General features: G+C 54.2%; 45 protein-coding genes (1 of these 45 running past the window's edge). 27 read left to right on the top strand and 18 right to left on the bottom strand.

Features of this window, described 5'->3' with window-relative positions; translation table 11 throughout:
• Positions 1–425 precede the first annotated feature (425 nt).
• Together ACTJJI_RS17480 and mdtD are read left to right on the top strand one after the other, a co-directional pair.
• Positions 426–1,133 (top strand): FadR/GntR family transcriptional regulator, encoded by a 708-nt coding sequence (locus ACTJJI_RS17480; RefSeq protein ID WP_014833813.1) that lies wholly within the window; start codon positions 426–428, stop codon positions 1,131–1,133.
• Positions 1,130–2,563, top strand: coding sequence for a multidrug transporter subunit MdtD (gene mdtD / locus ACTJJI_RS17475; RefSeq protein WP_440654985.1), 1,434 nt, complete (start codon positions 1,130–1,132; stop codon positions 2,561–2,563). The genes ACTJJI_RS17480 and mdtD overlap by 4 nt, the downstream gene beginning before the upstream one ends.
• Here mdtD and rbsR read toward each other — a convergent pair.
• From rbsR to kup, 7 genes are all read right to left on the bottom strand, one after another.
• A complete protein-coding gene (rbsR, locus tag ACTJJI_RS17470) occupies positions 2,529–3,521 on the bottom strand; it encodes a ribose operon transcriptional repressor RbsR (protein ID WP_014833815.1) in 993 nt (330 codons plus the stop codon). The two genes, mdtD and rbsR, sit on opposite strands and share 35 nt — an antisense overlap.
• Positions 3,522–3,524: 3 nt before the next feature.
• Positions 3,525–4,454 carry a ribokinase gene (rbsK, locus tag ACTJJI_RS17465; RefSeq protein ID WP_047360607.1) on the bottom strand — a complete coding sequence of 310 codons (930 nt, stop codon included), beginning with the start codon at positions 4,452–4,454 and terminating at the stop codon, positions 3,525–3,527.
• Positions 4,455–4,561: 107 nt separating this feature from the next.
• Complete coding sequence (gene rbsB / locus ACTJJI_RS17460) at positions 4,562–5,452, bottom strand: ribose ABC transporter substrate-binding protein RbsB (protein ID WP_003862397.1); 891 nt, start codon at positions 5,450–5,452, stop codon at positions 4,562–4,564.
• Positions 5,453–5,479: 27 nt separating this feature from the next.
• Entirely contained in the window at positions 5,480–6,445 is a 966-nt protein-coding gene (rbsC, locus tag ACTJJI_RS17455; RefSeq protein WP_163281546.1) for a ribose ABC transporter permease, read from the bottom strand.
• A 4-nt stretch (positions 6,446–6,449) separates the two neighbouring features.
• Positions 6,450–7,955 (bottom strand): ribose ABC transporter ATP-binding protein RbsA, encoded by a 1,506-nt coding sequence (gene rbsA, locus ACTJJI_RS17450; RefSeq protein ID WP_014833818.1) that lies wholly within the window; start codon positions 7,953–7,955, stop codon positions 6,450–6,452.
• Between the two features lie 7 nt (positions 7,956–7,962).
• Complete coding sequence (gene rbsD, locus ACTJJI_RS17445; RefSeq protein WP_014833819.1) at positions 7,963–8,382, bottom strand: D-ribose pyranase; 420 nt, start codon at positions 8,380–8,382, stop codon at positions 7,963–7,965.
• 194 nt (positions 8,383–8,576) lie between these two features.
• Complete coding sequence (gene kup / locus ACTJJI_RS17440; protein WP_014833820.1) at positions 8,577–10,445, bottom strand: low affinity potassium transporter Kup; 1,869 nt, start codon at positions 10,443–10,445, stop codon at positions 8,577–8,579.
• Positions 10,446–10,668: 223 nt separating this feature from the next.
• Between kup and ravA the strand changes: the two genes are divergently transcribed.
• Together ravA and viaA are read left to right on the top strand one after the other, a co-directional pair.
• Positions 10,669–12,165, top strand: coding sequence for an ATPase RavA (gene ravA, locus ACTJJI_RS17435; RefSeq protein WP_063412908.1), 1,497 nt, complete (start codon positions 10,669–10,671; stop codon positions 12,163–12,165).
• Positions 12,159–13,610 carry an ATPase RavA stimulator ViaA gene (gene viaA, locus ACTJJI_RS17430; protein WP_440654980.1) on the top strand — a complete coding sequence of 484 codons (1,452 nt, stop codon included), beginning with the start codon at positions 12,159–12,161 and terminating at the stop codon, positions 13,608–13,610. Before ravA ends, viaA begins: the two co-directional genes overlap by 7 nt.
• Here viaA and asnA read toward each other — a convergent pair whose 3' ends face one another.
• The gene (gene asnA, locus ACTJJI_RS17425) at positions 13,611–14,603 is read right to left on the bottom strand and encodes an aspartate--ammonia ligase (RefSeq protein WP_063412907.1); all 993 of its coding nucleotides are present in this window, start codon (positions 14,601–14,603) and stop codon (positions 13,611–13,613) included. It abuts the gene before it with no gap.
• Positions 14,604–14,754: 151 nt separating this feature from the next.
• Here asnA and asnC point away from each other — a divergent pair, with 151 nt between their 5' ends.
• From asnC to phoU, 20 genes are all read left to right on the top strand, one after another.
• A complete protein-coding gene (gene asnC / locus ACTJJI_RS17420; protein ID WP_008500198.1) occupies positions 14,755–15,213 on the top strand; it encodes a transcriptional regulator AsnC in 459 nt (152 codons plus the stop codon).
• A gap of 90 nt (positions 15,214–15,303) precedes the next feature.
• Entirely contained in the window at positions 15,304–15,753 is a 450-nt protein-coding gene (mioC, locus tag ACTJJI_RS17415) for an FMN-binding protein MioC (RefSeq protein ID WP_014833824.1), read from the top strand.
• Between the two features lie 374 nt (positions 15,754–16,127).
• On the top strand, positions 16,128–18,017 hold the full coding sequence (mnmG, locus tag ACTJJI_RS17410) for a tRNA uridine-5-carboxymethylaminomethyl(34) synthesis enzyme MnmG (RefSeq protein WP_440654977.1): 1,890 nt from the start codon (positions 16,128–16,130) through the stop codon (positions 18,015–18,017).
• 107 nt (positions 18,018–18,124) lie between these two features.
• Positions 18,125–18,748, top strand: a complete 624-nt coding sequence (gene rsmG / locus ACTJJI_RS17405) for a 16S rRNA (guanine(527)-N(7))-methyltransferase RsmG (RefSeq protein ID WP_440654975.1) — start codon at positions 18,125–18,127, stop codon at positions 18,746–18,748.
• A gap of 616 nt (positions 18,749–19,364) precedes the next feature.
• Entirely contained in the window at positions 19,365–19,745 is a 381-nt protein-coding gene (atpI, locus tag ACTJJI_RS17400; RefSeq protein WP_047360519.1) for a F0F1 ATP synthase subunit I, read from the top strand.
• An 8-nt stretch (positions 19,746–19,753) separates the two neighbouring features.
• Positions 19,754–20,569 (top strand): F0F1 ATP synthase subunit A, encoded by an 816-nt coding sequence (gene atpB, locus ACTJJI_RS17395; RefSeq protein ID WP_440654973.1) that lies wholly within the window; start codon positions 19,754–19,756, stop codon positions 20,567–20,569.
• A 49-nt stretch (positions 20,570–20,618) separates the two neighbouring features.
• Entirely contained in the window at positions 20,619–20,858 is a 240-nt protein-coding gene (gene atpE, locus ACTJJI_RS17390) for a F0F1 ATP synthase subunit C (protein ID WP_000429386.1), read from the top strand.
• A 48-nt stretch (positions 20,859–20,906) separates the two neighbouring features.
• Positions 20,907–21,377 carry a F0F1 ATP synthase subunit B gene (gene atpF, locus ACTJJI_RS17385; protein ID WP_013099406.1) on the top strand — a complete coding sequence of 157 codons (471 nt, stop codon included), beginning with the start codon at positions 20,907–20,909 and terminating at the stop codon, positions 21,375–21,377.
• A 14-nt stretch (positions 21,378–21,391) separates the two neighbouring features.
• A complete protein-coding gene (gene atpH / locus ACTJJI_RS17380) occupies positions 21,392–21,925 on the top strand; it encodes a F0F1 ATP synthase subunit delta (protein ID WP_013099407.1) in 534 nt (177 codons plus the stop codon).
• Positions 21,926–21,937: 12 nt separating this feature from the next.
• Positions 21,938–23,479, top strand: coding sequence for a F0F1 ATP synthase subunit alpha (gene atpA / locus ACTJJI_RS17375; RefSeq protein WP_003862367.1), 1,542 nt, complete (start codon positions 21,938–21,940; stop codon positions 23,477–23,479).
• Between the two features lie 51 nt (positions 23,480–23,530).
• A complete protein-coding gene (atpG, locus tag ACTJJI_RS17370) occupies positions 23,531–24,394 on the top strand; it encodes a F0F1 ATP synthase subunit gamma (protein WP_003862364.1) in 864 nt (287 codons plus the stop codon).
• A gap of 31 nt (positions 24,395–24,425) precedes the next feature.
• Positions 24,426–25,808 (top strand): F0F1 ATP synthase subunit beta, encoded by a 1,383-nt coding sequence (gene atpD, locus ACTJJI_RS17365; protein ID WP_003862362.1) that lies wholly within the window; start codon positions 24,426–24,428, stop codon positions 25,806–25,808.
• Positions 25,809–25,828: 20 nt separating this feature from the next.
• Positions 25,829–26,248 (top strand): F0F1 ATP synthase subunit epsilon, encoded by a 420-nt coding sequence (locus tag ACTJJI_RS17360; protein ID WP_006177560.1) that lies wholly within the window; start codon positions 25,829–25,831, stop codon positions 26,246–26,248.
• Positions 26,249–26,386: 138 nt separating this feature from the next.
• On the top strand, positions 26,387–27,757 hold the full coding sequence (gene glmU, locus ACTJJI_RS17355) for a bifunctional UDP-N-acetylglucosamine diphosphorylase/glucosamine-1-phosphate N-acetyltransferase GlmU (protein ID WP_014833828.1): 1,371 nt from the start codon (positions 26,387–26,389) through the stop codon (positions 27,755–27,757).
• 223 nt (positions 27,758–27,980) lie between these two features.
• On the top strand, positions 27,981–29,810 hold the full coding sequence (glmS, locus tag ACTJJI_RS17350; RefSeq protein WP_440654968.1) for a glutamine--fructose-6-phosphate transaminase (isomerizing): 1,830 nt from the start codon (positions 27,981–27,983) through the stop codon (positions 29,808–29,810).
• Positions 29,811–30,130: 320 nt separating this feature from the next.
• Positions 30,131–31,171: a phosphate ABC transporter substrate-binding protein PstS gene (gene pstS / locus ACTJJI_RS17345; protein WP_014833830.1), complete on the top strand. Its 1,041-nt coding sequence runs from the start codon at positions 30,131–30,133 to the stop codon at positions 31,169–31,171.
• Positions 31,172–31,299: 128 nt separating this feature from the next.
• Positions 31,300–32,259: a phosphate ABC transporter permease PstC gene (pstC, locus tag ACTJJI_RS17340; protein WP_013099411.1), complete on the top strand. Its 960-nt coding sequence runs from the start codon at positions 31,300–31,302 to the stop codon at positions 32,257–32,259.
• Entirely contained in the window at positions 32,259–33,149 is an 891-nt protein-coding gene (pstA, locus tag ACTJJI_RS17335) for a phosphate ABC transporter permease PstA (RefSeq protein ID WP_014833831.1), read from the top strand. Before pstC ends, pstA begins: the two co-directional genes overlap by 1 nt.
• A gap of 47 nt (positions 33,150–33,196) precedes the next feature.
• Entirely contained in the window at positions 33,197–33,970 is a 774-nt protein-coding gene (gene pstB, locus ACTJJI_RS17330) for a phosphate ABC transporter ATP-binding protein PstB (protein ID WP_014833832.1), read from the top strand.
• A 14-nt stretch (positions 33,971–33,984) separates the two neighbouring features.
• Positions 33,985–34,710, top strand: coding sequence for a phosphate signaling complex protein PhoU (gene phoU / locus ACTJJI_RS17325; protein WP_008500182.1), 726 nt, complete (start codon positions 33,985–33,987; stop codon positions 34,708–34,710).
• Positions 34,711–34,760: 50 nt separating this feature from the next.
• Here phoU and yieH read toward each other — a convergent pair whose 3' ends face one another.
• A complete protein-coding gene (gene yieH, locus ACTJJI_RS17320) occupies positions 34,761–35,426 on the bottom strand; it encodes a 6-phosphogluconate phosphatase (protein WP_440654965.1) in 666 nt (221 codons plus the stop codon).
• Positions 35,427–35,591: 165 nt separating this feature from the next.
• Here yieH and adeP point away from each other — a divergent pair, with 165 nt between their 5' ends.
• Positions 35,592–36,929 carry an adenine permease AdeP gene (gene adeP / locus ACTJJI_RS17315; protein WP_440654992.1) on the top strand — a complete coding sequence of 446 codons (1,338 nt, stop codon included), beginning with the start codon at positions 35,592–35,594 and terminating at the stop codon, positions 36,927–36,929.
• A gap of 90 nt (positions 36,930–37,019) precedes the next feature.
• Here adeP and ACTJJI_RS17310 read toward each other — a convergent pair whose 3' ends face one another.
• From ACTJJI_RS17310 to rpmH, 9 genes are all read right to left on the bottom strand, one after another.
• On the bottom strand, positions 37,020–37,586 hold the full coding sequence (locus tag ACTJJI_RS17310) for an NADPH-dependent FMN reductase (RefSeq protein WP_014833835.1): 567 nt from the start codon (positions 37,584–37,586) through the stop codon (positions 37,020–37,022).
• A gap of 36 nt (positions 37,587–37,622) precedes the next feature.
• Positions 37,623–38,369: a 4'-phosphopantetheinyl transferase family protein gene (locus ACTJJI_RS17305; RefSeq protein WP_014833836.1), complete on the bottom strand. Its 747-nt coding sequence runs from the start codon at positions 38,367–38,369 to the stop codon at positions 37,623–37,625.
• A gap of 122 nt (positions 38,370–38,491) precedes the next feature.
• Positions 38,492–39,463 carry an HTH-type transcriptional regulator YidZ gene (gene yidZ, locus ACTJJI_RS17300; protein ID WP_014833837.1) on the bottom strand — a complete coding sequence of 324 codons (972 nt, stop codon included), beginning with the start codon at positions 39,461–39,463 and terminating at the stop codon, positions 38,492–38,494.
• Positions 39,432–40,607 carry an MFS transporter gene (locus ACTJJI_RS17295; RefSeq protein ID WP_050861183.1) on the bottom strand — a complete coding sequence of 392 codons (1,176 nt, stop codon included), beginning with the start codon at positions 40,605–40,607 and terminating at the stop codon, positions 39,432–39,434. The genes yidZ and ACTJJI_RS17295 overlap by 32 nt, the downstream gene beginning before the upstream one ends.
• Positions 40,608–40,718: 111 nt before the next feature.
• Positions 40,719–42,083: a tRNA uridine-5-carboxymethylaminomethyl(34) synthesis GTPase MnmE gene (gene mnmE / locus ACTJJI_RS17290; RefSeq protein WP_014833839.1), complete on the bottom strand. Its 1,365-nt coding sequence runs from the start codon at positions 42,081–42,083 to the stop codon at positions 40,719–40,721.
• A gap of 72 nt (positions 42,084–42,155) precedes the next feature.
• A complete protein-coding gene (yidC, locus tag ACTJJI_RS17285; protein ID WP_014833840.1) occupies positions 42,156–43,799 on the bottom strand; it encodes a membrane protein insertase YidC in 1,644 nt (547 codons plus the stop codon).
• 2 nt (positions 43,800–43,801) lie between these two features.
• Entirely contained in the window at positions 43,802–44,059 is a 258-nt protein-coding gene (gene yidD, locus ACTJJI_RS17280) for a membrane protein insertion efficiency factor YidD (RefSeq protein WP_001307474.1), read from the bottom strand.
• On the bottom strand, positions 44,023–44,382 hold the full coding sequence (gene rnpA, locus ACTJJI_RS17275; RefSeq protein ID WP_014833841.1) for a ribonuclease P protein component: 360 nt from the start codon (positions 44,380–44,382) through the stop codon (positions 44,023–44,025). The genes yidD and rnpA overlap by 37 nt, the downstream gene beginning before the upstream one ends.
• A 16-nt stretch (positions 44,383–44,398) precedes the next feature.
• A complete protein-coding gene (gene rpmH, locus ACTJJI_RS17270; protein WP_000831330.1) occupies positions 44,399–44,539 on the bottom strand; it encodes a 50S ribosomal protein L34 in 141 nt (46 codons plus the stop codon).
• Positions 44,540–45,176: 637 nt separating this feature from the next.
• On the opposite strand from rpmH, the gene dnaA reads away from it, so the two are divergent.
• Together dnaA and dnaN are read left to right on the top strand one after the other, a co-directional pair.
• Positions 45,177–46,574, top strand: coding sequence for a chromosomal replication initiator protein DnaA (gene dnaA, locus ACTJJI_RS17265; protein ID WP_014830027.1), 1,398 nt, complete (start codon positions 45,177–45,179; stop codon positions 46,572–46,574).
• A 4-nt stretch (positions 46,575–46,578) separates the two neighbouring features.
• Positions 46,579–47,629, top strand: the 5' portion of a protein-coding gene (gene dnaN, locus ACTJJI_RS17260) for a DNA polymerase III subunit beta (RefSeq protein WP_014830028.1). The gene runs 50 nt beyond the window's last position; 1,051 of the gene's 1,101 nt are visible here — the first part of the coding sequence; it begins with the start codon at positions 46,579–46,581; its stop codon lies off the right edge, out of view.

Raw genomic sequence — 47,629 nt, 5'->3', positions numbered from 1 at the left:
GTAATGAATTACGTGTTCACTCGTTGAGACTTGGTATTCATTTAGTGTCCGAGGACATTAAGAATCCATGTCACTTTGAGTGCCCACACAGATTGTCTGATAAATTGTTAAAGAGCAGTGCCGCTTCGTTTTCGCTGCGGCGCGGGGTGTGCATATTACGCTTTCCCGCTTCAGAGTCAAGCGTTTAATTTGCTTTTCTCTGCTGACCCGGCGGCGTGTGTGCCGTTGTTCCGTGTCAGTGGAGGCGCATTATAGGGAGTTATTCTGAAGTGACAAGAGGAAATTTAAAAAAAGTTTCCGTCCGTGTTTTTTTTCACCAACAGCGATGAAATCAAGCTACAAAGTGTTCTATTTGATGTCTCTGCAACCACAATCACATTCACGGTGGCATACTTATCAGCAAGAATCATTAAGGAATAAAAGCAATGCCATTGAGCGCACAACAGCTGGCAGCCCAAAAAAACCTGTCATATGTGCTGGCAGAAAAGCTGGCTCAGCTGATTTTAGCGGGTAAATATGCCCCGGGTAGCATCCTGCCGGGTGAAATGGAGCTGGGCGAGCAGTTTGGCGTAAGTCGTACCGCCGTTCGCGAAGCCGTCAAAACCTTAACAGCAAAAGGCATGGTGCTTCCGCGTCCGCGTATTGGCACGCGGGTGATGCCACAAAGCAACTGGAACTTCCTCGATCAGGAGCTTCTCTCCTGGTGGATGACAAAAGACAACTTCAATCAGGTCGTCGATCACTTTCTGATAATGCGCAGCAGTCTTGAGCCTCAGGCCTGCCTGCTTGCCGCCACGCTCGGGACAGCAGAACAAAAAGCGCAGCTCAACACCTTAATGGAAGAGATGGTATTCCTGAAAAAACATTTCAACCGCGAACGCTGGGTTGAGGTCGATATGGCCTGGCATGAACATATCTATATGATGAGCGCCAATCCGTTCCTGACTTCCTTTGCCTCTTTATTCCATTCGGTGTACCACACCTACTTTACCTCTATTACACAAGACGAAGTGGTGAAGCTGGATCTGCATCAGGCTATTGTCGATGCCATTCAGGAGAGCGACGGGCAACGAGCCCTGAGCGCGTGTCAGGCGTTACTGGCCGCGCCAACCCACCAGCAGGTGAATAAATGACACAGAAAAAAGCACGCAGCATGGCCGGACTGCCATGGATTGCAGCCATGGCGTTCTTTATGCAGGCACTGGATGCCACCATTCTCAACACCGCGCTTCCCGCTATTGCGCAAAGCCTTAACCGGTCGCCGCTGGCGATGCAGTCCGCCATCATCAGTTACACCCTGACGGTTGCGATGCTGATCCCGGTGAGTGGCTGGCTCGCCGATCGCTTCGGCACCCGTCGCGTGTTTATGCTGGCCGTAACGCTCTTCACGCTCGGTTCGCTGGCCTGTGCATTATCAACCTCTCTGACCGAACTGGTTATCTTCCGCGTCCTGCAGGGGATTGGCGGTGCGATGATGATGCCCGTGGCGCGCCTGGCACTCTTGCGCGCCTATCCGCGCAGTGAATTGCTTCCCGTGCTCAACTTCGTCACCATGCCCGGACTGGTCGGCCCGATACTTGGCCCGGTGCTCGGCGGTGTGTTTGTCACCTGGGCCAGCTGGCACTGGATCTTCCTGATTAACATTCCAATTGGCGTAGCGGGACTGCTGTATGCCCGCAAATATATGCCGAACTTCACCACGCCAAGACGCAGTTTCGATATGGGTGGTTTTTTCTTGTTTGGTCTGAGCCTGGTATTGTTCTCCAGCGGGATGGAGTTGTTTGGTGAAAAGATTGTGGCGACATGGCTTGCGCTGTCCGTCATTCTCAGCGGTATTTTGCTGTTCCTTCTTTATATACGTCATGCACGCCGTCACCCGACACCGCTGATCTCGCTGTCTCTGTTTAATACGCGTACTTTCTCGGTAGGTATCGCCGGGAATATCGCCTCGCGCCTGGGGACGGGCTGCGTACCGTTTCTGATGCCACTGATGCTGCAGGTGGGTTTCGGCTATCCGGCGCTGATTGCCGGCTGCATGATGGCGCCCACCGCCATGGGATCGATACTGGCAAAATCGACCGTCACCCAGGTGCTGCGCTGGTTTGGCTATCGGAAGACGCTGGTTGGCGTAACGGTTTTTATCGGACTGATGATTGCGCAGTTCTCCCTGCAATCGGCTTCACTGCCGGTCTGGATGCTAATTCTGCCGTTGTTTGTGCTGGGTATGGCAATGTCGACGCAATTCACGTCAATGAACACGATTACTCTCGCGGATCTGACTGACGACAACGCCAGTAGTGGCAACAGCGTGCTGGCGGTGACTCAACAGTTATCGATCAGTCTCGGGGTGGCCGTCAGTGCGGCGGTACTGCGGTTCTATGAAGGTTTTGACAGCGCGAACACCGTCGAGCAGTTCCACTATACGTTTATCACGATGGGCTTACTTACCGTGATTTCAGCGCTGGTCTTTATGCTGTTAAAACCAAAAGATGGCCGGAACCTGATTAAAGAACGCCACAAAACAAAAGCTAAACCGAACCCCGTTCCATCAGAACAGGAGTAAGCTGCAGACGTTGCTGCTGCAGCGTGGGCTGCGCCATTCGGTGGATCAGTACATCAATGGCCAGCTCACCCAGTTCATCTTTTGGCTGATGGATCGTGGTCAGCGGCGGGGTCATGTAGCTGGCCAGTTCGATATCATCATAACCAATCACCGCCATATCGTCCGGAACACGCAATCCCGCCTGGTACAATGCCTTATATGCTCCAAACGCCATGGCGTCGTTGCCAATAAAGACGGCCTGCGGACGCGGTGTCTGCGCCAGCAGCGTCTGCATCGCCTCAAAACCGCCATGAAACTCAAAATCACCGGTAATACGGTAACCCTCCGGAACCGCGAGTCCCGCCCGAGCCATCGCGGAAAGGTACCCTTCAAGACGCAGACGCGCCGGGGTTTTATCCAGCGGACCGGTAATGCAGGCGATGCGGGTATGGCCTTTGTCGATCAGATACTGGGTTGCCATATCTCCGCCCAGCAGGGAGTTATCCTGAATCAGATCGCTGGTACCGTCGAACGGCGCCCAGTCCATCATCACCGTGGGGATAGACGGATAACGCTGAATGATCTCTTTCGAGGGCTGATGCGTTTCGGTACACAGCAGCAGTAACCCGTCGACGCGTTTTTGCATCAGCGTCTCCAGATTACGGTTCATGCGCTGCTCGTCCCCTTCGGTATTGCACAGCACCAGACTGTAGCCACGTTCGAAGCAGCTGCGTTCCACACCGCGAACAAGTTCAGAATAAAAGGGATTCGTACTGGCGGTGATCAGCATGCCAATGGTGCGCGTCTGGTTGAGCTTCAGGCTGCGGGCCAGCGCAGACGGCGCATAGTTGAGATCTTTAACTGCGGCTTCAACTTTCTCCCGAATCGCCTCGCTGACGAAGCGATCGTTATTAATGACGTGGGAGACTGTCGACGTAGAAACGCCCGCCAGGCGGGCGACATCTTTCATTGTGGCCAAGCGTTACCCCTGCTGACTTAAGAATTCATCGATCTCTTTACGCCATGGAACGGAGGGCTGGGCACCTTTGCGCGTGACGGCGATAGCCGCAGCAGCATGCGCAAAGCGGATAGCATCGTCCATTCCCTTTCCTTCCAGCAGCGCTGTCACCAATGCTCCGTTAAACGTATCGCCTGCCGCGATGGTGTCAATCGCCTTGACCTTAAAGCCCGGCACGCGACGGCCTTCGCCATTTACGCTTGCCCACACGCCGCGGCTGCCGAGGGTAATGATAACGGTGCCGATACCTTTATCATGCAACGCTTTCGCGGCACGCGCTGCGTCATCATCATTTTCAACACGAATGCCCGTCAGTTTTTCCGCTTCGGTTTCGTTCGGCGTAATGATGTCCACCCGCGCCAGCAGTTCATCTGATAGTACACGGGCAGGCGCAGGATTAAGTACGACAGTGGTATGATTTTGATGCGCAATGTCAGCGGCCGCCAGTACGCTTTCCACGGGCGATTCCAGCTGCATCAGTAACGCGTCGGCACTGGCAATAAGCTCGCGCTGTGCTTCAACGCGTTCCGTCGTAAGACAGGCATTCGCGCCAGCATGAATACCGATGACATTCTCACCTTCCGCGTTGACGAAAATCAGCGCCACGCCGGTCGATTCCCCTGCAACAACGCTGACTGGCGCAACATCGATGTTATCGCTGGCGAGCTGTTTACGCACGCGCTCGCCGGTATCGTCATCACCCGTGCAGGCGATAAACGCGATATTTGCCCCACTGCGTCCTGCTGCAACCGCCTGGTTGGCACCTTTACCGCCAAATGCCACCTGGTAATGGTTACCGGTGACGGTTTCGCCCGGCGTCGGGAAGGATTCAAGGTTAAGAATGTGATCGGCATTGATACTGCCAAGGACGACGAGGTTGCCTGCGGTTTTCATGGTTGAGCTGTCCATCTGAGAGCGCCACCGGTGTTACCCGGTGGCGTATGCCACACTTTTCTTTATTGGTGTCCCTCAGGCAGCCAGCGACTGCCTGAATCGCCTTTTTACTGCTTGATGACCAGTTTCAGGTCAACTGGATATTTAGCCTGAACTTTTTCGCCCTTCAGCACTTTGTCGGCAGTCTGCACGCCAGTCGCGCCGATCTGCTCAGGCAGCTGAGCGATGGTCGCCGCCAGTTTGCCATCATTTACCGCTTTTTCTCCATCTGGTGTGCCGTCAAATCCGACAACCATCACATCAGATTTACCTGCAGTCTGCAGGGCACGCAGCGCGCCGAGCGCCATTTCGTCGTTCTGTGCGAACACCGCCTGCACGTCAGGGTGCGCGGTCAGCAGGTTCTGCATGACGTTCAGACCTTTAGTGCGGTCGAAGTCGGCAGGCTGGCTGGCCAGCACGTTAAATTTGTGAGCCGCAACCGCCTGCTGGAAACCTTCGCCACGCTCGCGGGCTGCAGACGTACCGGCAATCCCCTGCAGTTCGATAACTTTCGCGCCTTCGCCTGCTTTCTTCGCGATGTAGTCACCCGCGATTTTACCGCCCAGCACGTTATCAGATGCGATGTGGCTTACAACGTCGCCTTTCGTCGCCTGACGGTCCAGGGTGATCACCGGGATCTTCGCCTGGTTTGCCATCTTAACGGCGTTACCCACGGCGTCAGAATCGGTTGGGTTGATCAGCAGAATTTTGGTGCCACGAACGGTTAAGTCCTGAACGTTCGCCAGCTCTTTCGCCGGGTTGTTCTGTGAATCCAGCACCACCAGGTTGTAGCCCAGTTTGTCCGCTTCTTTTTGTGCGCCATCCTTCAGGGAGACGAAGAACGGGTTGTTCAGCGTGGAGACAACCAGCGCGATGGTATCTTTCGCCATGGCGTTAGCACTTACGGTTGCGCTCAGCGCGACAGCAGAAACCAGGGTAGCCAGTTTTTTCATGTTCATATCTAAGATGTCCTGTAGTGTCGTCAGTTACTGTTTTTTGTTGTCTACCAGCACCGCCAGCAAAATCACCACTGCTTTAACGATCATCTGGTAATAGGAGGAAACACCTAACAAATTCAAACCATTATTCAGGAAACCGAGAATCAGTGCGCCGATCAATGTCCCAACAATGCGACCTTTACCGCCCGCAAGACTCGTACCGCCCAGAACCACTGCCGCAATGGCATCAAGCTCATACCCCGTACCCGCCGTTGGCTGCGCGGAAGAGAGGCGCGCCACTTCGATGATGCCCGCCAGAGAGGCCAGCAAACCGCACAGTGAGTAAACGATAATTTTCACTTTATTGACGCTGATACCGGACAGACGCGTTGCCGCTTCGTTACCGCCCAGCGCATAGATATAACGGCCCAGACGGGTGTGATGCAGCATGTACCACGCAGCCAGGAAGACGATAGCCATGATCCAGACCGGGGTAGGAACACCCAGCGGGCGGCCGATACCGAACCAGCCAAACAGATCGGCGTTATCGGTAAAGCCCGTATTCACCGGGCTGCCGTTGGTATACACCATGGTGACACCGCGCAGCAGCAGCATCATGACCAGTGTCGCAATGAACGCCTGAACACGACCTTTCGCCACAATAACCCCGGTGACAGCACCAATCGCCGCACCCAGCGCCAGCGCAGCGGCAACAGCCACCAGCGCGTTGACCTCAATCCCGACAATTGAAGCAGCAACCGCACCGGTGAGCGCCAGCAGGGAACCGACGGACAGGTCGATACCCGAGGTCAAAATCACCAGCGTCATCCCGACCGCCATAATGGCGTTCACCGACGTCTGCTGCAGAATATTGAACAGGTTATTAACGGTGAAGAAATTGGGGCTCATGGTCGACACAATCGCGATCAGCACCAGCAGGGCAATCAGCGATTTTTGTTCCATCAGCCATGCCTTTGTGAAATAACGGCGACCAGAAACAGCCTGGGTAGTCATCTTCTTACTCCTGATTCACGCGATTAAGCTTGCCCACAGCGGCAGCCATCAGAACTTCCTGGGTGGCCTGCTCGCGAGTGAATTCACCGCCGAGATGCCCTTCATGCATGACGATTATGCGATCGCTCATGCCTAATACTTCTGGCATCTCGGAAGAGACCAGAATGATGCTCAGACCATCGGCCTTAAACTGGTTAATCAGCTGATAGATCTCTTTCTTCGCGCCCACGTCCACGCCGCGGGTTGGCTCGTCGAGGATCAACACTTTCGGGCGCGTCATCAGCCCGCGCGCAATCGCCACTTTTTGCTGATTCCCGCCGGATAAGAGGCCAATCGCCTGCTCCATCGACGGGGTTTTGACGTTAAAGAGGCGGATAAAATCGCTGACTGCCTGCTGTTCATCTTTGTGTTTCAGGCTGCCGCCGCTGCGGCTGAAATAACGCAGGGCGGTAAGAGACATGTTCTCTTTTACCGACATGCCGAGCACTAAGCCGTCGCGCTTACGGTCTTCAGAAATATAGACAATGCCATTCGCCAGTCCATCCTGCGGGGAGCGCGTGACGACTTCATGGCCATCAAGGGTGACATAACCGCTGGTGCGCGGCAGCGCACCGTAGAGTACTTTCATCAACTCGGTACGGCCCGCGCCCATCAACCCCGCCACGCCAAGAATTTCTCCTTTGCGCAGGGTAAAGGAGACATCGTTCACGCCCGGGCCACAGAGGTTGTCCACCTTCAGGCGGATCTCACCCGGCGCTTTGTCGAGATGCGGGTACTGGTCTTCGAGCTTGCGTCCCACCATCATTTCGATAAGCGTGTCTTCTGTCAGCGTCGCCACTTCGCGTTCGGCAATAAACTGCCCGTCGCGGAAGACGGTAACGTCGTCGCAAATCTCGAAAATTTCTTTCATACGGTGAGAGATATAGACAATCCCACGCCCCTGCGATTTCAGCTCGCGGATGACGCGGAACAGGGATTCGGTTTCGGTATCGGTCAGGGCGTCCGTCGGTTCATCCATAATGATGACCTTCGACTCAAAGCTCAGCACCTTCGCGATCTCCACCATCTGCTGGTCGCCAATGGAAAGTTCGCCCACCAGGCGGTCGCTTTTGAAGCGCAGGTTCAGCTTCGCCAGCAGTTTATCCGCTTCGGCATACATCGTTTTCCAGTCAATTTTGCCAAACCGGTTAACAAACTCACGGCCAAGGAAGATGTTCTCCGCAATAGTGAGCTGCGGGATCAGGTTCAGTTCCTGGTGAATAATGCCGATCCCCGCTTCCTGCGAGGCTTTTGGGCCACTGAAGGTGGTTTCTTTACCCAGCCACAAAAGTGATCCGGCATCGCGTTGATAGATACCGGTCAACACTTTCATCATGGTGGATTTGCCGGCGCCATTCTCGCCCACCAGCGCCATCACGCGTCCGGCATAAACGTTCAGCGCCGCGCCAGAAAGGGCTTTTACGCCCGGGAACGATTTGTCGATCCCTTTAAGTTGCAGTAATGCGTCCATGATGGCCTCAGAAGGTGACGCCAGCACAGAGAATAATATTCGCATACGGGGAACACTCCCCGCTGCGAATCACCGCCTGACTGTCTGCGGTTTGTTGTTTGAACTGTTCGTGTGTTGTGTAACGAATTTCTATGGTGTTTCCCTGGTGTTGTTGCAGTTGCTCAATGTGATTGAGCAACGTTTCGTGGAGTTGCGGATTATGTTGTTTGATTTCCGCGGCGAGAATGGCCGACTCAACCTGCATCTCCGCGGTCACCACCTCCAGTACCTGCATAAACGAGGGCACGCCCTGCGTTAACGCCATATCAATACGGGTTGTGCTGCGCGGAACCGGTAAGCCTGCATCGCAAACCACCAGCGTATCGGTATGCCCAAGACGGGAAATAACCGACGAGATTTCTGAGTTGAGAACCGTGCCTTTCTTCATTTTCTTGCTCCACTAGCGAAACGTTTCGCTAAAATCAGTTTAGTCTCAAGAGTGTTCAGAAAACCACCGTGACGTAACAGATTTGTGATCGGCGTCGAAACGTTTCGCTAAGTGAAATGAGACGTAAATTTTGGCGGGAATAGTGAGTATGAGTAGGCCGGGTAAGCGAAGCGCCACCCGGCATTTTAAGGAGCTTAAATCTCGACCTGCGTCCCCAACTCGATCACGCGGTTAGGCGGGATCTCAAACTGGTCAGGCGCACGCAGGGCGTTACGCTGCAGGATAAGGTACAGTTTGCCGCGCAGACGCAGATACCATGGGCGTTTGCCGATAATGAGCGACTCGTGCGACATAAAGAACGATGTCTCCATCATTCGACAGCTTAAGCCTTCCAGGCCGCAGCGGTGGAAGACCTCTTCCACGTTCGGCGTTTCACGCCAGCCGTAGCTTGCCACCACGCGCCAGAAGGTTGGCGACAGTTGCTCAATCTGCACACGGCGCACGTTGTGAACATAAGGCGCATCTTCGGTGCGCAGGGTCAGCAGGATGACCCGCTCATGCAGCACTTTGTTGTGCTTGAGGTTATGCATCAAGGCGAACGGAATAACGTTCAACGCACGAGACATATACACTGCCGTACCCGGCACACGAACCGGTGGTGATTTCTCCAGCGAGGCAATCATCGCCTCCAGGGAGTTACCGTGCTCATGCATACGACGCAGCAGACGGAAGCGCTCGCTTTTCCACGTGGTCATCACAATGAACATCACCAGACCCAGCGTCAGCGGCAGCCAGCCACCGGAGACAATCTTGTCGAGGTTGGCAGAGAACAGCGGTACGTCGATGCACAGGAAGCCCACCAGAATCATCGCCACGAGGAATTTGTTCCAGTGCCAGTTTCGGTACGCCACCGTAGTGGAAAGAAGCGATGTCAGCACCATCGTCCCCGTCACCGCAATACCGTACGCTGCCGCGAGGTTGCTGGAGTGCTCAAAACTGACGATCACAATCACCACAGCGAAATAGAGCAGCCAGTTAACAAACGGGATGTAGATCTGACCCGATTCCATCTCTGAGGTATGAATAATACGCATGGGAGAGAGATATCCCAGACGCACGGCCTGGCGCGTCAGAGAGAACACGCCGGAAATCACCGCCTGAGAGGCAATAACCGTCGCCAGCGTGGCAAGGATCAGCATCGGTACTAACGCCCACTCCGGAGCCAGCAGGAAGAACGGGTTCTTAATCGCTTCCGGGTTTTTCAGCAGCAGCGCACCCTGACCAAAGTAGTTCAGCGCCAGAGAGGGCAATACCACGATAAACCACGCCAGGCGAATAGGCAGTTTGCCGAAGTGCCCCATATCCGCATACAGCGCCTCAACACCGGTGATAGAGAGCACAACGGCGCCGAGCGCCACGAAGGACACCACTTTGTATTCGAGGAAGAAATGGACAGCCCAGTACGGGTTCAGCGCCTGAAGCACTTCCGGGTTATCAATGATACCGCGCAAGCCAAGCGCCGCCAGGATCAGGAACCAGGCGAGCATAATCGGCGCGAAGAGTTTACCCACCAGCCCGGTACCGTGCTTCTGGATCACAAACAGCAGCGTCAGGACGATTATCGCCAGCGGAACCACCCACGTATCGAGCTGCGGCGCGATAATCTCAAGCCCCTCTATCGCCGAAAGCACCGAGATAGCAGGCGTGATGACCACTTCCCCATAGAAGAAGCTGCCGCCAATCAGGCCAATGATGACCAGCACCGACGTCATTCTGGCCGAGGTGTTGCGCCCGGCAAGGGACATCAGGGTCAGGATCCCGCCTTCACCTGCGTTATCTGCACGCATGACAAAGGAGAGATATTTAACAGAAACCACCAGGATCAGCAGCCAGAAGATGAGGGACAGGAAGCCAAATACGGCATCGCGTTCAACACCAAAGCCAAACTGGCCGGACAGACATTCACGAAGCGTATAAAGCGGGCTGGTGCCGATATCACCGTAGACAACCCCGATCGCCGCAAGCGTAATTGCGGGTAATGATTGCTTATTATCAGTGCTCATAGACTAGTCTTTTCGTTTAAATAACAAATGTGTTCCTGGTCCCTTGGTCCACAAAAAGCGCACAGTATGCCTGATTCGTTGCAAAATCGAACCCCTAAATGCAACCGCTTTAATGTAGCGCAAAGAAAATTGCGCCGCACTTCAGTCTATTACCAGCCCTGACTGAAACGTCTATACTCGCTTCAATTGGCCGCCACGACGGCGAAAGGATGCAAAAACTATTATGGCTCACTCACATTTATTAGCAGAAAGAATTTCCCGTCTCAGCAGCGCGCTGGAGAAAGGCCTTTTCGAGCGTAGCCACGCCATCCGCCTCTGTTTACTGGCGGCGTTGAGCGGTGAAAGCGTATTTCTGCTTGGGCCTCCGGGCATTGCCAAAAGCCTGATTGCCCGCCGGCTCAAATTCGCCTTCCAGAATGCGCGTGCCTTCGAATACCTGATGACCCGCTTTTCCACCCCTGAAGAAGTTTTCGGCCCACTGTCCATTCAGGCGCTGAAAGATGAGGGGCGTTATCAGCGTCTGACTGAGGGATATCTACCGGAAGCGGAGATTGTTTTTCTTGATGAGATCTGGAAAGCGGGACCGGCAATTCTGAACACCCTGCTCACGGCGATTAACGAACGCCGGTTCCGCAACGGCGCCAGTGAAGAGAAAATCCCGATGCGCCTGCTGGTGGCCGCCTCGAACGAACTTCCCGAGGCTGACAGCAGCCTTGAAGCACTGTATGACCGCATGCTGATCCGCCTGTGGCTGGACAAAGTGCAGGATAAATCCAACTTCCGCTCCATGCTGACCAGCCAGCAGGATGAAAATGAAAACCCGGTAGCCGCGTCACTGCAGGTCACGGACGAGGAGTATCAGCAGTGGCAGGTGGATATCGGCAAGATCACACTGCCGGACGCGGTTTTTGAGCTGATCTACCAGCTTCGTCAGCAGCTCGATCTCCTTCCTTCTGCACCTTATGTTTCCGACCGTCGCTGGAAAAAAGCAATCCGTCTGCTGCAGGCCAGCGCCCTGTTCAGTGGGCGCGACGCGGTTGCCCCTATCGATCTGATCCTGCTGAAAGACTGCCTCTGGCACGATGCCGAAGGGATGAATCTGATGCAGCAGCAGCTTGAAATATTGATGACCGGACACGCCTGGGGCCAGCAATCAATGCTTAACCAGCTTGGGGCGATTGCCCAACGGCGCATTCAGCTACAGCAGCAGCAAAGTGATAAAACCGCGCTGAAGGTGAACCGTCTTGGCGGCATGTTCGCCCGTAAACCGCACTACGAACTGCCCGCTGAGCTGACCAGCCCAACGCTGACGCTGCTTCTTCAGCAGCCGCTTAAACTCCATGACATGCAGGTGGTGCACATTACGCTTGAGCGTGACGCGCTGGCCCAGTGGCTTGATAAGGGTGGAGAGATCCGCGGCAAGCTCAACGGTATTGGTTTTGCACAGCCTTTGAATATGGAAGTGGACAGCAGTCAGCACCTGGTGATCCGCGATGTAAGCCTGCAGGGATCGCGCCTTGCCCTTCCTGGAAGCGCCTCTGAAAGCGTGCCGGAAGAGATCAAACAGCAACTGGAGGCGCTGGATACCGAATGGCATCAGCAACATACGCGCTTTAGCGAACAGCAAAAGTGCCTCTTTATTCACAGCGACTGGTTAGGTCGCATTGAAGCCAGCCTGCAGGATGTGAGCGCGCAGATCAAACAGGCTCGTCAATGCTAACGCTGGATACGCTTAACGTCATGCTGGCCGTCAGCGAAGATGGGTTGATTGAAGAGGTGATCATTACTCTTCTGGCGTCTCCTCAACTGGCGGCTTTTTTTGAAAAATTCCCGAAGCTAAAAAAAGCGATGACGGACGATCTCCCGCGCTGGCGGGACAACCTGCGACAGCGGTTTAAAGAGACCGAAGTGCCACAGGAGTTAACCGAAGAGGTGGCCTGCTATCAGCAGTGCCAGCGCCTTTCCACGTCGCAGTTTATCGTTCAGATCCCGCAAACCCTGACGTTACTCGATAAAGTCCACTCCCCGTTTGCCAGCCAGGCCCGGGCGCTGGTCACCGATAACGCCACCTTCACGCCCGCACTACACACCCTCTTTTTACAGCGCTGGCGCCTCAGCCTTGTGGTGCAGGCCACGACGCTGAACCAGCAGCTGCTGGATGAAGAACGTGAACAATTACTCAGCGAAGTTCAGGAACGCATGACCTTAAGCGGTCAGCTGGAGCAGGTACTGGTAGAGAATGAAAACGCCGCCGGACGTCTCTGGGATATGAGTGCAGGCCAAATCAGGCGTGGGGATTATCAGCTGATTGTCCGGTATGGTGATTTCCTGGCGCAGCAGCCCGAGCTGATGAAGCTTGCGGAACAGCTGGGTCGCTCAAGGGAGGCTAAATCGGTCCCAAAGAAGGATGCCCCAATGGAAACCTTCCGCACCCTGGTGCGGGAACCGGCCACCGTGCCGGAACAGGTGGATGGGCTCCAGCAAAGCGATGATATTTTACGTCTGCTGCCTACGGAACTGAGCATGCTCGGGATGACCGAGCTGGAATATGAGTTTTATCGCCGGCTGGTGGAAAAACAGCTTCTGACCTATCGCCTGCACGGTGAAGCCTGGCGCGAGAAAATCAGCCAGCGTCCGGTCGTCCATCAGGATTTTGATGAGCAACCGCGCGGCCCATTTATCGTTTGTGTGGATACATCCGGATCGATGGGCGGTTTCAACGAACAGTGTGCAAAAGCGTTCTGCCTGGCGCTGATGCGCGTGGCGCTCGCCGATCGACGTCGCTGCTTCATCATGCTCTTTTCCAGCGAAGTGGTGAGCTACGAACTGACGAATCAACAGGGGCTTGAGCAGGCGATCCGCTTTTTAAGCCAGCGTTTTCGCGGCGGTACCGATCTGGCCAGCTGTTTTCGCAGCATTGTGGAACGTATGCAGGGCGGCGACTGGTACGACGCTGACGCGGTGGTGATTTCTGATTTTATTGCCCAGCGGCTGCCGGATGACGTGGTGAATAAAGTGAAGGAGCTGCAACGGGTGCATCAGCACCGTTTCCACGCAGTGGCGATGTCCGCCCATGGAAAACCCGGCATCATGCGCATCTTCGATCATATCTGGCGCTTTGATACCGGGTTACGTAGCCGCCTGCTCAGACGCTGGCAGCGTTAATTACAGCAGCGAGCTGACGCTTTCGCGTACCTGCTTCGGCCAGACACCACACTGAACCTGACCAATATGCGAGAGTTGCAGCAGAAGCATGGTCAGACGGGACTGGCCGATGCCGCCACCAATGGTCTGCGGCATCTCACCGCGCAGCAGCGCCTGATGCCATTCCAGCGTGAGACGATCTTCATCACCGGTCACCGCCAGCTGGCGTTTCAGCGCATCAGCATCCACGCGGATCCCCATTGAAGAGAGCTCAAACGCATCTTCCAGCACCGGGTTCCAGACCAGAATATCGCCGTTGAGACCGGCAAATTCGCCCTCGCTCATGGTGCTCCAGTCATCATAATCCGGTGCACGAACATCATGACGTTTACCATCCGACAGCTTACCGCCGATCCCCATCAGGAAGACGGCACCCAGTTCTTTGGCGATCGCACGTTCACGACCTTTAGCATCCAGATCCGGGAAACGACTCAACAACTCCTGGCTGTGAACAAAGTGGATCGATTCCGGCAGGAACGGTGCCAGACCAAACTCTTTGCTTACGGCCGCTTCGGTCGCTTTGATCCCGGCGTAGATCGCTTCAACGGTGGATTTCAGCGTGCCGACATGGCGCTCGCCATCACCCATTACGCGCTCCCAGTCCCACTGGTCAACGTAAACGGAGTGAATGGCAGACAGGCGGTCTTCATCGGGGCGGAGGGCTTTCATGTGCGTGTAAAGCCCTTCACCCGCGCTGAAGTCGTGCTGTCCCAGGGTTTGACGCTTCCACTTCGCGAGGGAATGAACCACTTCGAACTGGGCGTCTGGCAGTGTTTTCACTTTAACCTGCACCGCTTTTTCGCATCCGGACAAGTTATCCTGCGTCCCATCACCCACGCGGCTGAGAATCGGTGCCTGAACTTCAATCAGACCCAGCTTCTCTTCCAGCTGGCGGGAAAAATGAGATTTAACGAAACTGATCTGGCGTTGTTTTGCGATATAAGCGGTTTTCATTATTTATACTCCTGCGTCCTGTTGGTGTTGATTAAGCAACAGAAAAGGCATTCAATTCAATAATCAAACAACAAAAAGCCACCTTCACTTTTGATTCGTCAAAATTTAACGCTAGAATAGAGTGATTCATTAATCTTCATAAGAAAAAGCTATGGAAAATTATCAGATCGATAATCTGGACCGCGGCATCCTGGAGGCGTTAATGGCCAATGCCCGTACCGCCTATGCCGAACTGGCGAAGCAGTTTGGCGTCAGCCCGGGGACGATTCATGTTCGTGTAGAGAAGATGAAACAGGCAGGGATCATTACCGGGGCACGTATAGATGTCAGTCCAAAACAGCTGGGTTATGACGTCTGCTGCTTTATTGGCATTATTCTTAAAAGCGCAAAAGATTATCCTTCCGCGCTGGCGAAGCTGAACGCGCTCGATGAAGTGACGGAGGCGTACTACACCACCGGCCACTACAGCATCTTTATCAAGGTGATGTGTCGATCCATCGACGCCCTCCAGCAGGTACTTATCAACAAGATCCAAACAATCGATGAAATTCAGTCCACCGAGACGTTGATCTCCCTGCAAAACCCGATCATGCGTACCATCCGCCCCTGATCGGGCAAATTCATACCCACATTTTCCACAGGTAGATCCCAGCCCGTTCACAGCGTACAATGGCCCTCTCTTTATCTGAGCGAGCGATCAATGGCGGACATTACCCTTATCAGCGGCAGCACCCTTGGCGGCGCGGAATATGTAGCGGAACATCTGGCTGAGAAGCTGGAGGATGCGGGATTTTCCACACAAACGCTGCACGGGCCTTTGCTTGAAGATCTCCCGACTGATGGGGTCTGGCTGGTGATCACTTCCACGCATGGCGCAGGCGATCTTCCGGATAACCTCCAGCCTTTATATGACGAACTGCAGGAACAGCAACCTGACCTGTCAAACGTCCGTTTTGGCGCGGTGGGTATTGGCAGTCGCGAATATGACACCTTCTGCGGTGCTATCGAGAAAGTTGAAGCGGCAGTGACCGCCTGTGGAGCAAAACAGGTGGGTGAAACGCTGAAGATCAACATCCTCGATCATGATATTCCGGAGGATCCGGCCGAGATCTGGCTGGGTGAATGGAAAAAATTACTCAAAAACGATTAAAGATCGCGCGAACAGATGTGGATAACTCTGGTTAAAAGCTCGTATTAAGCAGTAGTTATCCAAAGGACAACGGCGAAGTCGTTTTTGGCCTGTGCATAAAGTCGCGATCTGATCCCAGCTTATACGGGCCAGGATCACCGATCATTCACAGCAAACGATCCTTTCTAACTTCATGATCTTCTTTATGAGATCGGACTTATCCACAAAGGTCCTCGATCCTAATAAGAGATCACAATAGAACAGATCTCTAAATAAAAAGATCTTCTTTTTAATAGCCCAGGATCCCAATGCTTTCTCGAAAGACTAAAGTTGAGTAGAATCCACGGCCCGGGCTTCAATCCATTTTCATACCGCTTTACGCGAGGCAGACCACCATGTTTTATCAGGATCCTTTTGACGTCATTATCATTGGCGGGGGTCATGCAGGCACTGAGGCCGCAATGGCCGCAGCGCGAATGGGTCAGCAGACCCTGCTTTTGACACACAATATCGACACGCTGGGACAAATGTCCTGTAATCCGGCGATTGGCGGCATTGGGAAAGGACACCTGGTAAAAGAAGTGGATGCACTTGGCGGCCTGATGGCGAAAGCGATCGATCAGGCAGGCATCCAGTTTAGGATACTAAACGCGAGCAAAGGCCCCGCCGTACGTGCGACCCGTGCTCAGGCAGACCGCGTGCTTTACCGTCAGGCAGTGCGCACCGCCCTGGAGAATCAGCCGAACCTGATGATCTTCCAGCAGGCGGTGGAAGATCTTATTGTTGAGAACGATCGTGTCGTGGGCGCTGTCACCCAGATGGGGCTTAAATTCCGCGCGAAAGCGGTTGTCCTTACCGTTGGGACATTCCTGGACGGTAAGATCCATATCGGTCTGGATAACTACAGCGGTGGCCGTGCTGGCGATCCGCCCTCTATCCCGTTGTCACGCCGCCTGCGTGAACTGCCGCTGCGTGTGAGCCGTCTGAAAACCGGTACGCCACCCCGTATTGACGCGCGCACCATTGATTTCAGCGTGCTGGCACAACAGCACGGTGATAACCCAATGCCGGTCTTCTCGTTCATGGGCAATGCGGCACAACATCCGCAGCAGGTACCGTGCTATATCACGCATACCAACGAAAAAACCCATGACGTGATCCGCAATAACCTCGATCGCAGCCCAATGTACGCTGGCGTGATCGAAGGGATCGGCCCGCGTTACTGCCCGTCGATCGAAGACAAAGTGATGCGCTTTGCCGATCGTAACCAGCACCAGATCTTCCTGGAGCCTGAAGGGCTGACCTCCAACGAAATTTATCCGAACGGCATCTCCACCAGCCTGCCGTTCGATGTGCAGATGCAGATTGTTCGCTCAATGCAGGGGATGGAGAACGCGAAAATCGTTCGCCCTGGCTACGCCATTGAGTACGATTTCTTCGATCCACGAGACCTGAAACCGACCCTGGAGAGCAAATTCATCCACGGTCTGTTCTTCGCGGGTCAGATTAACGGCACGACCGGTTACGAAGAAGCGGCTGCGCAGGGTCTGCTGGCGGGTCTGAACGCCGCCCGCTTCTCTGCCGAGAAAGAGGGCTGGGCTCCGGCGCGCTCTCAGGCCTATCTGGGTGTGCTGGTCGACGATCTCTGCACGCTGGGTACCAAAGAGCCGTACCGTATGTTTACCTCTCGTGCGGAATATCGCCTGATGCTGCGCGAAGATAACGCCGACCTGCGTCTGACCGAAATGGGTCGTGAGCTGGGTCTGGTGGATGACGAACGCTGGGCGCGCTTCAACGAGAAGCTGGAGCGCATTGAGCAGGAACGTCAGCGCCTGAAAACGACCTGGGTCAATCCGCAGGCCGAAACCGCTGCCGAAGTGAACGCTCACTTGACTGCGCCGCTCTCTCGCGAAGCCAGTGGTGAAGACCTGCTGCGTCGTCCGGAAGTGACCTATGTGAATCTGGTGAAACTTACCGCCTTTGCTCCGGGTCTTGAAGACGCTGAAGCGGCTGAGCAGGTTGAAATCCAGGTGAAATACGAAGGTTACATCGCGCGTCAGCAGGATGAGATCGAAAAACAGCAGCGTAACGAAAACACGCTGCTGCCGGAAATGCTGGACTATCGTCAGGTGACGGGCCTTTCCAATGAGGTGATCGCCAAACTGAACGATCATAAACCCGTGTCGATTGGCCAGGCCTCCCGTATTTCCGGTGTCACGCCCGCCGCGATTTCGATTCTGCTGGTGTGGCTGAAAAAGCAGGGCATGCTGCGCCGTAGCGCGTAACATGTGTAATTCGCCCGGTGGCGCTGCGCTTACCGGGCCTACAGAACTCCGTAGGGCGGGTTAGCGAAGCGCCACCCGCCACTTAAGTCTCTCAACAGGTATTCACCGTGCTCAATAAACTCTCTCGTCTGCTGGATCAGGCAGGTATTTCGCTCACCGAGCACCAGAAAAATCAGCTGGTGGCCTATGTCGATATGCTGAACAAATGGAACAAAGCGTACAACCTCACCTCCGTACGCGACCCCAACGAGATGCTGATTCGCCATATTCTCGATAGCATTGTGGTGGCGCCATACCTGAACGGTGAGCGCTTTATCGATGTGGGCACGGGTCCTGGCCTGCCGGGAGTTCCGCTGTCGATTGTTCGTCCTGAGAGCCATTTCACCCTGCTGGATAGCCTTGGCAAGCGCGTGCGTTTTTTGCGCCAGGTACAGCATGAGCTCAAGCTTGAGAACATCACGCCAGTACAAAGCAGGGTAGAGGAGTTCCCGGCAGAGCCACCGTTTGACGGTGTCATCAGCCGTGCCTTCGCTTCGCTTAATGACATGGTGAGCTGGTGTAAGCACTTACCGGCAGAGAATGGCCGTTTTTATGCGCTGAAAGGTCAGTTGCCTGGCGAGGAAATTGAACAGCTTCCGGAGGGTTTTATGGTCGAATCCATTGAGAAGTTACAGATCCCTCAGCTCGAGGGTGAACGTCATCTGGTGATAATTAAGCCAAACAATTTTTAAAAAATTAATAAAAAATGTGGAATTCGTGCTGTTCTGTCCGTGTTAAAAAACAGCACAACACAGCGGATTTTGCCGGAGATAATTTAACCTCGTTTTTACTAAGGGTTTTCTAACGGTTAACTTTATGACCATTGTTCACCCTGAAGATAATCAACCACGAAAATATCAGCCTGCTAAAAGTGGAAAGCAGCAACCAGAATGCAATGTTAAATATTTATTAAGAATGTCAATAAAAGGTTTTTATTGTATACGGGGCTGTTTTGAAAATAGTTGCGACATTTTGTCTTTAATTTCAGAAAGATGAAATAAGGCGATTTACGTGTTTGATAAATACAACCTTATCGCAAATGTGTGTTTTGTGATCTCGTGCACGCTTTGTAGCCAACGTTTTCGCGCTGTTTGCAGTTTTGGCCGAAGGTCGGGGCTTTCATCAAAAGTTAAAAAATAGCGGTGGGGAAAAATATTTAAACATTTATTCACCTTTTCGCTACTTAATGTTTGAAATCACGGGTGCGCACCGTATAATTTGACCGCTTTTTGATGCTTGACTCTGAGCCTTAAAGGACGTTTTATACGACACGCGGCATACCTCGAAGGGAGCAGGAGTAAAAACGTGATGTCTGTGTCGCTCTTGAGTAGAAACGTTGCTCGTAAGCTTCTGTTCATTCAGTTTCTGGCTGTGATAGCAAGTGGACTGCTGTTTAGCCTCAAAGACCCCTTCTGGGGCATCTCCGCCGTGTGCGGGGGTTTGGCGGTTGTGCTGCCAAACATGTTGTTTATGATTTTTGCCTGGCGTCATCAGGCGCATACACCTGCCAAAGGCCGCGTGGCCTGGTCCTTCGCCCTCGGCGAAGTGTGTAAGGTGTTGCTGACCTTTACTCTACTGGTGATGGCGCTGGCGGTTTTGAAAGTGGTATTCATGCCGCTGATAGCTACGTGGGTTTTGGTGCTGGTGGTACAAGTTCTGGCTCCAGCTGTAATCAATAACAAAGGGTAAAAGGCATCATGGCTTCAGAAAATATGACGCCGCAGGATTACATAAGTCACCATCTGAGCAACCTTCAGATGGACTTGCGTACATTCTCGCTGGTGGATCCGCATAACCCCCCGGCCACCTTCTGGACGATCAACATCGACTCCATGTTCTTCTCGGTGGTTTTGGGTCTTCTGTTCCTGGCCATGTTCCGCGGTGTTGCTAAAAGAGCGACCAGCGGTGTTCCAGGGAAATTCCAGACGTTCATCGAAATGATCATTGGCTTCGTCCATGGCAGCGTGAAAGACATGTACCATGGTAAGAGCAAGCTGATTGCTCCGCTGGCCCTGACCGTGTTCGTTTGGGTGTTCCTGATGAACCTGATGGACCTTCTGCCTATCGATTTCCTGCCGTGGATTGGCGAGCATGTCTTCGGTCTGCCTGCTCTGCGCGTGGTTCCGTCTGCTGACGTGAACATCACCCTGTCGATGGCGCTGGGCGTGTTTATCCTGATTCTTTTCTACAGCATCAAAATGAAAGGCGTAAGCGGCTTTGTGAAAGAGCTTACCTTGCAGCCGTTCAACCACTGGGCGTTTATTCCGGTCAACCTGATCCTGGAAGGCGTTAGCCTGCTGTCCAAACCTGTTTCATTGGGTCTGCGACTGTTCGGCAACATGTATGCGGGTGAGCTGATTTTCATTCTGATCGCGGGTCTTCTGCCGTGGTGGTCACAGTGGGTTCTGAATGTGCCGTGGGCCATTTTCCACATCCTGATCATTACGCTGCAAGCCTTTATCTTCATGGTTCTGACGATCGTCTATCTGTCGATGGCGTCTGAAGAGCACTGATTTTTTACCAACACTACTACGTTTTAATTGAAACAAACTGGAGACTGTCATGGAAAACCTGAATATGGATCTGCTGTACATGGCTGCCGCTGTGATGATGGGTCTGGCGGCTATCGGTGCTGCGATCGGTATCGGCATCCTCGGGGGCAAATTCCTGGAAGGCGCTGCGCGTCAACCTGATCTGATTCCTCTGCTGCGTACTCAGTTCTTTATCGTTATGGGTCTGGTGGATGCTATCCCAATGATCGCTGTAGGTCTGGGTCTGTACGTGATGTTTGCTGTCGCGTAGTAGTTGTTTTAAAACCCCAAGCCACAGAAATTTAAGAGGTATTGTGCTGTGAACATGAACGCAACAATCCTCGGCCAGGCCATCGCGTTTATTATCTTTGTTTGGTTCTGCATGAAGTATGTATGGCCGCCTTTAATGGCTGCCATCGAAAAACGTCAGAAAGAAATTGCTGACGGTCTGGCTTCTGCAGAACGCGCAAAGAAAGATTTGGACCTTGCACAGGCCAACGCGACAGACCAGCTGAAAAAAGCGAAAGCGGAAGCTCAGGTAATCATTGAACAGGCTAACAAACGCCGTTCTCAGATCCTGGACGAAGCCAAAGCTGAAGCAGAACAGGAACGTACTAAGATCGTGACACAGGCTCAGGCTGAAATTGAAGCTGAGCGTAAACGTGCTCGTGAAGAACTGCGTAAGCAGGTTGCGATTCTGGCTGTTGCTGGCGCCGAGAAGATCATCGAACGTTCCGTGGATGAAGCTGCTAACAGCGACATCGTGGACAAACTTGTCGCTGAACTGTAAGGAGGGAGGGGCTGATGTCTGAATTTGTTACGGTAGCTCGCCCCTACGCCAAAGCAGCTTTTGACTTTGCTGTCGAACACCAAAATGTCGATCGCTGGCAGAATATGCTGGCGTTTGCCGCTGAGGTGACGAAAAACGAACAAATGGCCGAGTTGCTTTCTGGTGCATTAGCACCTGAAACCCTCGCCGCGTCGTTCATCGCCGTGTGCGGAGAGCAACTGGATGCCAACGGCCAGAACCTGATTAAGGTAATGGCAGAAAATGGTCGTCTCCGTGTGCTCCCGGATGTTCTCGAGCAGTTTGAGCACTTACGTGCCCTTAGTGAAGCTACTGCTGAAGTTGAAGTAACTTCTGCGACTGAACTGAGTCATGAACAGCTTGCGAAAATTACCGCCGCGATGGAAAAACGTCTGTCACGCAAAGTTAAGCTGAATTGCAAAATCGATAAGTCTGTAATGGCAGGCGTAATCATCCGCTCGGGTGATATGGTCATTGATGGCAGCGTACGCGGCCGTCTTGAGCGCCTTGCAGACGTCTTGCAGTCTTAAGGGGACTGGAGCATGCAACTGAATTCCACCGAAATCAGCGAACTGATCAAGCAGCGCATTGCTCAGTTCAATGTTGTGAGCGAAGCTCATAACGAAGGTACTATTGTTTCTGTAAGTGACGGTGTTATCCGCATCCACGGCCTGGCCGATTGTATGCAGGGTGAGATGATTTCCCTGCCGGGTAACCGTTACGCTATCGCACTGAACCTGGAGCGCGACTCCGTAGGTGCCGTTGTGATGGGTCCATACGCTGACCTCGCCGAAGGCATGAAGGTGAAGTGTACTGGCCGTATTCTGGAAGTTCCGGTTGGCCGTGGCCTGCTGGGGCGTGTTGTTAACACCCTGGGTGCACCAATCGACGGTAAAGGTCCGGTTGAGCACGATGGCTTCTCTCCAATCGAAGTTATCGCACCGGGCGTTATCGACCGTCAGTCCGTAGATCAGCCTGTTCAGACGGGTTATAAGTCCGTTGATGCCATGATCCCAATCGGTCGTGGTCAGCGTGAACTGATCATCGGTGACCGTCAGACCGGTAAAACCGCGATGGCTATCGATGCCATCATCAACCAGCGTGACTCCGGCATCAAATGTGTGTACGTGGCTATCGGCCAGAAAGCGTCCACCATTTCTAACGTGGTTCGTAAACTGGAAGAGCACGGCGCGCTGTCTAACACCATCGTTGTTGTGGCAACCGCTTCTGAATCTGCTGCACTGCAATACCTGGCGCCATACGCCGGTTGTGCAATGGGTGAATACTTCCGTGACCGCGGTGAAGATGCACTGATCGTATACGATGACCTGTCTAAACAGGCTGTTGCTTATCGTCAGGTTTCCCTGCTGCTCCGTCGTCCACCAGGACGTGAAGCGTTCCCTGGCGACGTATTCTACCTCCACTCTCGTCTGCTGGAGCGTGCTTCCCGCGTTAACGCGGAATACGTCGAGAACTTCACCAAAGGTGAAGTGAAGGGTAAAACGGGCTCTCTGACCGCGCTGCCGATCATTGAAACCCAGGCGGGTGACGTTTCTGCGTTCGTTCCGACCAACGTAATCTCCATTACCGATGGTCAGATCTTCCTGGAAACCAACCTGTTTAACTCCGGTATTCGTCCGGCGGTTAACCCGGGTATCTCCGTATCCCGTGTAGGTGGTGCTGCTCAGACCAAGATCATCAAGAAACTGTCCGGTGGTATCCGTACCGCGCTGGCACAGTATCGTGAACTGGCTGCGTTCTCTCAGTTCGCATCCGATCTGGACGAAGCAACCCGTAAACAGCTGAGCCACGGTCAGAAAGTGACCGAGCTGCTGAAGCAGAAACAGTACGCACCAATGTCTGTTGCTCAGCAGGGCCTGGTACTGTTCGCGGCTGAACGCGGTTACCTCGAAGATGTGGAACTGGCGAAAATCGGTAGCTTCGAAGCCGCTCTGCTGGCTTACGTCGACCGTGATCACGCTCCGCTGATGCAAGAGATCAACCAGACCGGTGGCTATAACGACGAAATCGAAGGCAAGCTGAAAGCTATCCTCGATTCCTTCAAAGCAACCCAATCCTGGTAATCGTCCGGCGGCTTGTCTCAGGACAAGCCGCCTGGCATTGAGGAGAAGCTCATGGCCGGCGCAAAAGAGATACGTAGTAAGATCGCAAGCGTCCAGAACACGCAAAAGATCACTAAAGCGATGGAGATGGTCGCCGCTTCCAAAATGCGTAAATCGCAGGATCGCATGGCGGCCAGCCGTCCTTATGCAGAAACCATGCGCAAAGTGATTGGTCACCTTGCAAACGGTAATCTGGAATATAAGCACCCTTACCTGGAAGAACGCGACGTTAAGCGCGTGGGCTACCTGGTGGTGTCGACCGACCGTGGTCTGTGTGGCGGCTTGAACATTAACCTGTTCAAAAAACTGCTGGCGGATATGAAAGGCTGGTCTGATAAAGGCGTTCAGTGCGATCTCGCATTGATCGGCTCTAAAGGCGTCTCTTTCTTTAACTCCGTTGGTGGCAACATTGTCGCTCAGGTGACCGGTATGGGTGATAACCCGTCCCTGTCCGAACTGATCGGCCCGGTTAAAGTGATGTTGCAGGCCTATGATGAAGGCCGTCTGGACAGACTGTACGTTGTCAGCAACAAATTTATTAACACCATGTCTCAGGTGCCAACGCTCACTCAGATGTTGCCTTTGCCGGCTTCAGAAGATGACGAGCTGAAACAGAAAGCCTGGGATTACCTGTATGAACCCGATCCGAAACCGCTGCTGGATACCCTGCTGCGTCGTTACGTTGAATCTCAGGTTTATCAGGGCGTTGTAGAAAACCTGGCCAGCGAGCAGGCCGCACGAATGGTGGCGATGAAAGCCGCGACCGATAATGGCGGCAGCCTGATTAAAGAGCTGCAGTTGGTTTACAACAAAGCTCGTCAGGCCAGCATTACTCAGGAACTCACCGAGATCGTCTCGGGGGCCGCCGCGGTTTAACCAGGTTTACGAATTACGTAGAGGATTCAAGATGGCTACTGGAAAGATTGTCCAGGTAATCGGCGCCGTGGTGGACGTCGAGTTCCCTCAGGACGCCGTACCACGCGTGTACGACGCGCTTGAGGTACAGAATGGTAACGAGAGCCTGGTGCTGGAAGTTCAGCAGCAGCTCGGCGGCGGTATCGTGCGTACCATCGCGATGGGTTCTTCCGACGGTCTGCGTCGTGGTCTGGAAGTAAAAGACCTTGAGCACCCGATCGAAGTCCCGGTAGGTAAAGCAACACTGGGTCGTATCATGAACGTATTGGGTCAGCCAATCGACATGAAAGGCGACATCGGTGAAGAAGAGCGTTGGGCTATCCACCGCGCGGCACCTTCCTACGAAGAGCTGTCCAGCTCTCAGGAACTGCTGGAAACCGGTATCAAAGTTATCGACCTGATGTGTCCGTTTGCGAAGGGCGGTAAAGTTGGTCTGTTCGGTGGTGCGGGTGTAGGTAAAACCGTAAACATGATGGAGCTGATCCGTAACATCGCGATCGAGCACTCCGGTTACTCCGTATTTGCGGGCGTAGGTGAACGTACTCGTGAGGGTAACGACTTCTACCACGAAATGACCGACTCCAACGTTCTGGACAAAGTATCCCTGGTTTATGGCCAGATGAACGAGCCACCAGGAAACCGTCTGCGCGTTGCGCTGACTGGCCTGACAATGGCTGAGAAGTTCCGTGACGAAGGCCGTGACGTTCTGCTGTTCGTTGATAACATCTACCGTTACACCCTGGCCGGTACTGAAGTATCTGCACTGCTGGGTCGTATGCCTTCAGCGGTAGGTTACCAGCCAACGCTGGCGGAAGAGATGGGTGTTCTTCAGGAACGTATCACCTCTACCAAAACCGGTTCTATCACTTCCGTTCAGGCGGTATACGTACCTGCGGATGACTTGACTGACCCATCACCAGCAACCACCTTTGCGCACTTAGATGCAACCGTGGTACTGAGCCGTCAGATCGCGTCTCTGGGTATCTACCCGGCCGTTGACCCGCTGGACTCCACCAGCCGTCAGCTGGATCCACTGGTTGTTGGTCAGGAACACTACGACACCGCGCGTGGCGTACAGTCCCTGCTGCAGCGTTACCAGGAACTGAAAGACATCATCGCCATCCTGGGTATGGATGAACTGTCTGAAGAAGACAAACTGGTGGTAGCACGTGCGCGTAAGATCCAGCGCTTCCTGTCCCAGCCGTTCTTCGTTGCGGAAGTATTCACCGGTTCTCCAGGTAAATACGTTTCCCTGAAAGACACCATCCGTGGCTTTAAAGGCATCATGGAAGGCGAATACGATCACCTGCCGGAGCAGGCGTTCTACATGGTTGGTTCCATCGAAGAAGCTGTGGAAAAAGCCAAAAAACTTTAACGCCTTAATCGGAGGGTGATATGGCAATGACTTACCACCTGGACGTCGTCAGCGCAGAGCAACAAATGTTCTCTGGTCTGGTCGAGAAAATCCAGGTAACGGGTAGTGAAGGTGAACTGGGTATTTTCCCGGGTCACGCACCGCTGCTCACCGCCATTAAGCCTGGTATGATCCGCATCGTTAAACAGTTCGGTCACGAAGAGTTTATCTATCTGTCCGGCGGCATTCTTGAAGTGCAGCCTGGCAGTGTGACCGTTCTGGCCGATACCGCTATTCGTGGCCAGGATCTCGACGAAGCGCGAGCCCTGGAATCGAAGCGTAAGGCTGAAGAGCACATTAGCAGCTCTCATGGTGACGTGGATTACGCTCAGGCGTCTGCGGAGCTGGCCAAAGCGATCGCCAAACTGCGCGTTATCGAGTTGACCAAAAAAGCGATGTAACACCGGCTTGAAAAGCACAAAAGCCAGTCTGGATACCAGGCTGGCTTTTTTTTTCGTCCTTAATTCATGATGAAAAAGATGTAGAATTTTAAGCACCAAACGTTTTTACTTCTCACTCAAACTACCGTCAGGATGCGTATGTCAAACAGTGCGATGAGCGTGGTGATCCTTGCCGCAGGCAAAGGTACCCGCATGTATTCCGATCTGCCTAAAGTGCTTCATACACTGGCAGGAAAGCCAATGGTGCAGCATGTCATTGATGCAGCAAATGAATTGGGCGCCCGTCAGGTCCACCTAGTCTACGGCCACGGCGGCGATCTGCTTAAAAAGACGCTGAGCGATGACAACCTCAACTGGGTGCTTCAGGCTGAACAGCTGGGAACCGGTCACGCGATGCAGCAGGCAGCGCCGTTCTTTGCCGATGACGAAGACATTCTGATGCTCTACGGCGATGTTCCGCTGATCTCCATCGACACACTGACTCGCCTGCGTGAAGCCAAACCGCAGGGCGGTATCGGTCTATTAACCGTTGTGCTGGACGATCCAACCGGCTACGGTCGCATTACTCGTGAAAACGGCAACGTAACGGGTATCGTTGAACACAAAGACGCCAGTGAAGCACAGCGCCAGATTCAGGAGATCAACACCGGTATCCTGATTGCGAATGGCGCCGATTTAAAGCGCTGGCTGTCGAAGCTCAACAACAACAATGCGCAGGGTGAATACTACATCACCGATATCATTGCGATGGCATACCAGGAAGGGCGCGAGATTGCGGCGGTTCATCCGGCACGTATCAGTGAAACGGAAGGGGTGAATAACCGTCTGCAGCTTTCCCGTCTGGAGCGCGTTTATCAGTCCGAACAGGCCGAAAAGCTGCTGCTGGCCGGCGTGATGCTGCGCGATCCGGCGCGTTTCGATCTGCGTGGAACGTTAGCGCACGGGCGCGACGTTGAGATTGATACTAACGTTATCCTGGAAGGTAACGTTACGCTGGGCAACCGCGTCAAAATTGGTGCGGGCTGTGTGATCAAAAACAGCGTCATCGGTGACGATTGCGAAATTAGCCCATACAGCGTGGTGGAAGATGCCCATCTTGACGCGGCATGCACTATTGGGCCGTTCGCGCGTCTGCGCCCGGGGGCTGAGCTGCTGGAAGGCGCTCACGTGGGCAACTTCGTTGAGATGAAAAAAGCGCGTCTGGGTAAAGGCTCTAAAGCCGGTCATTTGACCTATCTGGGCGATGCGGAAATTGGTGATAACGTCAATATTGGTGCAGGTACAATCACCTGCAACTATGACGGTGCCAACAAGTTTAAAACCATTATCGGTGATGATGTGTTTGTCGGTTCTGATACACAGCTGGTGGCACCGGTTACCGTGGGTAATGGGGTAACGATTGCCGCCGGGACAACCGTTACGCGCGATATCGCCGATAACGAGCTGGTATTAAGCCGTGTGCCGCAGGTGCACAAGCAGGGCTGGAAACGCCCGGTGAAGAAAAAGTAACAACAAGGCGGGTGGCGCTACGCTTACCCGCCCTACGATTAAGTTTGTCTGATAAGGCGTAGCCGTCGTCAGGCAAACCCGGAGAGGAGATAAAGATATATCTCCCCCACAAGCAGTACCCATAACAATAACCCCACTCTCTACAAGGCTCGGGGTGCCCGGAAAGGGCAAATACAGGTCAGCGACAACGCATGGCATAACGCCATAATCAGGAAATCTAACTATGTGTGGAATTGTTGGCGCAGTTGCGCAGCGTGATATTGCTGAAATCCTTCTCGAAGGTTTACGTCGTCTGGAATACCGTGGCTACGACTCTGCCGGTCTGGCAGTAGTGGATGCAGAAGGTCATATGACCCGTCTTCGCCGCCTCGGTAAAGTGCAGATGCTGGCCCAGGCCGCGGAAGAACACCCGCTGCACGGTGGCACCGGTATTGCGCATACCCGCTGGGCGACGCACGGCGAACCGTCTGAAGGCAACGCGCACCCGCATGTGTCTGAACACATCGTGGTCGTGCATAACGGCATTATCGAAAACCACGAACCGCTGCGCGAAGAACTGAAAGCGCGCGGCTATACCTTCGTTTCAGAAACCGATACCGAAGTGATTGCGCACCTGGTGCACTGGGAGCTGGCAAAGGGCGGCACGCTACGCGACGCGGTGCTGCGCGCGATCCCACAGCTGCGCGGTGCGTATGGCACGGTAATCATGGACTCCCGTGACCCGTCCACGCTGCTGGCTGCGCGTTCCGGTAGCCCGATGGTTATTGGTATGGGCATGGGCGAAAACTTTATCGCTTCTGACCAGCTGGCGCTCCTGCCGGTCACCCGCCGCTTTATCTTCCTGGAAGAGGGGGATATCGCAGAAGTGACTCGCCGCAGCGTGACGGTATTCGATACCACAGGCGAGCAGGTGAAGCGCCCTGAGATTGAATCCAATCTGCAGTACGACGCGGGCGACAAAGGCGCTTACCGTCACTACATGCAGAAAGAGATTTACGAGCAGCCAAATGCCATCAAAAACACCCTGACCGGTCGTATCAGCCACGGAGAAGTGGATCTGAGCGAACTGGGTGTCAACGCAAACGAGCTCCTCAGCAAGGTTGAGCACATTCAGATTGTGGCCTGCGGTACCTCCTACAACTCCGGGATGGTCTCTCGCTACTGGTTTGAATCGCTGGCTGGCGTGCCGTGCGATGTGGAAATCGCCTCTGAATTCCGCTACCGCAAATCTGCGGTGCGTCGTAACAGCCTGATGATCACCCTTTCTCAGTCTGGCGAAACGGCTGATACCCTGGCGGCGCTGCGTCTCTCGAAAGAGCTCGGCTACCTGGGATCGCTGGCTATCTGTAACGTGCCGGGATCTTCACTGGTACGTGAGTCCGATCTGGCGCTGATGACCAAAGCGGGCACCGAAATCGGTGTGGCCTCTACCAAAGCGTTTACCACTCAGCTGACGGTTCTGCTGATGCTGGTGGCGAAACTGGCGCGCCTGAAAGGGCTGGATGCTTCTGTTGAGCATGACATTGTTCATGGTCTGCAGGCTCTGCCGAGCCGCATTGAGCAGATGCTGTCTCAGGACAAGCGGATTGAAGCTCTGGCTGAAGATTTCTCCGACAAACATCACGCCCTGTTCCTGGGTCGTGGCGATCAGTATCCGATTGCGCTGGAAGGCGCGCTGAAGCTGAAAGAGATCTCTTACATCCACGCTGAAGCCTACGCGGCAGGCGAGCTGAAACATGGCCCGCTGGCGCTGATTGATGCAGATATGCCGGTTATCGTTGTGGCACCTAACAACGAACTGCTGGAGAAACTGAAATCCAACATCGAAGAAGTTCGCGCCCGTGGTGGTGTACTGTACGTCTTCGCCGATAAGGACGCCGGTTTTGCCAGCAGCGACAACATGCACATCATCGAGATGCCGCATGTGGAAGAGGTTATTGCCCCCATCTTCTACACCGTTCCGCTGCAGTTACTGGCTTACCACGTTGCGCTGATCAAAGGCACCGACGTCGACCAGCCGCGTAATCTGGCGAAATCTGTCACCGTAGAATAATCCCTCCAGGCTCCACCTTCGGGTGGAGCTTTTACCCTGCCTGGTTTGTTTTTAATCAACGCATCCGCGTTTTTATTTATGACAATCTGTCATCTTCAGCTACTTTTTTCAGTGTCACATAAAGAAAATATTACTGAAAACTTGTTGTCATGCTTGTGGCTAACATGATGATAATTAAAGAATGTTTCGCTTAAATTTAAGCTAAACTTTCACTGTCATAAAACTGTCATAATTCGTACATTTATCTGTCACCTGTTTGTCCTATTTTGCTCATCGTAGCCACTTAAACAATGATTTACGAAATCCTTGCAGGAGACATTATGAAAGTTATGCGTACCACTGTCGCAACTGTTGTCGCCGCGACCTTATCTCTGAGCGCTTTCTCTGTATTTGCAGAAGCAAGCCTGACTGGCGCTGGTGCAACCTTCCCTGCGCCGGTGTATGCCAAATGGGCGGATACCTACCAGAAAGAAACCGGTAATAAGGTTAACTATCAGGGTATCGGCTCCTCCGGTGGCGTAAAACAAATTACCGCAAATACCGTTGATTTCGGCGCATCCGACGCTCCGCTGTCTGATGACAAACTGGCTCAGGAAGGCCTGTTCCAGTTCCCGACCGTTATCGGCGGTGTGGTTCTGGCGATCAACCTGCCGGGCGTGAAGTCAGGTGAGCTGGTGCTGGACGGCAAAACCCTGGGTGATATCTACCTGGGCAAAATTAAAAAATGGGATGACGAAGCCATCGCTAAACTCAACCCTGGCCTGAAACTGCCTTCTCAGAACATCGCCGTGGTTCGTCGCGCGGATGGTTCTGGTACCTCTTTCGTCTTCACCAGCTACCTGGCGAAAGTGAACGAAGAGTGGAAATCTAAAGTCGGTTCCGGCTCTACCGTTAACTGGCCAACCGGTCTGGGCGGTAAAGGCAACGACGGTATCGCTGCGTTCGTACAGCGTCTGCCAGGCTCTATCGGTTACGTAGAATATGCGTACGCCAAGCAGAACAACCTGTCCTACACCAAACTGGTTTCTGCTGATGGCAAGCCAGTCAGCCCGACCGAAGAGAACTTCGCCAACGCTGCAAAAGGCGCTGACTGGAGCAAATCCTTCGCTCAGGATCTGACTAACCAGAAAGGTGAAGGCGCGTGGCCAATCACGTCCACTACCTTCATTCTGGTTCACAAAGAACAGAAGAAACCTGAGCAGGGCGCTGAAGTGCTGAAGTTCTTCGACTGGGCTTACAAAAACGGCGGCAAACAGGCTAATGACCTGGATTACGCCAGCCTGCCAGACAGCGTGGTTGAGCAGATTCGTGCTGCATGGAAAACCAACGTGAAAGACAGCAGCGGTAAAGCGCTGTACTAACAGGATATATTTAACGAAGATGGCGGGTGGCGCTGCGCTTACCCGCCCTACGGCTAACGCTGTAGGCCCGGAAAGCGTCAGCGCCACCGGGCATATTCGTAAAAACGTCTCAAACAGAAGAGTATTTTATGGCTGCAACCAAGCCTGCATTTAACCCTCCGGGTAAAAAAGGTGACATGATTTTCAGCGCGCTGGTGAAACTGGCTGCGCTGATTGTGCTATTGCTGCTGGGCGGCATTATCGTGTCTCTGATTTTCTCCTCCTGGCCGAGCATCCAGAAATTCGGTTTCTCCTTCCTGTGGACCAAAGAGTGGGACGCGCCAAACGATATCTATGGTGCGCTGGTGCCGATTTACGGCACGCTGGTGACCTCGTTCATCGCCCTGCTGATTGCAGTTCCGGTAAGCTTTGGTATCGCCCTGTTCCTGACGGAACTGGCACCGGGCTGGCTGCGACGCCCGCTGGGTATCGCCATTGAACTGCTGGCGGCCATTCCAAGTATCGTGTACGGCATGTGGGGCCTGTTTATCTTTGCGCCACTGTTTGCCACGTATTTCCAGGAGCCGGTGGGTAATGTTCTCTCCGCTATTCCGTTTGTGGGGGCGCTCTTCTCCGGCCCGGCATTCGGTATCGGTATTCTGGCGGCAGGGGTGATCCTCGCCATCATGATTATTCCGTACATTGCGGCTGTCATGCGCGATGTCTTCGAACAAACCCCGGTGATGATGAAAGAGTCGGCCTACGGTATTGGCTGCACCACCTGGGAAGTCATCTGGCGTATCGTCCTTCCGTTCACCAAAAATGGGGTGATCGGTGGCGTGATGCTGGGCTTAGGGCGCGCTTTGGGTGAGACCATGGCGGTGACCTTTATCATCGGTAACACCTACCAGCTCGACAGTGCCTCGCTTTATATGCCGGGTAACAGTATTACCTCCGCGCTGGCGAACGAATTTGCCGAAGCGGAATCCGGGCTGCACGTGGCGGCGCTGATGGAGCTGGGTCTGATCCTGTTCGTGATTACCTTCATCGTGCTGGCGATCTCCAAGCTGATGATCCTGCGTCTCGCGAAAAATGAGGGGGCACGCTAATGGCAACTCTCGAAATGCAAAGCACCACTCAGCTTGCGGAATCACGCCGCAAAATGCAGGCGAAGCGTCGCTTCAAGAACCGTATTGCGCTGACGCTCTCGATGGCGACGATGGCCTTCGGTCTGTTCTGGCTGATCTGGATCCTCTTCTCGACCGTGGTTCGCGGTATCGACGGCATGTCTCTGGCGCTGTTCACTGAAATGACGCCGCCACCGAACACCGCGGGTGGAGGACTGGCGAACGCCCTGGCAGGCAGCGGATTGCTGATCCTGTGGGCGACAGTATTCGGTACGCCGCTGGGCATTATGGCGGGTATCTATCTGGCAGAATATGGCCGTAAATCCTGGCTGGCGGAAGTGATTCGTTTCATTAACGACATCCTGCTCTCTGCCCCGTCTATTGTGGTGGGTCTGTTTGTTTACACCATTGTGGTGGCACAGATGGAACACTTCTCTGGCTGGGCGGGTGTGATTGCGCTGGCGCTGCTGCAGGTGCCAATCGTCATTCGTACCACCGAGAACATGCTGAAACTGGTGCCGGACAGCCTGCGTGAAGCGGCGTATGCGCTGGGAACACCGAAATGGAAAATGATCTCCGCGATTACGCTGAAAGCCTCTGTCTCCGGGATCATGACCGGTATCCTGCTGGCCATTGCTCGTATCGCGGGTGAAACGGCACCGCTGCTGTTTACCGCGCTCTCCAACCAGTTCTGGAGCACGGACATGATGCAGCCGATCGCCAACCTGCCGGTGACGATCTTTAAATTTGCGATGAGCCCATTCGCGGAATGGCAGCAGCTGGCCTGGGCCGGGGTGCTGATCATCACCCTTTGCGTACTGTTGCTGAACATTCTGGCGCGCGTGATTTTCGCGAAGAAGAAACACGGTTAATTTTTTACGGCGCGGCAGCTCGCGGCGCCGAATGAGGAAATGAGTCAATGAGTATGGTTGATACTGCCCCGGGTAAGATTCAGGTTCGTGATTTGAACTTCTACTACGGCAAATTCCATGCCCTGAAGAATATCAACCTGGATATCGCGAAAAACCAGGTAACGGCATTCATCGGTCCGTCCGGCTGTGGTAAATCCACACTGCTGCGCACCTTTAACAAAATGTACTCGCTCTATCCGGAGCAGCGTGCCGAAGGCGAAATCATTCTGGATGGTGACAACATTCTGACCAATAGTCAGGATATCGCCCTGCTGCGTGCGAAAGTGGGGATGGTGTTCCAGAAACCGACCCCGTTCCCGATGTCGATTTACGACAACATCGCGTTTGGCGTACGCCTGTTTGAAAAGCTCTCCCGTGCCGATATGGACGAGCGCGTACAGTGGGCGTTGACCAAGGCCGCATTATGGAACGAAACCAAAGATAAGTTGCACCAGAGCGGTTACTCTCTCTCCGGTGGTCAGCAGCAGCGTCTGTGCATTGCGCGCGGTATCGCCATTCGCCCGGAAGTGTTGCTGCTGGATGAGCCGTGTTCAGCGCTGGACCCGATCTCAACCGGTCGTATTGAAGAGCTGATCACCGAGCTGAAGCAGGATTACACCGTGGTTATCGTGACTCACAACATGCAGCAGGCTGCGCGTTGCTCCGATCACACGGCGTTTATGTACCTGGGCGAGTTGATTGAGTTCAGTAACACGGACGATCTGTTCACCAAGCCCGCTAAAAAGCAAACAGAAGACTATATCACCGGCCGTTACGGTTGATTCAGGAGCGCGCTATGGACAATCTCAATCTTAATAAACACATTTCCGGCCAGTTCAACGCAGAGCTGGAAAGTATTCGTACTCAGGTCATGACCATGGGTGGCATGGTCGAGCAGCAGCTTTCTGATGCGATCACGGCGATGCATAACCAGGACAGCGAACTGGCGAAGCGCGTTATCGAAGGCGATAAAAACGTCAACATGATGGAAGTGGCGATTGACGAAGCGTGCGTGCGCATCATCGCCAAGCGTCAGCCGACAGCGAGCGACCTGCGTCTGGTGATGGCCATCATTAAAACCATCGCCGAGCTGGAACGTATTGGTGACGTGGCGGATAAAATCTGCCGCACCGCGCTGGAGAAATTCTCTCAGCAGCACCAGCCGCTGCTGGTGAGCCTGGAGTCGCTGGGTCGTCACACCGTGCAAATGCTGCACGACGTGCTGGATGCTTTTGCACGTATGGATCTGGACGAAGCGGTGCGTATCTACCGTGAAGACAAGAAAGTCGACCAGGAGTATGAAGGTATCGTGCGTCAGCTGATGACCTACATGATGGAGGATTCACGTACGATCCCGAGCGTACTGACCGCCCTGTTCTGCGCGCGCTCTATCGAGCGTATCGGCGACCGCTGCCAGAACATTTGCGAATACATTTTCTACTTCGTGAAAGGTCAGGACTTCCGTCACGTGGGCGGCGACGAGCTGGACAAGCTGCTGGCGGGTAAAGATCCGAAAGAGTAATCAGTCGTTAAAATGCCCGGTGGCGCTGCGCTTACCGGGCCTACAAAAATCTACCGCGTAATATCCCACCCGCGCGCCTTCCACAACGCTGGCAGCTGCGCCAGATCGGTAAAGGTCGTCACTTTGGGATGATCGATCGGCTTGTTGTGCGGGTCGGCACAGAAATAAAACACTTCCATTCCTGCATCAATGCCCGACTGCGCGCCCGCAGAGGAATCATCCACCAGAATGCAGTTCTCCACGTTAACGTTCATCGCCTTTGCCGCATGGAACATCAGCGCAGGGTCTGGCTTCCAGCGCTGGATATCGTAGCCGCTGAACAGTTTTTCGGGGAAGTGGTGCAGCATCTCAAGCTTACCCAGCGAGTGCTGCATTTTGCTGACCGGACCGTTGGAGACCACACAGATCGGTACCGTCATGGCATCCAGCAGCGCGTTTGCGCCGGCAATGATCTCCAGCTCAGAATCGAACAGGCGTGCGACCTCGGCGCGGTACACCGGTTCCAGATCCGTTTTCGCCAGATCCACACCGTGTTCGTCGTTAATGATGTCGATGATCTCGTACAGCTTCACGCCCTTAAAGCGTTTGAACACCTCGTCGAGATCGAGCGTAATGCCAAATTCCTGGAACATGGCGACATACGCGCGGGAACAAATGACCTCACTGTCGACCAGCGTACCGTCGCAGTCGAAAAATACCGCTTCAATTCCGGACATGCCTTTCCCTTTTAACAAGTTTAACGTTTACGTATAGCAGTTAAACGAGACGCAATCGTTGCCGTATAAGCAAAATCAATGAAAAAAGTATCTCGTAACCGCCACTATTGTCGCATTTTGGTATAGGATAGCGACGAATTTTCCCTCCTTGTTCGGAAATTGATGATGAGTCAACAACACACAACCCAGACATCTGGTCAGGGTCTGCTTGAGCGCGTGTTTAAACTGCGCGAGCACGGCACAACGGCACGCACCGAAGTGATCGCCGGTTTCACCACCTTCCTGACGATGGTCTATATCGTTTTTGTTAACCCACAAATTCTGGGCGTTGCTGGCATGGATACCAGCGCCGTCTTCGTTACGACCTGCCTGATCGCTGCACTTGGCAGCATTCTGATGGGGGTGTTTGCTAACCTGCCGGTTGCACTGGCTCCGGCGATGGGGCTTAACGCATTCTTTGCGTTCGTGGTGGTTCAGGCGATGGGGCTGCCGTGGCAAGTCGGCATGGGCGCTATCTTCTGGGGCGCGGTTGGCCTGCTGCTGCTGACTGTTTTCCGCGTGCGCTACTGGATGATTGCGAACATTCCTGTCAGCCTGCGCGTGGGCATCACCAGCGGTATCGGTCTGTTCATCGGTATGATGGGGCTGAAAAATGCCGGTGTTATCGTCGCTAACCCGGATACGCTGGTGAGTATCGGTCACCTGACCTCCCATAGTGTGCTGCTGGGCGTACTGGGCTTCTTTATCATCGCGATCCTCGCTTCCCGCAATATTCATGCGGCGGTGCTGGTGTCCATCGTGGTAACCACCCTGCTGGGCTGGATGCTGGGTGACGTTCACTACAACGGCATCGTCTCCGCACCACCGAGCGTTTCTACCGTCGTTGGCCATGTAGATCTGGCGGGTTCCCTGAATCTGGGCCTGGCGGGGGTGATTTTCTCCTTCATGCTGGTGAACCTGTTTGACTCGTCCGGCACGCTGATCGGTGTGACCGACAAAGCGGGTCTGGCGGATGAGAAAGGCAAATTCCCGCGTATGAAGCAGGCGCTGTTTGTGGACAGTATCTCTTCTGTCAGCGGTGCTTTTATCGGGACCTCTTCTGTTACCGCTTACATTGAGTCTTCTTCCGGTGTCTCTGTGGGTGGCCGTACCGGTCTGACCGCGGTAGTGGTGGGGATTCTGTTCCTGCTGGTGATCTTCCTTTCTCCCCTGGCTGGCATGGTTCCACCGTATGCGGCTGCAGGTGCGCTGATCTACGTGGGGGTACTGATGACCTCCAGCCTGTCGCGCGTGAAGTGGGATGATTTAACCGAAGCAGTACCGGCGTTTATTACCGCGGTAATGATGCCGTTCAGTTTCTCCATTACTGAAGGTATCGCGCTGGGCTTTATCTCCTACTGCGTGATGAAGATTGGTACCGGTCGTTTCCGTGACCTCAGCCCGTGCGTCATCATTGTGGCACTGCTGTTTGTGCTGAAGATTGTGTTTATCGACGCCAAATAAACAGCAAGCCCTTTTCGAAGAAAAGGGCTTTAGTGTTTGCACCCTCTCTAGTGGGAGAGGGCTGGGGTGAGGGCATCAGGCCGCTCCGGCTTACGCCTTCACCCGCTTGATATAATCACCAAACGCCGTCAGCTGGCCAGAGAGATGGTCACGCGTGCTCTGATCCACCACTTCACCCGTCTGCGGGTCGACCTTATTCTGAATCACACCGCCCATAAATTCTGGCTTGTTCATGACCATTGCATCCAGGAATACCAGGATCTGGCGCAGATGATACTGGCAGCGCGCACCGCCAATGGCACCCATTGAGCTGGTCTGGATCAGCACCGGCTTACCTGAAAGCGGCTGCTCCGGCAGACGGGATAACCAGTCAATCGCGTTTTTCAGACCACCCGGAACCGAGTAGTTATACTCCGGCGTCACAATCACCACCCCGTCAGCCTGACGAATCTGCTCAGCCAGGGCTTCAACGCTCTGCGGGAACCCTTCTTCCTGCTGCACATCCGCATCGTAAAGCGGGATGTCACCAATGGAAGGCAGGGCACTAATCTCCATACCCGCCGGTGCCAGCTGTGGCAGCGTACGGGCAACCATCCCGTTAAATGAACCTTTGCGCAGGCTTCCCAGTAATGTAACGACTTTCAACGTATCAGACATGATTACTCCTGTTTCATCATGATGACCCTGAATGGATCAGCTAAGGGTATATGCTTTTTCTGCCGGTAAACTGGTTAATCTCATCAGGCGCGCGGCAGGTTCGTTGGCACGCTCGGGCACATCCGGAAGGCTACTCCATCCCTGTTTACTGTCAAATTCCCAGATTTTCAGCCGCTCAATGGCGGGAGTCACCGCGACAGACCAGATCAACACGTCCTCGACATCGCTGAGCGCTTCTACCAGCGCGGCTTGCGTGGAGCGCAGGCGACCGGAACCCGGCAACAGTTGCAACTGACGGGCGTCGTCTGACGCGCAGCCACAGAGCTTGCGAATGCTCTGGCGCAAGGTGATAAGCTGGGCCCGGGCCTCAGTGGGATCGTTCTGGTTGCGCACCCACAGCTGCTCATTGCTGGAGAGCGGGTAGTCGTCATGTGGGTTAGTGCCGTGGAAACCACGTGTCGCGCGCTGAAGTTCCATATCCAGCCCGCAATCTCCTTCGGTGGTGAGTGCTACGCCAATAATATTGCCCGTATAGGCAATGGAAAAACGCGGCAGTTCCGGGTCGGCAAAGACCGGGCGACCTTCTGGTTGGTTGATGATGTCTGGCAGCTCACTGGTGCCGTACAGCATAAAGAGCAGTTCAGCAAGCAGCGCCCGGGAAGCCAGAAAACGCGTCCTGCGGTGCTCCGGAAGTTTGAGCGCTTCACTGTGACACGCTGACGAAATTCTGGCCGATACGAGACGACCTTCTGTCAGTATCCCTCTTGCAAAGTGCGTAGCCATTTTTCGCTCCTTGATAATGGTCGTAGTCGGTTAAACGGTTACATTATTATCGCCTAACTCAGCTCCTGTTTTAATCAGTAAATGGTCGTAAGAAAAGGCTGAGGACCCAACTTTACATTTTCTTAGGCGAAAATTGGATCGCTGGCACCATATAACGCCTTGATGGTCTCGCGCAGCCAGAGGATTTTCGGATTATGGCTGTTCCGTTTATGCCAGATGAGCGTGAAGGGAACGTTCAGTTTTTCAGCCTGCGCTTCATCAATGGGAATCGGAAGGGCAATCAACTTCCGCTGGTGGAGTTGATTATAGTGATGGCAGTAGTGTGGCGCAGTGGCGATGTAGTTATGTCCGGGTTGTGCCGCCATAAACATCGACTGTTCAAAACCGGGCAGACTCATGGCAATGTTTCGCTCGCGCCCCATCTCTTTTAGTACCTCATCCAGCGCCCAGGTGTCACTGCGCTCCCAGAAGATGCTGATATGCGGATAGCGCAGGAAGGTCTCGAGGTTCCACTCCTCCTGAAGCGCGGGATGGTCCTCGCGTAGATAGACACAAGGACGGTCACTGAACAGGATCTCGTAATCGATAAACCACGGCATCAGCTTCAGCAGCTCGCGCGAACGCGGGTGCGTCTCTCGTCCGGTGAAGCCAACATCCACTTCACCGCGCGTGATGGCATCCAGCGAGTCGTAGTCCCAGTGACGCATCTTTACCGTAGCCTGCGGATAGCGCTGGTTCACCTGCTCAAGCAGGGCGTTAAAGCGGATCAGCATCAGCGGTGTTTCGGCTGCCAGCACGAACGTCAGCCCGCCCGGCGCGTCATGGTGGAATTTGTCGAGGATCTGGTTGCCTATTTGCATCCAGTCAGCCAGATCCTGTTCCAGGCTCATGGTCAGCGGCGTCGGCAGGAGTCCTAACGGCGTTTTGACAAACAGCGGGTCGTCGAACCAGTCGCGCAGTTTCGCCAGCGATTTACTCACCGCCGACGGCGTCACATTCATCCGCTTCGCGGCTTTGGTGACGCTGCGTTCCTGCAGTAAAAGCTGCAGGCACAACAACAGGTTAAGATCGAGACTGCTGATTGGCTTCTTCATAATGCGCCGCGGGCTGGATGACCATAAGTAAAATGATGCAGAGCATGCTACAACCAATCAGAATCCCGATCAGCATATTGAGCGCATTAAGGCCCATTATGGCCGCAAGCCATATCCACAGAGACGAACCGCATACCTGGGCGATACCCAGCGCGGAGCTTGCCACGCCAGCCCGAAGCGAGAACGGACCAAGTGCCTGGCTCATCGCCACGCCAAAGCCAACGGAGAATCCGGCGCAAATCAGGGTGATCCCCACCAGCATTACCGCATGAGAGCTGGTAGCCGCCAGGATCACACCCGCGACGAGAAACAGTCCCTGTGAGGTGAGCATCAGCGTGCGCTGGCGGAAGATATTCAGCGCAAACGGCGTCGAGAACGAGACCGCCATACTGACCATCGCGGTTAACGCCATAACCGTGGAATACTGCCCGCGATCGAAGCCCATGGTTTCCATCAGCAGCACCGGGGAAACGTTTACATAGGTGAGGATCACGGCCACGCTCAGGGTGGTGATCGTTAACCGGCTGATGAAAAAGCGGTTAAGGAGCTTTTCGGCCGGATGGAGGGTGGCGGTATGCCCCGTACTTTGCGAACCCGGATGGCTCTCTTTCAGTACGGTAATCGACAGAACAAATACCAGCGCGCCCATGGCCGCCATGGTCCAGAAGAGACTCTGCCACGGGAATTTCAGCATGATCAAATAACCCACGACCGGTGCCAGCACCGGAATGATGCAGGTGATGCCGTTCAGCATCGAGAGGACTTTGGCGCGCCGCTGGGCACTTAGGGTATCGCGCAGGATCGCGAAGGCCACCACGTAACAGCCACCTGCACCAATCCCCTGGATAAAGCGCCCCGTAAGAAACAGGGTGCTGTCCTGCGCAACTGAGCAGAGCAGGGAAGCCAGAGCAAAAATCACCGCACCGGCGATGGCGACAGGCTGACGACCGGCCCTGTCCGCGATTTTTCCGGCAAACACCATCGACGACGCCATCCCCGCCAGATAGGCCGAAAACGCGATGTGCAGTTGCGCTTCGCTGGCCCCGAGATCATGGGCGATGTGTGGCAACCCAACCAGATACATATCAATGCCAGACGGATAAAGCAGTACCAGCGCAAAACTACAGAACAGAAAACGAGCCATAAAACCCCCATGAATGCAGGCAAGCAGAATAGGGGGAGAAAGGGAAAGAGGCGAGTTGCCATTTGGACAATGGTGATTTCCTGAGGGGAAACCACCATTCAGTAGCAGGGTTCACTTACCAATGCAGAAGCTTGAGAAGATCCGCCCTAACAGATCATCCGACGTAAACTCCCCGGTGATCTCACTCAGATTCTGCTGCGCCAGGCGCAGCTCTTCTGCCAGCAATTCCCCCGCCCATGCGCCAATCAGCTGGGCTTTGCCCTGCTCGAGGTGACGTGCCGCCTCTTCCAGCGCCTGGAGGTGGCGACGGCGCGCCAGGAAGCCGCCTTCCATGCTGGTGTCAAAGCCCATGCTCTGCTTGAGATGGTTACGCAGGTCATCAACGCCCTCGCCGGTGCGGGCCGACAGACGGATAAGTGAGTGACCATTCACATTGCTGATGCCCAGCGTTTCGCCGGTAACGTCTGCTTTGTTACGCACCACGGTGATCGGCAGTTTAGCCGGCAGACGGGCGATAAAGTCCGGCCAGATCTCCGCCGGGTCAACAGCGTCGGTCGTGGTGCCATCTACCATAAACAGCACTCGGTCGGCCTGCTCAATCTCCTGCCAGGCTCTCTCGATACCAATACGCTCCACTTCGTCGCTGGCATCACGCAGACCCGCGGTGTCGATGATATGCAACGGCATGCCATCAATGTGAATATGCTCGCGCAGCACGTCACGGGTGGTCCCGGCAATGTCGGTCACGATCGCCGCTTCGCGGCCCGCCAGGGCGTTCAGCAGGCTCGATTTCCCGGCATTCGGACGACCCGCGATAACCACCTTCATCCCTTCACGCAGCAGGCTCCCCTGACGCGCTTCAGCGCGAACGGCATCGAGATCGGCCATCACATCATTGAGCTGGGCTTCAATTTTACCGTCAGAGAGGAAGTCGATTTCCTCATCCGGGAAGTCAATCGCTGCTTCGACGTAGATCCTGAGGTGAGTAAGTGCTTCCACAAGATGATTTACGCGTGCGGAAAACGCGCCCTGCAACGAGTTCAGGGCAGAGCGAGCCGCCTGTTCAGAGCTGGCGTCGATCAGGTCTGCAATCGCCTCGGCTTGTGCCAGGTCGAGCTTGTCGTTGAGGAAGGCACGTTCGGAGAACTCACCCGGCTTTGCAATGCGCAGGCCCGGCAATGTCAGAATGCGTTTTAACAGCAGGTCGAGGATGACCGGGCCACCGTGACCCTGCAGCTCCAGCACGTCTTCACCGGTAAAGGAGTTCGGGCCGGGGAACCACAGCGCAATGCCCTGATCCAGTGGGGTACCGTCGGTATCTTTAAACGGCAGATAATCAGCGTAGCGCGGCTTTGGCAGTTTACCCAGCACCGCTTCAGCGACCTCGCGCGCCTTCAGGCCGGAGATACGCAAAATGCCTACACCACCGCGTCCCGGTGGGGTTGCCTGGGCGACGATAGTGTCGTTATGGCTCATGGTTGCTCTCGTTCAAAACAAATAAAAAAGGCGGTCAATCGACCGCCCTTATTTTAGCGTTAACTCACCGAATCAGGACTTTTTCTTTTCGCGGCTATGCAGGCCACGTTTTTCCAGACCACGGTAAATCAGCTGCTGCTGGATGATGGTCACCAGGTTGCTGACGATATAGTACAGCACCAGACCTGACGGGAACCACAGGAAGAACACGGTGAAGATGACCGGCATGAAGGTCATGATCTTCTGCTGCATCGGGTCGGTCACCGTGGTCGGAGACATCTTCTGGATGAAGAACATCGTCACGCCCATCAGGATCGGCAGGATGTAGTACGGGTCCTGTGCGGACAGGTCATGGATCCACAGTGCGAACGGCGCATGGCGCAGCTCAACGGAACCCATCAGCATGTAGTACAGCGCAAGGAAGATAGGCATCTGAATCAGCAGCGGGAAGCAGCCACCCAGTGGGTTCACTTTCTCTGCTTTATACAGGGCCATCATCTCCTGGCTCTGACGCTGTTTGTCATCGCCCAGACGCTCGCGCATTGCCTGAATCTTCGGCTGCAGCATACGCATCTTCGCCATGGAGGTGTACTGCGCTTTAGTCAGCGGGTACATGATGCCACGCACGATGAAGGTGATAACGATGATGGAGAAGCCCCAGTTACCCAGGAAGCTGTGGATGAACTTCAGCAGCTTAAACAGAGGCTGAGAGATGAACCACAACCAGCCGTAATCGACGGTCAGATCCAGGTGTGGCGCAACTGCGGCCATCTTGTCCTGGATTTCAGGGCCCACCCACAGGGTGCTTGCCAGCTTACCGGTTTGACCCGGCTGAACCAGAACCGGCTGAGATTTGTAGCCGATGGCTGCAATACCGTTGCCCAGATTCGCGGTGTAGAAGTTGTTGGTACCGTCGTTATTTGGCACCCATGCTGTCGCGAAATACTGCTGCAGCATGGCCACCCAACCGCCTTTAGCGCTGACGTTCAGGTTTTCGTTATCGGCAATGGTGTCGAATTTGTATTTCTCATACTTCGCATCAGGCGTGGAGTACGCCGCGCCACGGAAGGTATGCAGCGCAAAGTTGCTGCTTCCGGTGTCACGGTGAGACGGCAGATTGATGGACTGCTTCAGCTGACCAAAGGTCGATACTTCCAGCGGTTTCGCACCGGCGTTCTGTACGCTGTAGCCCACGTTCACTGCGTATTCACCGCGTTTCAGGGTGAAGGTTTTGGTGAACGTGTTGCCTGCCGCGTCGGTGTAGGTCATCGGGATAACGAGTTCGTTCTGACCATCAGCCAGTACAAAGGTGTCGTTCTCGACGTTGTACAGTGGACGCGCACCGTTAGCCGGGTTATCCGGGCCATCACGACCGGTCAGGCCGCTCTGCGCCTGGTAGATAAACTCAGGCGTGGTTTCCAGTAACTGGAACGGTTCGGTAGACTTCAGCTCTTTCGGGTAGGTCAACAGCAGCGCCTGCTCAACATCACCACCACGGGTGTTGATAGTCAGCTCAAGCACATCGGTCTTAACCGTAATCTGTTTCCCCTGGCCACTGGCCGGTACGCCCTGGTCGGCGGCGCTACCCGCTGCGGTGGTCGTGGTCTGCGTGGTCTGCTGCTGGGGTTGAGGATTTTTATCCTGCTCCCATGCCTGCCAGATCATGAAAGACACGAACAACAAAGCGATGATAAGAAGATTGCGTTGCGAATCCATCGTTAGTGTTCTCTGGTATCAAAGGGTCCTGGGGGGACGGGGTCGTCTCCACCTGGGTGTAAAGGGTGGCATTTTAATACGCGTTTCACCGTCAACCAACTGCCTTTTATCACTCCAAACCTGCGCAATGCCTCAATTCCGTAGCTTGAGCATGTTGGCGTGAAACGGCAGTGCGGCCCGAGTAGCGGACTAATCAGGCGTTGATAGACCCGAATGAGGGCTATCAGGACCCGAGAGCCAGGCGACAGTGGCGGCGCCATAATTTTTCCAACGCTTCCGAGAGAGCACGGTTATCGAGGTCGGCAACCCCTTTTTTCGCCACCACCACGAAATCCATAGAAGGCAGTTCGTGCTGACGTAAACGGAAGCTTTCACGCGTCAGACGTTTAATCCGGTTGCGTTCATGCGCACGCTTAACGTTTTTCTTGGCGACAGTAAGACCGATGCGGGGATGCCCCAGCGAATTCAGGCGGCCGAGGATGGTGATTTGCGGCGTGCCAGCCCGTTGTGGCTGCTGGAAGACGAAAGTGAATTGAGTGGGAGTTAACAAACGTAACTCCCTGGGAAATGCTAGCTTAACCACTCAGGGGTTAGCTTTATTACTTGGAAACGGTCAGACGAGCGCGGCCTTTAGCACGACGACGTGCCAGAACCTGACGACCATTTTTAGTAGCCATACGAGCACGGAAGCCGTGAGAACGGTTGCGCTTCAGTACAGACGGTTGAAAAGTGCGTTTCATGGCGATTTCTACCTAAACTTGAATAAATTCACTGACTTTTGCGTATACCCGAACGAGATTCGAACGACTAACGCCTCAGCGTGGGTGATTAAAGAGGCCGGATTGTAATAATTGTACACTCCGGAGTCAATTCTCTTTCCTTATTTCCCGCGTATTTCCGCACGATTTCGCGTGGAAAATGAGCAACGGACGACGCAGGAAGATGAGCATCACGCGCCGGGTCGAGGATTATACGGTCTCATCAACAAAGCGCAAGGATCGTCCTGGATCTTCGTTAGATCATTTAAGCAAAAAATTGTCTGTTCTCATTAAATTTTCCAATATGCGGGCTAAATCGTGGGGCACTCCTGCCAGGATCGTTTACACTTACCCGGTTTCGGATCTTCCTGTGGATAAATCGGGAAGAATCTGTGAGAAACAGAAGATCTCTGGCTCAGTTTAGGCTATGATCCGCGGTCCCGATCGGGATCCAACGATCCTGGCCGGGCATAAACACAACATCGTTCAGGTTGTCTCAACGATGACGTGTATAACCGCAGATAGCGGTTCGCACATCACCCTGATGGGGTCATGTCGGTGTGCGCCAACAATCATGAATATTCAATAGTTTTCTTTTATTGTTCGAGTGGAGTCCGCCGTGTCACTTTCGCTTTGGCAGCAGTGTCTTGCCCGATTGCAGGATGAGTTACCAGCCACAGAATTCAGTATGTGGATCCGCCCGTTGCAGGCGGAACTGAGCGATAACACGCTGGCTTTGTATGCGCCAAACCGTTTTGTGCTCGATTGGGTAAGGGACAAGTACCTTAATAACATCAACGGACTGCTGAATGATTTCTGCGGGTCAGACGCCCCGCAACTGCGCTTTGAAGTGGGCACAAAGCCGGTCACCCAGACGGTGCGTGAAACCGTAAACGTGGCGGCGCCTGCTCAGGCCGCACCCGCGCCGGCTCCTCGCGTTGCCCCTGCCGCTCGTCCAGGTTGGGATAACGTTCCTGCCCCGGCAGAACCGACCTACCGCTCTAACGTTAACGTCAAACACACCTTCGATAACTTCGTGGAAGGTAAATCGAACCAGCTGGCACGCGCGGCGGCTCGCCAGGTGGCAGATAACCCCGGTGGTGCCTATAACCCGCTGTTCCTCTATGGCGGCACGGGTCTGGGTAAAACGCACCTTCTGCACGCGGTGGGTAACGGCATTATGGCGCGCAAGCCCAATGCGAAAGTGGTGTATATGCACTCCGAGCGCTTCGTTCAGGACATGGTAAAGGCCCTGCAAAACAATGCGATCGAAGAGTTTAAACGCTATTATCGTTCTGTTGATGCGCTGCTGATCGATGACATTCAGTTCTTTGCGAATAAAGAACGATCGCAGGAGGAGTTTTTCCACACCTTCAATGCGCTGCTGGAAGGTAACCAGCAGATCATTTTGACCTCGGATCGTTATCCCAAAGAGATCAACGGTGTGGAAGATCGTCTGAAATCCCGCTTCGGCTGGGGCCTGACCGTGGCGATCGAGCCGCCGGAGCTGGAAACCCGCGTCGCGATCCTGATGAAAAAAGCCGATGAGAATGACATTCGCCTGCCGGGTGAAGTGGCATTCTTCATTGCCAAGCGCCTGCGCTCAAATGTACGTGAGCTGGAAGGGGCGCTGAACCGCGTAATCGCCAATGCCAACTTTACCGGCCGCGCGATCACCATCGACTTTGTGCGTGAAGCGCTGCGCGATTTGCTGGCACTGCAGGAAAAATTGGTCACTATCGACAATATTCAGAAGACGGTGGCCGAGTACTACAAAATCAAAGTGGCAGATTTACTGTCTAAACGTCGTTCCCGCTCGGTGGCGCGCCCGCGTCAGATGGCGATGGCGCTGGCAAAGGAGTTAACCAACCACAGTCTGCCGGAGATCGGCGATGCGTTTGGTGGCCGTGACCATACGACCGTGCTGCACGCTTGTCGCAAGATTGAGCAGTTACGCGAAGAAAGCCACGACATAAAAGAAGATTTTTCCAATTTAATCAGAACATTATCATCGTGACGCTATGAAATTTACCGTTGAACGTGAACATTTATTAAAACCGCTGCAACAGGTGAGTGGCCCATTAGGTGGCCGCCCAACGCTGCCTATCCTCGGAAACCTGCTGCTTCAGGTCGCGGACGGTACGCTGTCGCTGACCGGCACAGACCTGGAAATGGAAATGATCGCGCGCGTTACGCTGACTCAGCCGCACGACGCAGGCGCGACCACGGTTCCGGCACGTAAATTCTTTGATATCTGCCGTGGGCTGCCGGAAGGCGCTGAGATCGCGGTGCAGCTGGAAGGCGACCGTATGCTGGTGCGCTCTGGCCGCAGCCGTTTCTCCCTCTCTACGCTGCCTGCTGCTGACTTCCCGAACCTGGATGACTGGCAAAGTGAAGTTGAATTCACCCTGCCGCAGGCGACGATGAAGCGTCTGATTGAAGCCACGCAGTTCTCTATGGCGCACCAGGACGTTCGTTACTATTTAAACGGCATGCTGTTCGAAACCGAAGGTGAAGAGCTGCGTACCGTGGCCACCGACGGTCACCGTCTGGCGGTTTGTTCTATGCCGATTGGTGACGCGCTGCCAAACCATTCGGTGATCGTGCCGCGTAAAGGCGTGATTGAGCTGATGCGTATGCTCGACGGTGGCGACACGCCGCTGCGCGTGCAGATTGGCAGCAACAACATCCGCGCACACGTGGGCGATTTCGTCTTCACATCCAAGCTGGTTGATGGTCGTTTCCCGGATTATCGCCGCGTATTGCCGAAGAATCCGGACAAAACGCTGGAAGCGGGTTGCGATAGCCTTAAGCAGGCATTTGCCCGTGCGGCGATTCTCTCTAACGAGAAATTCCGTGGGGTGCGCCTGTATGTGAGCGAAAACCAGATCAAAATCACCGCCAACAACCCGGAGCAGGAAGAGGCAGAAGAGATTCTGGATGTCACCTACGCCGGGGCTGAGATGGAAATCGGCTTCAACGTCAGCTACGTGCTGGATGTGCTGAATGCACTGAAATGCGAGAACGTTCGCATTCTGCTGACTGACTCCGTTTCGAGCGTACAGATTGAAG

The organism is Enterobacter sp. 22466 (assembly GCF_052044775.1).
Classification (GTDB): Bacteria; Pseudomonadota; Gammaproteobacteria; order Enterobacterales; family Enterobacteriaceae; genus Enterobacter; species Enterobacter dissolvens.
The sequence above is the reverse complement of the archived record's forward strand: the minus strand, read 5'-3'. Positions and strand labels throughout refer to the sequence as shown.

Bases quoted from the DNA above. Each gene is read 5' to 3' on its own strand.
- ACTJJI_RS17480 (WP_014833813.1), top strand. From the start codon at position 426: ATGCCATTGAGCGCACAACAGCTGGCAGCCCAAAAAAACCTGTCATAT.
- mdtD (WP_440654985.1), top strand. From the start codon at position 1,130: ATGACACAGAAAAAAGCACGCAGCATGGCCGGACTGCCATGGATTGCA.
- rbsK (WP_047360607.1), bottom strand. From the start codon at position 4,454: ATGAAAACCGCAGGCAACCTCGTCGTCCTTGGCAGTATCAATGCCGAT.
- rbsB (WP_003862397.1), bottom strand. From the start codon at position 5,452: ATGAACATGAAAAAACTGGCTACCCTGGTTTCTGCTGTCGCGCTGAGC.
- rbsC (WP_163281546.1), bottom strand. From the start codon at position 6,445: ATGACTACCCAGGCTGTTTCTGGTCGCCGTTATTTCACAAAGGCATGG.
- rbsA (WP_014833818.1), bottom strand. From the start codon at position 7,955: ATGGACGCATTACTGCAACTTAAAGGGATCGACAAATCGTTCCCGGGC.
- rbsD (WP_014833819.1), bottom strand. From the start codon at position 8,382: ATGAAGAAAGGCACGGTTCTCAACTCAGAAATCTCGTCGGTTATTTCC.
- kup (WP_014833820.1), bottom strand. From the start codon at position 10,445: ATGAGCACTGATAATAAGCAATCATTACCCGCAATTACGCTTGCGGCG.
- ravA (WP_063412908.1), top strand. From the start codon at position 10,669: ATGGCTCACTCACATTTATTAGCAGAAAGAATTTCCCGTCTCAGCAGC.
- viaA (WP_440654980.1), top strand. From the start codon at position 12,159: ATGCTAACGCTGGATACGCTTAACGTCATGCTGGCCGTCAGCGAAGAT.
- asnA (WP_063412907.1), bottom strand. From the start codon at position 14,603: ATGAAAACCGCTTATATCGCAAAACAACGCCAGATCAGTTTCGTTAAA.
- asnC (WP_008500198.1), top strand. From the start codon at position 14,755: ATGGAAAATTATCAGATCGATAATCTGGACCGCGGCATCCTGGAGGCG.
- mioC (WP_014833824.1), top strand. From the start codon at position 15,304: ATGGCGGACATTACCCTTATCAGCGGCAGCACCCTTGGCGGCGCGGAA.
- mnmG (WP_440654977.1), top strand. From the start codon at position 16,128: ATGTTTTATCAGGATCCTTTTGACGTCATTATCATTGGCGGGGGTCAT.
- atpI (WP_047360519.1), top strand. From the start codon at position 19,365: ATGTCTGTGTCGCTCTTGAGTAGAAACGTTGCTCGTAAGCTTCTGTTC.
- atpB (WP_440654973.1), top strand. From the start codon at position 19,754: ATGGCTTCAGAAAATATGACGCCGCAGGATTACATAAGTCACCATCTG.
- atpE (WP_000429386.1), top strand. From the start codon at position 20,619: ATGGAAAACCTGAATATGGATCTGCTGTACATGGCTGCCGCTGTGATG.
- atpH (WP_013099407.1), top strand. From the start codon at position 21,392: ATGTCTGAATTTGTTACGGTAGCTCGCCCCTACGCCAAAGCAGCTTTT.
- atpA (WP_003862367.1), top strand. From the start codon at position 21,938: ATGCAACTGAATTCCACCGAAATCAGCGAACTGATCAAGCAGCGCATT.
- atpG (WP_003862364.1), top strand. From the start codon at position 23,531: ATGGCCGGCGCAAAAGAGATACGTAGTAAGATCGCAAGCGTCCAGAAC.
- atpD (WP_003862362.1), top strand. From the start codon at position 24,426: ATGGCTACTGGAAAGATTGTCCAGGTAATCGGCGCCGTGGTGGACGTC.
- ACTJJI_RS17360 (WP_006177560.1), top strand. From the start codon at position 25,829: ATGGCAATGACTTACCACCTGGACGTCGTCAGCGCAGAGCAACAAATG.
- glmU (WP_014833828.1), top strand. From the start codon at position 26,387: ATGTCAAACAGTGCGATGAGCGTGGTGATCCTTGCCGCAGGCAAAGGT.
- glmS (WP_440654968.1), top strand. From the start codon at position 27,981: ATGTGTGGAATTGTTGGCGCAGTTGCGCAGCGTGATATTGCTGAAATC.
- pstS (WP_014833830.1), top strand. From the start codon at position 30,131: ATGAAAGTTATGCGTACCACTGTCGCAACTGTTGTCGCCGCGACCTTA.
- pstC (WP_013099411.1), top strand. From the start codon at position 31,300: ATGGCTGCAACCAAGCCTGCATTTAACCCTCCGGGTAAAAAAGGTGAC.
- pstA (WP_014833831.1), top strand. From the start codon at position 32,259: ATGGCAACTCTCGAAATGCAAAGCACCACTCAGCTTGCGGAATCACGC.
- pstB (WP_014833832.1), top strand. From the start codon at position 33,197: ATGAGTATGGTTGATACTGCCCCGGGTAAGATTCAGGTTCGTGATTTG.
- phoU (WP_008500182.1), top strand. From the start codon at position 33,985: ATGGACAATCTCAATCTTAATAAACACATTTCCGGCCAGTTCAACGCA.
- yieH (WP_440654965.1), bottom strand. From the start codon at position 35,426: ATGTCCGGAATTGAAGCGGTATTTTTCGACTGCGACGGTACGCTGGTC.
- adeP (WP_440654992.1), top strand. From the start codon at position 35,592: ATGAGTCAACAACACACAACCCAGACATCTGGTCAGGGTCTGCTTGAG.
- ACTJJI_RS17310 (WP_014833835.1), bottom strand. From the start codon at position 37,586: ATGTCTGATACGTTGAAAGTCGTTACATTACTGGGAAGCCTGCGCAAA.
- ACTJJI_RS17305 (WP_014833836.1), bottom strand. From the start codon at position 38,369: ATGGCTACGCACTTTGCAAGAGGGATACTGACAGAAGGTCGTCTCGTA.
- yidZ (WP_014833837.1), bottom strand. From the start codon at position 39,463: ATGAAGAAGCCAATCAGCAGTCTCGATCTTAACCTGTTGTTGTGCCTG.
- ACTJJI_RS17295 (WP_050861183.1), bottom strand. From the start codon at position 40,607: ATGGCTCGTTTTCTGTTCTGTAGTTTTGCGCTGGTACTGCTTTATCCG.
- mnmE (WP_014833839.1), bottom strand. From the start codon at position 42,083: ATGAGCCATAACGACACTATCGTCGCCCAGGCAACCCCACCGGGACGC.
- yidC (WP_014833840.1), bottom strand. From the start codon at position 43,799: ATGGATTCGCAACGCAATCTTCTTATCATCGCTTTGTTGTTCGTGTCT.
- yidD (WP_001307474.1), bottom strand. From the start codon at position 44,059: ATGGCGCCGCCACTGTCGCCTGGCTCTCGGGTCCTGATAGCCCTCATT.
- rpmH (WP_000831330.1), bottom strand. From the start codon at position 44,539: ATGAAACGCACTTTTCAACCGTCTGTACTGAAGCGCAACCGTTCTCAC.